The 56,751-nt window shown below is 71.6% G+C and carries 53 protein-coding genes and 1 riboswitch (1 of these 54 only partly in view); of the genes, 19 read left to right on the top strand and 34 right to left on the bottom strand.

Features of this window, described 5'->3' with window-relative positions; all coding sequences use genetic code 11:
* The 3 genes in view from AB0E91_RS25600 to AB0E91_RS25590 are tightly spaced (at most 37 nt apart) and all read right to left on the bottom strand, a layout consistent with a single transcriptional unit that may run on beyond the window.
* Positions 1-486, bottom strand: partial view of a methionine synthase gene (locus AB0E91_RS25600; protein WP_361786362.1) — the start only. 522 nt of this gene lie to the left of the window's left edge; 486 of the gene's 1,008 nt are visible here — the first part of the coding sequence; its start codon is at positions 484-486; its stop codon lies beyond the left edge, outside the window.
* A gap of 37 nt (positions 487-523) precedes the next feature.
* On the bottom strand, positions 524-1,222 hold the full coding sequence (locus AB0E91_RS25595) for an SDR family oxidoreductase (protein WP_361786359.1): 699 nt from the start codon (positions 1,220-1,222) through the stop codon (positions 524-526).
* Positions 1,223-1,229: 7 nt separating this feature from the next.
* Positions 1,230-1,769 carry a TIGR00730 family Rossman fold protein gene (locus AB0E91_RS25590; protein ID WP_361786896.1) on the bottom strand — a complete coding sequence of 180 codons (540 nt, stop codon included), beginning with the start codon at positions 1,767-1,769 and terminating at the stop codon, positions 1,230-1,232.
* A 51-nt stretch (positions 1,770-1,820) separates the two neighbouring features.
* Between AB0E91_RS25590 and AB0E91_RS25585 the strand changes: the two genes are divergently transcribed.
* Both AB0E91_RS25585 and AB0E91_RS25580 read left to right on the top strand, forming a co-directional pair.
* Positions 1,821-2,144, top strand: coding sequence for a DUF427 domain-containing protein (locus AB0E91_RS25585; protein ID WP_161179149.1), 324 nt, complete (start codon positions 1,821-1,823; stop codon positions 2,142-2,144).
* A gap of 63 nt (positions 2,145-2,207) precedes the next feature.
* Complete coding sequence (locus tag AB0E91_RS25580) at positions 2,208-2,999, top strand: alpha/beta hydrolase (RefSeq protein ID WP_361786355.1); 792 nt, start codon at positions 2,208-2,210, stop codon at positions 2,997-2,999.
* A gap of 51 nt (positions 3,000-3,050) precedes the next feature.
* Here AB0E91_RS25580 and mnmA read toward each other — a convergent pair whose 3' ends face one another.
* The gene (mnmA, locus tag AB0E91_RS25575) at positions 3,051-4,175 is read right to left on the bottom strand and encodes a tRNA 2-thiouridine(34) synthase MnmA (protein ID WP_161179151.1); all 1,125 of its coding nucleotides are present in this window, start codon (positions 4,173-4,175) and stop codon (positions 3,051-3,053) included.
* A gap of 93 nt (positions 4,176-4,268) precedes the next feature.
* Here mnmA and AB0E91_RS25570 point away from each other — a divergent pair, with 93 nt between their 5' ends.
* Positions 4,269-4,907 (top strand): peptidoglycan recognition family protein, encoded by a 639-nt coding sequence (locus AB0E91_RS25570; protein WP_361786351.1) that lies wholly within the window; start codon positions 4,269-4,271, stop codon positions 4,905-4,907.
* 18 nt (positions 4,908-4,925) lie between these two features.
* On the opposite strand, the gene AB0E91_RS25565 is transcribed toward AB0E91_RS25570, so the two are convergent.
* The 3 genes from AB0E91_RS25565 to AB0E91_RS25555 all read right to left on the bottom strand — a co-directional run bounded on the left by AB0E91_RS25565 (position 4,926) and on the right by AB0E91_RS25555 (position 6,900).
* Positions 4,926-6,095, bottom strand: a complete 1,170-nt coding sequence (locus AB0E91_RS25565; protein ID WP_361786348.1) for a cysteine desulfurase family protein — start codon at positions 6,093-6,095, stop codon at positions 4,926-4,928.
* Positions 6,096-6,407: 312 nt separating this feature from the next.
* On the bottom strand, positions 6,408-6,620 hold the full coding sequence (locus AB0E91_RS25560) for a DUF4190 domain-containing protein (protein WP_361786893.1): 213 nt from the start codon (positions 6,618-6,620) through the stop codon (positions 6,408-6,410).
* Between the two features lie 112 nt (positions 6,621-6,732).
* Positions 6,733-6,900: a hypothetical protein gene (locus tag AB0E91_RS25555; protein WP_202485476.1), complete on the bottom strand. Its 168-nt coding sequence runs from the start codon at positions 6,898-6,900 to the stop codon at positions 6,733-6,735.
* A 119-nt stretch (positions 6,901-7,019) separates the two neighbouring features.
* Here AB0E91_RS25555 and AB0E91_RS25550 point away from each other — a divergent pair, with 119 nt between their 5' ends.
* Entirely contained in the window at positions 7,020-7,646 is a 627-nt protein-coding gene (locus AB0E91_RS25550; RefSeq protein WP_361786345.1) for a TetR family transcriptional regulator, read from the top strand.
* 16 nt (positions 7,647-7,662) lie between these two features.
* Here the strand turns inward: AB0E91_RS25550 and AB0E91_RS25545 are convergent, their stop codons facing one another.
* Positions 7,663-8,637: a WYL domain-containing protein gene (locus AB0E91_RS25545; RefSeq protein ID WP_361786342.1), complete on the bottom strand. Its 975-nt coding sequence runs from the start codon at positions 8,635-8,637 to the stop codon at positions 7,663-7,665.
* Between the two features lie 118 nt (positions 8,638-8,755).
* Here AB0E91_RS25545 and AB0E91_RS25540 point away from each other — a divergent pair, with 118 nt between their 5' ends.
* Entirely contained in the window at positions 8,756-9,352 is a 597-nt protein-coding gene (locus tag AB0E91_RS25540) for a TIGR03086 family metal-binding protein (protein WP_361786339.1), read from the top strand.
* On the opposite strand, the gene AB0E91_RS25535 is transcribed toward AB0E91_RS25540, so the two are convergent.
* From AB0E91_RS25535 to AB0E91_RS25490, 10 genes are all read right to left on the bottom strand, one after another.
* Positions 9,339-10,199, bottom strand: a complete 861-nt coding sequence (locus tag AB0E91_RS25535; protein WP_361105746.1) for a thioesterase family protein — start codon at positions 10,197-10,199, stop codon at positions 9,339-9,341. The genes AB0E91_RS25540 and AB0E91_RS25535 overlap by 14 nt on opposite strands.
* A gap of 105 nt (positions 10,200-10,304) precedes the next feature.
* Positions 10,305-10,964 (bottom strand): trimeric intracellular cation channel family protein, encoded by a 660-nt coding sequence (locus AB0E91_RS25530; RefSeq protein WP_361786336.1) that lies wholly within the window; start codon positions 10,962-10,964, stop codon positions 10,305-10,307.
* A 130-nt stretch (positions 10,965-11,094) separates the two neighbouring features.
* The gene (locus AB0E91_RS25525; protein ID WP_361786890.1) at positions 11,095-12,339 is read right to left on the bottom strand and encodes a dipeptide ABC transporter ATP-binding protein; all 1,245 of its coding nucleotides are present in this window, start codon (positions 12,337-12,339) and stop codon (positions 11,095-11,097) included.
* 29 nt (positions 12,340-12,368) lie between these two features.
* Positions 12,369-13,469 carry an ABC transporter ATP-binding protein gene (locus tag AB0E91_RS25520; RefSeq protein WP_361786333.1) on the bottom strand — a complete coding sequence of 367 codons (1,101 nt, stop codon included), beginning with the start codon at positions 13,467-13,469 and terminating at the stop codon, positions 12,369-12,371.
* A complete protein-coding gene (locus AB0E91_RS25515; protein ID WP_361786330.1) occupies positions 13,466-14,473 on the bottom strand; it encodes an ABC transporter permease in 1,008 nt (335 codons plus the stop codon). The genes AB0E91_RS25520 and AB0E91_RS25515 overlap by 4 nt, the downstream gene beginning before the upstream one ends.
* A gap of 71 nt (positions 14,474-14,544) precedes the next feature.
* A complete protein-coding gene (locus tag AB0E91_RS25510) occupies positions 14,545-16,290 on the bottom strand; it encodes an ABC transporter substrate-binding protein (protein ID WP_361786327.1) in 1,746 nt (581 codons plus the stop codon).
* A gap of 56 nt (positions 16,291-16,346) precedes the next feature.
* The gene (locus AB0E91_RS25505; protein ID WP_361786324.1) at positions 16,347-17,345 is read right to left on the bottom strand and encodes an ABC transporter permease; all 999 of its coding nucleotides are present in this window, start codon (positions 17,343-17,345) and stop codon (positions 16,347-16,349) included.
* Positions 17,346-17,699: 354 nt separating this feature from the next.
* The gene (locus AB0E91_RS25500) at positions 17,700-18,518 is read right to left on the bottom strand and encodes an enhanced serine sensitivity protein SseB C-terminal domain-containing protein (RefSeq protein WP_361786322.1); all 819 of its coding nucleotides are present in this window, start codon (positions 18,516-18,518) and stop codon (positions 17,700-17,702) included.
* Positions 18,519-18,621: 103 nt separating this feature from the next.
* Complete coding sequence (locus AB0E91_RS25495; RefSeq protein WP_361786319.1) at positions 18,622-19,413, bottom strand: enhanced serine sensitivity protein SseB; 792 nt, start codon at positions 19,411-19,413, stop codon at positions 18,622-18,624.
* A 66-nt stretch (positions 19,414-19,479) separates the two neighbouring features.
* Positions 19,480-20,145, bottom strand: coding sequence for an AAA family ATPase (locus AB0E91_RS25490; RefSeq protein WP_361786316.1), 666 nt, complete (start codon positions 20,143-20,145; stop codon positions 19,480-19,482).
* Positions 20,146-20,322: 177 nt separating this feature from the next.
* A riboswitch (glycine riboswitch) is annotated at positions 20,323-20,422 on the top strand.
* Between the two features lie 153 nt (positions 20,423-20,575).
* Here AB0E91_RS25490 and gcvT point away from each other — a divergent pair.
* From gcvT to AB0E91_RS25465, 5 genes are all read left to right on the top strand, one after another.
* The gene (gcvT, locus tag AB0E91_RS25485; RefSeq protein ID WP_361786313.1) at positions 20,576-21,694 is read left to right on the top strand and encodes a glycine cleavage system aminomethyltransferase GcvT; all 1,119 of its coding nucleotides are present in this window, start codon (positions 20,576-20,578) and stop codon (positions 21,692-21,694) included.
* Between the two features lie 152 nt (positions 21,695-21,846).
* Positions 21,847-22,224, top strand: a complete 378-nt coding sequence (gene gcvH, locus AB0E91_RS25480; RefSeq protein ID WP_018544635.1) for a glycine cleavage system protein GcvH — start codon at positions 21,847-21,849, stop codon at positions 22,222-22,224.
* Positions 22,225-22,238: 14 nt separating this feature from the next.
* Complete coding sequence (gene glyA / locus AB0E91_RS25475) at positions 22,239-23,507, top strand: serine hydroxymethyltransferase (protein ID WP_361786309.1); 1,269 nt, start codon at positions 22,239-22,241, stop codon at positions 23,505-23,507.
* A 102-nt stretch (positions 23,508-23,609) separates the two neighbouring features.
* The gene (locus tag AB0E91_RS25470) at positions 23,610-24,977 is read left to right on the top strand and encodes an L-serine ammonia-lyase (protein ID WP_361786306.1); all 1,368 of its coding nucleotides are present in this window, start codon (positions 23,610-23,612) and stop codon (positions 24,975-24,977) included.
* A 243-nt stretch (positions 24,978-25,220) separates the two neighbouring features.
* Positions 25,221-25,643, top strand: a complete 423-nt coding sequence (locus AB0E91_RS25465; RefSeq protein WP_361786303.1) for a hypothetical protein — start codon at positions 25,221-25,223, stop codon at positions 25,641-25,643.
* A gap of 144 nt (positions 25,644-25,787) precedes the next feature.
* Here the strand turns inward: AB0E91_RS25465 and AB0E91_RS25460 are convergent, their stop codons facing one another.
* From AB0E91_RS25460 to AB0E91_RS25450, 3 genes are all read right to left on the bottom strand, one after another.
* The gene (locus AB0E91_RS25460) at positions 25,788-26,711 is read right to left on the bottom strand and encodes a zinc-binding dehydrogenase (protein WP_361786300.1); all 924 of its coding nucleotides are present in this window, start codon (positions 26,709-26,711) and stop codon (positions 25,788-25,790) included.
* A 164-nt stretch (positions 26,712-26,875) separates the two neighbouring features.
* The gene (locus tag AB0E91_RS25455; RefSeq protein ID WP_361786297.1) at positions 26,876-27,763 is read right to left on the bottom strand and encodes a squalene/phytoene synthase family protein; all 888 of its coding nucleotides are present in this window, start codon (positions 27,761-27,763) and stop codon (positions 26,876-26,878) included.
* The gene (locus tag AB0E91_RS25450; protein ID WP_361786294.1) at positions 27,760-28,698 is read right to left on the bottom strand and encodes an alpha/beta fold hydrolase; all 939 of its coding nucleotides are present in this window, start codon (positions 28,696-28,698) and stop codon (positions 27,760-27,762) included. Before AB0E91_RS25450 ends, AB0E91_RS25455 begins: the two co-directional genes overlap by 4 nt.
* Before the next feature lie 110 nt (positions 28,699-28,808).
* Between AB0E91_RS25450 and AB0E91_RS25445 the strand changes: the two genes are divergently transcribed.
* The gene (locus AB0E91_RS25445) at positions 28,809-29,477 is read left to right on the top strand and encodes a TetR/AcrR family transcriptional regulator (RefSeq protein ID WP_361786291.1); all 669 of its coding nucleotides are present in this window, start codon (positions 28,809-28,811) and stop codon (positions 29,475-29,477) included.
* Positions 29,478-29,542: 65 nt separating this feature from the next.
* Entirely contained in the window at positions 29,543-30,103 is a 561-nt protein-coding gene (locus AB0E91_RS25440) for a glycoside hydrolase family 25 protein (protein WP_361786288.1), read from the top strand.
* A gap of 50 nt (positions 30,104-30,153) precedes the next feature.
* Here the strand turns inward: AB0E91_RS25440 and AB0E91_RS25435 are convergent, their stop codons facing one another.
* The 7 genes from AB0E91_RS25435 to AB0E91_RS25405 form a co-directional block, all read right to left on the bottom strand.
* On the bottom strand, positions 30,154-30,816 hold the full coding sequence (locus AB0E91_RS25435) for an NAD(P)-binding domain-containing protein (RefSeq protein ID WP_361786285.1): 663 nt from the start codon (positions 30,814-30,816) through the stop codon (positions 30,154-30,156).
* A gap of 153 nt (positions 30,817-30,969) precedes the next feature.
* Entirely contained in the window at positions 30,970-31,182 is a 213-nt protein-coding gene (locus AB0E91_RS25430) for an EF-hand domain-containing protein (RefSeq protein WP_361786282.1), read from the bottom strand.
* Positions 31,183-31,242: 60 nt separating this feature from the next.
* Positions 31,243-32,154, bottom strand: a complete 912-nt coding sequence (locus AB0E91_RS25425) for a MerR family transcriptional regulator (RefSeq protein WP_361786887.1) — start codon at positions 32,152-32,154, stop codon at positions 31,243-31,245.
* Positions 32,155-32,243: 89 nt separating this feature from the next.
* Entirely contained in the window at positions 32,244-32,747 is a 504-nt protein-coding gene (locus AB0E91_RS25420) for an ATP-binding protein (protein WP_361786274.1), read from the bottom strand.
* Positions 32,748-33,074: 327 nt separating this feature from the next.
* Positions 33,075-33,842 carry an enoyl-CoA hydratase-related protein gene (locus AB0E91_RS25415; protein WP_361786271.1) on the bottom strand — a complete coding sequence of 256 codons (768 nt, stop codon included), beginning with the start codon at positions 33,840-33,842 and terminating at the stop codon, positions 33,075-33,077.
* A 77-nt stretch (positions 33,843-33,919) separates the two neighbouring features.
* Entirely contained in the window at positions 33,920-35,152 is a 1,233-nt protein-coding gene (locus tag AB0E91_RS25410) for an Ig-like domain-containing protein (RefSeq protein ID WP_361786268.1), read from the bottom strand.
* A gap of 168 nt (positions 35,153-35,320) precedes the next feature.
* Positions 35,321-36,553 (bottom strand): Ig-like domain-containing protein, encoded by a 1,233-nt coding sequence (locus AB0E91_RS25405; protein ID WP_361786884.1) that lies wholly within the window; start codon positions 36,551-36,553, stop codon positions 35,321-35,323.
* A gap of 306 nt (positions 36,554-36,859) precedes the next feature.
* Between AB0E91_RS25405 and glgX the strand changes: the two genes are divergently transcribed.
* Positions 36,860-39,046, top strand: a complete 2,187-nt coding sequence (gene glgX, locus AB0E91_RS25400; protein WP_361786881.1) for a glycogen debranching protein GlgX — start codon at positions 36,860-36,862, stop codon at positions 39,044-39,046.
* Positions 39,047-39,076: 30 nt separating this feature from the next.
* Here the strand turns inward: glgX and AB0E91_RS25395 are convergent, their stop codons facing one another.
* The 4 genes from AB0E91_RS25395 to AB0E91_RS25380 are packed head-to-tail and all read right to left on the bottom strand — an operon-like array spanning position 39,077 to position 42,719.
* The gene (locus AB0E91_RS25395; protein ID WP_361786265.1) at positions 39,077-39,721 is read right to left on the bottom strand and encodes a response regulator transcription factor; all 645 of its coding nucleotides are present in this window, start codon (positions 39,719-39,721) and stop codon (positions 39,077-39,079) included.
* The gene (locus AB0E91_RS25390; protein WP_361786878.1) at positions 39,711-40,961 is read right to left on the bottom strand and encodes a sensor histidine kinase; all 1,251 of its coding nucleotides are present in this window, start codon (positions 40,959-40,961) and stop codon (positions 39,711-39,713) included. The genes AB0E91_RS25395 and AB0E91_RS25390 overlap by 11 nt, the downstream gene beginning before the upstream one ends.
* Before the next feature lie 43 nt (positions 40,962-41,004).
* Positions 41,005-41,754: an ABC transporter permease gene (locus AB0E91_RS25385; protein ID WP_361786875.1), complete on the bottom strand. Its 750-nt coding sequence runs from the start codon at positions 41,752-41,754 to the stop codon at positions 41,005-41,007.
* A 56-nt stretch (positions 41,755-41,810) separates the two neighbouring features.
* Entirely contained in the window at positions 41,811-42,719 is a 909-nt protein-coding gene (locus tag AB0E91_RS25380) for an ABC transporter ATP-binding protein (RefSeq protein ID WP_361786262.1), read from the bottom strand.
* Positions 42,720-42,937: 218 nt separating this feature from the next.
* Here AB0E91_RS25380 and AB0E91_RS25375 point away from each other — a divergent pair, with 218 nt between their 5' ends.
* The 5 genes from AB0E91_RS25375 (at position 42,938) to AB0E91_RS25355 (ending at position 51,579) form a co-directional block, all read left to right on the top strand.
* Positions 42,938-44,788 (top strand): ABC transporter ATP-binding protein, encoded by a 1,851-nt coding sequence (locus AB0E91_RS25375; protein ID WP_361786259.1) that lies wholly within the window; start codon positions 42,938-42,940, stop codon positions 44,786-44,788.
* Positions 44,785-46,713 carry an ABC transporter ATP-binding protein gene (locus AB0E91_RS25370; RefSeq protein WP_361786256.1) on the top strand — a complete coding sequence of 643 codons (1,929 nt, stop codon included), beginning with the start codon at positions 44,785-44,787 and terminating at the stop codon, positions 46,711-46,713. Before AB0E91_RS25375 ends, AB0E91_RS25370 begins: the two co-directional genes overlap by 4 nt.
* A 321-nt stretch (positions 46,714-47,034) precedes the next feature.
* Complete coding sequence (locus tag AB0E91_RS25365; RefSeq protein WP_361786253.1) at positions 47,035-49,065, top strand: M4 family metallopeptidase; 2,031 nt, start codon at positions 47,035-47,037, stop codon at positions 49,063-49,065.
* Positions 49,066-49,328: 263 nt separating this feature from the next.
* Positions 49,329-50,987, top strand: coding sequence for a M4 family metallopeptidase (locus AB0E91_RS25360; RefSeq protein WP_361786250.1), 1,659 nt, complete (start codon positions 49,329-49,331; stop codon positions 50,985-50,987).
* Between the two features lie 70 nt (positions 50,988-51,057).
* On the top strand, positions 51,058-51,579 hold the full coding sequence (locus AB0E91_RS25355) for a DUF1990 domain-containing protein (protein ID WP_361786247.1): 522 nt from the start codon (positions 51,058-51,060) through the stop codon (positions 51,577-51,579).
* A 4-nt stretch (positions 51,580-51,583) separates the two neighbouring features.
* Here AB0E91_RS25355 and AB0E91_RS25350 read toward each other — a convergent pair whose 3' ends face one another.
* Complete coding sequence (locus AB0E91_RS25350; protein WP_361786244.1) at positions 51,584-51,778, bottom strand: hypothetical protein; 195 nt, start codon at positions 51,776-51,778, stop codon at positions 51,584-51,586.
* A 212-nt stretch (positions 51,779-51,990) separates the two neighbouring features.
* Positions 51,991-54,609, bottom strand: a complete 2,619-nt coding sequence (locus tag AB0E91_RS25345) for a glycosyltransferase family 1 protein (protein WP_361786241.1) — start codon at positions 54,607-54,609, stop codon at positions 51,991-51,993.
* A 1,087-nt stretch (positions 54,610-55,696) separates the two neighbouring features.
* Between AB0E91_RS25345 and AB0E91_RS25340 the strand changes: the two genes are divergently transcribed.
* On the top strand, positions 55,697-56,751 hold a 1,055-nt coding region (locus tag AB0E91_RS25340), incomplete at its 3' end, for a maltotransferase domain-containing protein (protein WP_361786872.1).

The raw sequence follows: 56,751 nt of genomic DNA, 5'->3' as shown, positions 1-56,751 counted from the left end.
GCGGGCGCCGGGGATGCGGCGGCGCACGTCGGCGAGGTGGAGGCGCAGCCCCTCGGCGAGCGAGGCGGTGAGGTCGCGGCAGGCGCCGGGGTCGGAGAGCACGGCCTCGCCGTTGCGCAGCTCCAGGGCGGCGGCCAGCGTCCAGGGGCCGACGACCTGCACCTTGACGTCGCCCTCGTAGCCCTGGGTGAACTCCTCCAGGGCGTCGAGGTCCTGGCGCAGCCACGCGTGCGCGCGCCGGGTGTCGCGGCCGGGGTGGTCGGACAGGCGCCAGCCGCTGGGCTCCACGCGCGCGTACAGCTCGACGAGCATCCCGGCGGTGCGGCCGATCATGTCGGCGCCGGGGCCGCGCGCGGGCAGCTCGGCGAGGTACGGGAAGTCCTCCAGGCTGCCGGTGACCGTCCTGGCGGCCTCGCGCGCGTCCTCGCCGGGCATCGAACCGACGCCGGTGGCGGCCGGGAAGGTGAACTCGCTCTTCTCACTCACCCCGGCAGGGTATGCCGTACGGCACCGGCGTCGCAGGTCAGCGGCCGGGACGGACCGTCAGGTCGTTGATCTCGGCGTCCCTCGGCAGATCGAGGGCGAGCAGGATGGTGTCGGCCACCGACTCGGGGTCGATGAACCTGCCGGGGTCGTACTCCTTGCCCTCCTGCTGGTGCACCTTGGCCTGCATGGGGCTGGCGGTGCGCCCGGGGTAGACGGAGCTGACCCGCACGCCGTTGCCGTGCTCCTCCTGGCGCAGGGAGTCCGCGAGCGCCTTGAGGCCGTGCTTGGAGGCGGCGTACGCCGACCAGTTCGCGTGCGCGTTCAGGCCCGCGCCGGAGTTGACGAAGACGACCTGGCCGCGGGCGGCGCGGAGCTGGGGCAGGAAGTGCCGGGTCAGCTCGGCCGGGGCGATCAGGTTGACGTTGAGCTGGTGGCGCCAGGACTTGGGGGTGAGGTCCCCGACCTCACCGAGGTCGACGACACCGGCGATGTGCAGCAGCGAGTCGACGCGCTCCGGCAGGCTCTGGTGGGAGAACGCCCAGGACAGCTTGTCGGGGTCGGAGAGGTCGCCGACCAGGGTGCGGGCGCCGGGGAACTCGGCGGCGAGCTCCTTGGCGCGGCCCGCGTCGCGCGCGTGCAGGACGAGTTCGTCCCCGCGCGCGTGCAGACGGCGGGCGACGGCGGCGCCGATGCCGGAACCGGCGCCGGTGATCACATGAGTAGCCATGTGCGCCATGCTCGCATCAGCGGGCGGGCAGGGAGTTCTCCAGGTGGGCCAGGACGGCCGCGGGCTCCTCCGCGAAGTGGACCAGCTCGGCGAGCGGGCGGGGCAGGAAGCCCTCCTCGTCCATGCGCCGGAACTGCTGCTGAAGACCGTCGTAGAAGCCCGCCGTGTTGAGCAGGACCACCGGCTTGTCGGTGTGGCCGTGCTTCTTCAGCTCCAGGATCTCGGTGGCCTCGTCCAGGGTGCCGGTGCCGCCGACCATGATGACGACGGCGTCGGCCTTGTCCAGGAGCAGCTTCTTGCGCTCGGCGAGGGTGCTCGCGACCACCATCTCGTCGGCGCCGGGCCGCGCCACCGCCGAGAGGAACTCCACGGAGACGCCCACGAGCCTGCCTCCGGCCTCCTGTACACCGTCCGCGACGACCTTCATCAGGCCGGAGTCGGAGCCGCCCCAGACGAGCGTGTGGCCGCCCTTGCCGATCAGTTTCCCGAACTCGCGCGCGGGGCGCGTGTAGCGGTCGTCGAGGTCGGCGGCGGAGAGGAAGACGCAGATGTTCATGGCGCCCACGGTACGCGGGAACATCGGCGGCTCCGCCGGTGCTTTCCCGGTATGGCCGATGGACACACGATCACGATCGACAAGGGCGAGCAGCATGTGCGCGTCGTACACGACGGCCGGGTGCTCGCGGAGACCGACCGACCGCTGGTGTTGCGCGAGACGGGCTGTCCGCCGCGCTACTACCTCCCCGCCGAGGACGTCCGCCTCGACCTGCTGACGCCCTCGGAGACACACACCGTCTGCCCGTTCAAGGGCACCGCGTCCTACTGGTCGCTGCCGGACGCACCCGACCTGGTGTGGGCGTATCCCGACCCGAAGCCGGAGGTGGCCGAGATCCGGGACCACTACTGCTTCTACACGCCCGAAGTGTCGTGACCTCGGGTGTCGCCGCCGTGTCGTGACGGATGAGTACGGCGCGGTACGGCAGTCTCCACGGGCATGGACAAGAAGACGACTTCCGCCGACGGCACCCCGCTCGCCTACCAGGTGACCGGCGAGGGGCCCACGGTGATCCTGGTGAGCGGCGCGATGTCCACCGGGGGCACGCTCGCGCCCTTGGCGCTGTCCCTCTCCGACCGGTGCAGGACGGTCGTCTACGACCGCCGGGGACGCGGCGCCAGCGGTGACACCCCGCCGTACACGGTGCGGCGCGAGGTGGAGGACCTGGCGGCGCTGCTCGCGGCGGTGGGCGGCGAGGCGGCGCTGTTCGGGGTGTCCTCGGGCGGCGCGCTGGTCCTGGAGGCGGCGGCGAGCGGGCTGCCGGTGGGCCGGACGGCGGTGTACGAGGTGCCGTACGCGGACTTCCTCGCGGGCGGCGCCGAGCAACAGGCGGTCTACGCGGCCAACCTGTCGCGCCTGCTGGAGGCGGGGCGCCTGGGCGACGCGGTGGAGCTGTTCCTGCGGCTGACCGGGCTCGCGGAGGAGATGATCCAGCGCGCCCGGCAGTCCCCGATGTGGCCCGGCATGGAGGCGGTCGCGCCGAGCCTCGCCCATGACGCCGCCGTCCTGGGCGACGGGCTGCTGCCCCTCGCGCGGCTGGCGGAGATCCCGGTGCCGGTCCTGTCGGTGGCGGGCGGGGTGAGCCCGGCCTGGATGCGGGAGGCGGCCCTGGCGGTCGCGGAGGCGGTGCCGGACGGCACGTATCTGGAGCTGGCGGGCCAGACCCACATGATCGAACCGGCCGCCCTGGCACCGGTGCTGGCGTCCTTCTTCACGGACTTCGCGGAGTGACGCGGCACGGAACGGCGCGGTACGGAACGGCGCGGCCCGCTCCGTGCGTGGTCAGACCGTCGCCGCCGTCGCCCGTGTCGTGGCGGCGATGGTCGCCGAGCCCACCACGCGCGTGCCGTCGTACAGCACGATCGCCTGGCCGGGGGCGACGCCCCGCACCGGCTCGGTGAAGGTGACGCGCAGTTCGCCGTCCACCAGCTCGGCGTCGACCTCGGTCTCGCCGCCGTGGGCGCGCAGCTGGGCGGTGTAGGTGCCGGGGCCCTCGGGGGCGGCGCCGCACCAGCGGGGCTTGATCGCGGTGAGCGCGGTGACGTCCAGGGCGGCGGCCGGGCCGACCGTGACGGTGTTGGTCACCGGGGAGATGTCGAGGACGTAGCGCGGCTTGCCGTCGGCGGCCGGGGTGCCCAGGCGCAGGCCCTTGCGCTGGCCGATGGTGTAGCCGTAGGCGCCCTCGTGGGTGCCGAGGCGGTTGCCGTCCTCGTCCACGATGTCGCCCTCGGCCTTGCCGAGCCGCTGGGCGAGGAAGCCCTGGGTGTCGCCGTCGGCGATGAAACAGATGTCGTGCGAGTCGGGCTTCTTGGCGACGGCCAGGCCCCGGCGCTCGGCCTCGGCGCGGATCTCGTCCTTGGTGGTGACGGTGTCGCCGAGCGGGAACAGCGCGTGCGCGAGCTGGCGGTCGTCCAGGACGCCGAGCACGTACGACTGGTCCTTGGCCATGTCCGAGGCGCGGTGCAGCTCGCGGGTGCCGTCCTCGCGCACGATCACCTGGGCGTAGTGGCCGGTGCAGACCGCGTCGAAGCCGAGCGCGAGCGCCTTGTCGAGCAGCGCGGCGAACTTGATCTTCTCGTTGCAGCGCAGGCAGGGGTTGGGGGTGCGCCCGGCCTCGTACTCCGCGATGAAGTCCTCGACCACGTCCTCGCGGAAGCGGTCGGCGAGGTCCCAGACGTAGAAGGGGATGCCGATGACGTCGGCGGCGCGGCGGGCGTCGCGGGAGTCCTCGATGGTGCAGCAGCCCCGCGCTCCGGTGCGGAAGGATTGCGGGTTCGCGGAGAGCGCGAGGTGGACGCCGGTCACGTCGTGCCCGGCTTCCGCGGCGCGCGCGGCGGCGACGGCGGAGTCGACACCGCCGGACATGGCGGCGAGGACGCGGAGGGGGCGCTGCGGGGTCTCAGTCATAACCCTTCCAGGGTACGGGGCGCGGGAACCGCGGACGCCGGGAGGCCGTTGAAGATCACAGGGGTACCGGGACGGCGGGGAGACGGGGACGGCATGGGTGACGGGGACCGGCGGCTGGGTCGGCGGGCACTGCTGATCGGCGGCGCGGCGGCGGCCGTGGGCACGGCGGCGCTGGCGCGCGAGGAGCTGGCGCATCTGTGGTGGCGGCTGCCGGGGGTGGAGCGGCCCCGGGTGGCCGGTGCGGTGGACTTCAGGGGTGCCCGCTGGGTGGCGGCCTCGCCGGGGAACTACCGCCGCGCGGACCGCCCCGACGACTACACGGTGGACCGGGTCGTCATCCATGTCACCCAGGGCGGCTACGCGTCGGCGGTGAAGGTCTTCCAGGACCCGGCACACGGCGCGGCGGCGCACTACATCGTGCGCGGGGACGGCGGGATCACCCAGCTGATCCGCGAGCTGGACGTGGCCTTCCACGCGGGCAACCGGTCCTACAACGAGCGCAGTGTGGGCATCGAGCACGTCGGCTTCGTGGACGATCCCTCGTCCTTCACGGACGCGATGTACGCGGCCTCGGCCCGGCTGACGGCCCGGATATGCGCGCGGTACGGCATGAAGCCCGACCGGGAGCACGTCATCGGGCACGTCGAGGTCCCGGGGACGGACCACACGGACCCGGGCCCGCACTGGGACTGGGACCGGTACATGAAGCTGGTGCGGCAGGCGAGCGCCTAGGCCACGCCTGCCCGGCCGCTAGGTCAGTCCGGCCGCACGGGCCCGCTCCACCGCGGGCCCGATGGCCTTGGCGACGGCCTCCACGTCCTCGTCGGTGGAGGTGTGGCCCAGCGAGAAGCGCAGGGTGCCGCGCGCCAGGTCGGGGTCGGTGCCGGTGGCGAGCAGGACGTGGCTGGGCTGGGCGACGCCCGCCGTGCAGGCAGAGCCGGTGGAGCACTCGATGCCCTGCGCGTCGAGCAGGAGGAGCAGGGAGTCGCCCTCGCAGCCGGGGAAGGTGAAGTGGGCGTTGGCGGGCAGCCGGCCGCCGGGTGCCGGGTCGCCGCCGAGGATCGCGTCGGGGACGGCCGTGCGCACGGCGTCCACCAGCCGGTCGCGCAGGGCGCCGATCTCGCGGGCGAACCGCTCCTGCTGCTCGGCGGCGATGCGTCCGGCCACCGCGAAGGAGGCGACGGCGGGCACGTCGAGCGTGCCGGAGCGGACATGGCGCTCCTGCCCGCCGCCGTGCAGCACGGGTACGGGGCTGTGCTCGCGGCCGAGGACGAGGGCGCCGATGCCGTACGGGCCGCCGATCTTGTGCCCGGAGACGGTCATCGCGGCGAGCCCGGACGCGGCGAAGTCGACCGGCACCTGCCCGAACGCCTGGACCGCGTCGGCGTGCAGCGGGACGCCGAACTCAGCTGCCACGTCCGCCAGTTCGCGGACCGGCATGATCGTGCCGATCTCGTTGTTGGCCCACATCACCGTGGCCAGAGCCACGTCGCCGGGGTTGCGCGCGATGGCCTCGCGCAGCACCTCGGGGCTCACCCGGCCGTGACGGTCCACGGGCAGGTACTCCACGACGGCGCCCTCGTGCTCGCCCAGCCAGTGCACGGCGTCGAGGACGGCGTGGTGCTCGACGGGACTGGACAGGACGCGGACGCGGGCCGGGTCGGCGGCGCGGCGGGACCAGTACAGGCCCTTGACCGCGAGGTTGTCGGCCTCGGTGCCGCCGGAGGTGAAGACGATCTCGCTGGGGCGCGCGCCCAGCGCCTCGGCGAGGGTTTCGCGGGACTCCTCGACCGTGCGGCGGGCCCGGCGGCCGGAGGCGTGCAGCGAGGACGCGTTGCCGGTGACGCTCAGCCGGGCGGTCAGCGCCGCCGCGGCCTCGGGGAGCATCGGGGTCGTGGCGGCGTGGTCGAGGTAAGCCATGGTGACGCCGATTCTACGGCGGCCGGAGGCCCGCCCTCCGAGCGGCGGGCGCACGGCACCCGCGCAGGTGATCCCGGGCCGGTCGCACCGGGCTCCGGGGCGCCGGAACTCACCGGGCTCCATGGCGCCGGGACACCGGGCCCGACCGGGCTCGGAGACACCGGGACTTATCGGCCCCGGGACGCCAGGACTCACCGGACCCCAAGGCGCCGGGACACCGCGACACCGGGTTCGACCGGACTCGGAGACACCAGGGCGCCGGGTCCGACCGGGCCCAGAAACAGGGGCCTCACCGGCCCCGAAACGCCGGTGTCACAGGCTCCAGGACACCGTGTGGGACAGCTGCATGGCGACGGCCAGGACCACCAGGTCGGCCACGCCGAGGGCCATGCCGAGCCAGGCCCGGCCGGGGCGCGAGGTGCCGCGCCACAGGGCCACGGCGGCCAGGACGACCGAGACCGGGCCGAGGACGACGTTGAGGACGAGCAGGCCGAGGAGGCCGAGGACGAAGGAGGCCACCGCCATGCCGTCGGCGTCCCGGGTGTGCGGGGCGGCCTCGGTGGGCCGGACGGCCGGTGCGGTGAGTCGCGGTGCGGTGAGTCGCATGGTGCTCAGCTCCTGAGGTCGTGACGGACGGTCAGTCGGCGGAGTGGCGGCGCCTGCGGCCATGGTGCTCGCGGAGCGCGAAGACGCCGAGCCAGACGGCGATGAGGACGGCGAGGGCGGCGGTGACCGGCAGTGGCGCGTGAGCCACGGTGCCGAGGACGACACCGAGCAGCATCAGTGCGGCGACGAGGAACAGCATGGGATCGGATCCCCCCTCCAACTCTGGGTGAACAGTTGTAGTAACAGTTGTTCACTGACGCCGAGTCTAGCGCGCGGCACGACTTTTCAATTCCGGAGAACAGTTGTTAACTGGATGACATGAGTCACACCCTCGGCGCCCGGCAGGCCCAGAAACAGAGGACCCGTCAGGCGTTCCTGGACGCGGCGCTCACCCTGCTCGAGGAGCAGAGCCTGAGCAGTCTGGGGCTGCGCGAGGTGACCCGGGCCGTCGGCGTGGCCCCCACCGCCTTCTACCGGCACTTCCGCTCGACTGCCGACCTAGGCGTCGCGCTGGTCGGCGAGGCGCTGGGCAGCCTGCACCCGATGGTCCGCCCGACGGTCGCCGCCGGGGACGACAGCGAGGAACGCATCCGCCGCGCCGTCGAGTTGATCGCCCACCACGTGGACAGCCATCCCGCGCACGTCCGCTTCATCGCGCGCGAGCGGCACGGCGGGGTGAGGGCGGTGCGCGAGGCGATCCAGGCCGAACTGGCCCGGTTCGCCGAGGAGGTGCGCTCCGAACTGGCCGCCGACCCGCAGACCGAGGGCTGGGCGGATGCCGACGTGCTGATGCTCGCCCACCTCTACGTGGACCAGATGCTCATCACCGCCTCCCTGTTCCTGGAGTCCCAGGACGGGCCGCCGGGCGAGCGGGAGCGCGTGACACGGCTCGCCGCCCAGCAGTTGCGGCTCATCTCACGGGGCAGCAGGCACTGGCTGGACTGAGCGGGAGCAACTCCCGTCACGACGGCGCCTGTTCGCCGTACAACTCCAGCGCCGAGCGCGCCCCCCGCAGGAGTTCGGCACGTGCCTCGGGCGGGTCCAGGATCTCCACCTGGTCGGAGAAGCCCAGGAGTTGGCGCACCGCGCGCAGCACCGGGAAGGTCATCCGGGCGACGACCCACTCCTCCTCCCCCGCGCCCGGCGGGAGTTCGGCCAGATGGGGGCCCGCGACGCGCAGGAAGAAGTCCAGGCGTTCGCGGCGCACCCGCACGGTGACGTCGATCGCGCCGTCCGGCCAGTCCTCCACCTGGCGGAGCAACACCTCCCACACGTCGGCCAGTTCGGTGCCGGGGCGGCGGCGCACGGGGTCGTCGAGGAGGCGGGCCGCGCTTACCCGGTCGGCCCGGAAGAGCTGCGGCCGGGCCCGCCGGTCCGCGACCAGATACCAGACCCCGGCCTTGGCGACCAGGCCGTACGGGTCCACGGTGTAGGTGCGCGGCTCCCGCTGTCCGCTGTGCCGGTAGCGCAACCGCAGCCGCCGGTCGCGGAACACCGCCTCCCGCAGCACCTCCAGATCGACGGCCGCCTGCGGTCCGCCGCGCCAGCGCGTGGCGTCGACCAGCACGCGCCGGCTGGCGAGTTCGGCGGCGGGCCGGTGCGGTTCGGGCAGCGCGGCCATCACCTTGCGCAGGGCCGAGCCGAGGGCGGCGTCGAGGCCGAGCGCCGCGTGCGTGCCCTCGGCGGCCAGGATGAACAGCGCGCGGGACTCGTCGGCGGTCAGCCCCGTGACATCCGTACGGAAGCCCGCGAGCAGGGCGATGCCGCCGTGCCGCCCGCGCTCGGCGTACACCGGGACCCCGGCGGCGGACAGCGCCTCCACGTCCCGGTAGACCGTGCGCACCGACACCTCCAGGCGAGCGGCGAGTTCACGCGCGGGCACCCGGCCCCGGGTCTGGAGGAGCAGCAGGATCGACAGCAGCCGGTCGGACTTCACGCACCCAGAATCGCGCCATCCGGAGGACGCGCACAAATGTTGACGGAATCTGTCAGGTTTTCCGCCGATGCTCGCTCCACCGGCTCAAGAGCTCCACCGATGCAGCGAGAGGCACACCATGACCACCACCGCGTTCACCGACCCGCGTCCCGTCTACCACCGCGCGAGCGAGCAGGCGGCCCGCCTGATCGCGGCGGTACGGCCCGATCAGCTCGGACTCCCCACCGCGTGTACCGAGTTCGACGTGCGCGGACTGCTGGAGCACGTCGTCAACGGCACCCGGGGCATCGCCGCGATCCCGGGCGGCGCGGCACCCGCACCGGGCGGCCGCTCCGCCGGGGAGGTCGCCGACGACGGCTGGGGCGCGGCCTACGACGAGGTCCGCACCCTCATGCTGAAGGCGTGGGACGACGACGACCTCATGACGCGGGCGGTCCAGGTGCCGTGGGGCGAGGTCCCCGGCCACGCGGCCCTCTCGGGCTATGTGATGGAGATCGTGGCCCACACCTGGGACCTCTCCGACGCGCTCGGCCACCCCTTCCCGCTCGACCCGGAGGTGGGCGGGTTCGCGCTCAAGGTGGCCGAACGGCAGCTCCCGGACTCGCGTCCGCGCGAGGTGCTGCCGTTCGGGGAGCGCCACCCGGCCCCCGAGGGCGCCGACGCCTACGGGCGCCTCGCGGCCTGGCTGGGCCGTACGCCGGTCAGCCGAGCCTGACGCGGGCGAGCTGACGGGACTGGGCGACGAGCCGGTCCTCGCTGTCCCAGACCTCGGCGTCCTCCTCCAGGAAGCCTCCGGCCAGGTTGCGGGTGGTGATCGACACCCGCAGCGGGCCGGGGGCCGGGCGCCTGCGGACGTGGACGGTCAGTTCGACGGTCGGCACCCAGCCGGTCAGCCCGATCTCGAACGCGGTCGGCGGCAGCGCGTCCACCGTGAGCAGCAGCGAGAGCGGGTCGGCGTCGCGGCCGTCGGCGAGCCCGAACCAGGCCCGCATCTCGCCCTTGCCGGAGGGCGCGCCGAGCGCCCAGCCGAGGGTCGCGGGGTCCAGCTTGAGCATGAGCCGGTCGGTGATGGCCGAGCTGCCCTCGACCGGCGCCGGACCGTCCTCGGGACCGAAGCACCGCTCCAGCGGCGGGATCACGGGCGGGACGGCGGTGGTGCGCACGTCGTCGGGGAGGGCGCCGAGGTCGCCGTAGGAGGCGAGGACGCGGATGCGCTCCACCTCGTTGCCGTCGGCGTCGTACTGGAACAGCGACGCCTGGCCGGTGGAGAGGGTGCGGCCGGTGCGCACGGTCTCGGTGCGCACCACGGCGGGCCCCGGCTGGGAGGCCGTCAGATAGTGCGCGGAGACCGAGAACGGGTCGGGGTGCGGGAGGGTGTCCGCGAGGGCCCGGCCGAGGACGGCCAGCAGATAGCCGCCGTTGACGGCACTGATGATGGTCCAGCCGGCCGAGAGGTCGATGTCGTAGACGCCGGGCTCGCGGCGGACGACCGCGGTGTCGCGGTCGAACTCGCTGTCGCCGATCAGGGCCGCTGCGGCGGGTACGGAAGCTGCTTCTGGCATGGGTGAACCGTACAACAACAAATTACTAAGCAGTAGCTTTGGATGTTGCGGGCGGATGACAAGATCCCCCGGCCTCCGTCCGGCCGGCTCCCCGCACGGGCCCGCCTACTCCTCCGTGACCGTCGAGCGCCGGTTCCAGGCGCGCGGCGCCCGCCAGTGGTACTTCATCGCAAGCAGCCGCAGCACGAAGGCGGTGACGGCGGCGACGCCGCTGGTGAGCGGGGTGAGGGCGTCGTAGCGGATGCAGAGCACCACCATGGCCGAGCCGACGATCGCCGGAACCGCGTACAGGTCGCGGTCCCAGCGCAGCAGCGAGGGCACCTCGTTGGCGAGCACGTCACGCAGCACACCGCCGCCGACGGCGGTGGCGAGGCCGAGCGTCGCGGAGGCGGTGAGGCCGAGGCCGTAGCTGTACGCCTTGGTCGTGCCGGTGACGCAGAAGAGGCCGAGTCCGGCCGCGTCGAAGACGAGCACCGCCGACTGGATGCGCTCGACGTGCGGATGCAGGAAGAAGACCACCACGGCGGTGAGCAGCGGGGTCACGAAGTAGCCGAGGTCCGTGAAGGCCGCCGGCGGCACCGCCCCGATGATCAGATCGCGGATCAGCCCCCCGCCCAGCGCGGTCACCTCGGCGAGGACGGCGATGCCGAAGACGTCGAAGTTCTTCCGGACGGCCAGCAGGGCGCCGGAGATCGCGAACACGAAGATGCCGATGACATCCAGCGTGTGCTGAACGGAGGGACTGAAGAGTTGCTGGATCTGCACCCTGACATTCTCACCTGAAGGCGGTTGCGCGCCTTGCAAAGCCAGGCCGGGTCCGGGGCCGGTCCGGGAACGCGAACGGCCGCCGCGAGTGCGGCGGCCGTTCGGTGTCACCTGCCGGTGCGGTCCGGGCCTACTTCCCGGTCTGCTCGGGGCTCTCGGGCTCGGCCTCGGGCTCCGGCTTAGCCTCGGACCCCTCGGCGTCCGTGGCCGTCTCGGCCGCGACCTCCGCAGCCTCCGCGACCTCCGCCGCCACCGCGGCCGACGTCTCCGCCGACTCCTCCAGGACCGTCTCCGGCACCAGCTCGGAGGCCGCCTTCGCCGCGGTCAGCAGGACCACGTCCTGCGGCGCCTGGTCGGCGAAGTTCTCCGGGTGGTGGCAGGCGACCCGCTGGCCGGGACGCAGCTCCTTGAGCAGCGGCTCGGTCGTCTTGCAGATCTGCGTGGCCTTCCAGCACCGGGTGTGGAAGCGGCAGCCCGACGGCGGCGCGATGGGCGAGGGCACGTCGCCGCGGAGCAGGATGCGCTCGCTCTTGGCGCCCTGGCGCTTCGGGTCCGGGACCGGCACCGCCGACATCAGCGCCTTGGTGTACGGGTGCATCGGCGACTCGTACAGCGAGTTGCGGTCCGCCAGCTCGACCATCTTGCCGAGGTACATCACCGCGATCCGGTCCGAGACGTGCCGGACGACCGAGAGGTCGTGCGCGATGATCACGTACGTCAGGCCCAGTTCCTCCTGGAGGTCGTCCATGAGGTTGACGACCTGGGCCTGGATCGACACGTCCAGCGCGGAGACCGGCTCGTCGGCGACGACCAGCTTCGGCTTGAGCGCGAGCGCGCGGGCGATGCCGATGCGCTGGCGCTGGCCGCCGGAGAACTCGTGCGGGTAGCGGTTGTAGTGCTCGGGGCTCAGACCGACGAGCTCCAGGAGGCGCTGGACCTCCTTCTTCACCCCGCCCTCGGGCGTGACGTTCTGCAGCCGGAAGGGCGCCGAGACGATCGAGCCGATGGTGTGACGGGGGTTCAGGGAGCCGTACGGGTCCTGGAAGATCATCTGGATGTCGCGCCGCAGCGGCCGCATCCGTCCCGTGCTGAGCCGGGTGATGTCCTGGCCCTCGAAGGTGATCTTTCCGCCGGTCGGGTCCTGGAGCCGGGTGATGACCCGGCCCATGGTCGACTTGCCGCAGCCCGACTCGCCGACCACGCCCAGGGTCTCGCCCTTGCGCACCTCGAAGTCGATCCCGTCGACGGCCTTCACCGCGCCGACCTGGCGCTGGAGAATGCCCTTCTTGATCGGGAAGTGCTTCGTCAGGCCCTCGACCCGGAGCAGCACGTCGCTGTCCGCCGCCCCGCCCTCGGAGCCCGCCGGACGCGGGATCGCGGCCCCGCCGATTTTCTTGGTCTCAGTCACAGCTTCGGCGCAATCTCTTCGGTCCAGATCCGCTCACGGTCCTCGGCCGAGAGGTGGCAGGCGGTCCAGTGCCGCCCGGAGTCCACCAGCTCCAGCTCGGGGCGCACGGTGCGGGTGACGTTCCCCTTGGGGATGTCCGCGTACGGGCAGCGCGGGTTGAAGGCGCAGCCCGAGGGGATGTTGATGAGGCTCGGCGGCTGGCCCTTGACGGGGATGAGCCGGTCCTCGGTCACCCGGTCGATGCGCGGCATCGAGCCGAGCAGGCCCCAGGTGTAGGGGTGCTGCGGCTTCTCGAAGATCTCGTCGACCGGGCCGCGCTCCACGCACCGGCCGCCGTACATCACCAGCACGTCGTCCGCGATCTCGGCGACCACACCGAGGTCGTGGGTGATCATCATGACCGCGGAGCCGAACTCCTTCTGCAGGTCCCGGATCAGGTCCAGGATCTGCGCCTGCACGGTCACGTCGAGCGCGGTGGTCGGCTCGTCCGCGATGAGCAGCTCGGGGTTGTTGACCAGGGCCATGGCGATCATGGCGCGCTGGCGCATACCGCCGGAGAACTCGTGCGGGTAGCTGTCGACGCGCTTGCCCGGCTCGGGGATGCCCACGCGGTCCAGCATCTCGATGGCGCGCGTGCGGGCCACCTTCTTGCTGACCTTGTGGTGGACCCGGTACGCCTCCACGATCTGGTTGCCGATCGTGTAGTACGGGTGCATCGCGGACAGCGGGTCCTGGAAGATCATCGCCATCTCGCGGCCGCGGAGCTTGCGCACCTCGTCCGGGGAGGCGGAGACCAGTTCCTTGCCGGCGAGACGGATCTCGCCGGACATCTGGACGTTCTTGCCGCGCGCGCCGAGCCGGTGCAGGCCCATGATCGCCAGCGAGGTCACCGACTTGCCGGAGCCGGACTCACCCACGACGGCGAGGGTCTTGCCCTTCTCCAGCGAGAAGGTGAGCCCGTCGACGGACTTGACGAGGCCGTCGTCGGTCGGGAAGTGCACCTTGAGGTCGCGGACCTCCAGGAACGCCTCGGAGGCCTTGCCCGAGGAGCCGGAGGGCTCCTCCACGGCGGCGCCGGTCTTGGAAAGTTCGGTCACGAGAGCCTCACGCGCGGGTCGGCGGCCGCGTACACCACGTCCACCAGGAGATTTGCGATCACGACGAAGAAGGCGGCGAGCATGGTGACGCCGAGGATCTTGGGCAGGTCGTTGTCGGTGATGCCCTGCACCGCGTACTCGCCGATGCCGTGCAGCGAGAACACGTACTCCGTGATCACCGCACCGCCCAGGAGCAGGCCGATGTCCATGCCGAAGACGGTGATGATCGGCGTGAGGGCGGCGCGCAGACCGTGCCGGAAGACGACCCGCTGCTCGCGCAGGCCCTTGGCGCGGGCCGTGCGGATGAAGTCCTCGTTCATCGTCTCCAGCATGCCCGAACGGGTCAGGCGCGCATAGATGGCCGAGTACAGCAGGGCCAGCGAACACCACGCCGGGAAGAGGGTGTTGGCCCACTGGCTGGGGTTCTCGGTGAACGGCACATAGGTGTCACCGAAGATCGGCCAGGTGTCGACGAAGAGCAGGATCGCCAGGTTGCCCGTGAAGAACATGGGCAGGGAGACGCCGGCGAGGGCGACGCCCATGAAGGTGCGGTCGAGGACCGAGCGCGGCTTCAGGGCGGAGATGACACCGGCGATCACGCCGGAGACCAGCCACAGCACGGCCGCGCCGACGGCCAGCGAGAACGTGACCGGAAGGCGGTCGACCAGCTCCGGCCAGACCGCCTGGTGGGTCTTGAAGGAGTAGCCGAAGCACGGTGCCGCACAGAGCACCGTGGTGGGACCGAGGTCGTAGGTCGCGCCGGACACGATCCCCTTGATGAAGTGCCAGTACTGGATATAGACAGGCTGATCCAGACCGAGGTTGTGCTTGACCGCGGCGATGTCCGCCTTCGACGGGCTCTTGCCGATGTACTGCTGCGCCAGCTGATCCGCTGTCTGGCCGGCGAGCCGTGGCAGCAAGAAGAAGATGGCGAAGGTGACCGCGGAGACGACCAGCAGCAGGATCACTGCCGCGAACGTCCGGCGGAGGATGTACGAGATCACGGGGACCGGCGCTGGTGCCCGCGGGCTGTAGACCCGCGGGCACCAATGCCTTCACCTGCCTTCCGGGGCTGCTACTTCTGGTTGGAGCCGATGTTGAGGTAGTCGTACTGACCGCTGAAGGCAGCAGTGGAGACCAGGTTGGTGTTGTTGTACGGGCGGGCCAGCAGGACCTTGAAGTACGTCAGCGGAACGAGGGCCGCGTCGTCCATGGTCTTCTTGTCGATCTGCGCGTAGAGGGCGTTGCGCTCGGAGTCGGCCTGCGTCGCGATCGACTGACCGAGGAGCTTGTTGACGTCCTTGTTGTCGTACTGCGACAGGTTGGTGTTACCCGACTGGCTGATCGCCTTGCCGTTCAGGATCTGCTGCAGGAAGCCGTAGCCGGAAGGCCAGTCGGCACCCCACTGCATCATCATCAGGCCGATGTTCTGCTTCTTGGTGAAGTCCGGCACGCCCGCGTAGTCGGTGAAGTACTTGCCCGACGGGTACTGCTTGAGGGTGGCGTTGATGCCGACCTTCTTCAGCGAGTTGATGATCGCGGTGGCCGCGTCCACCTCCTGCTGGCGGTCGGAGCGCGCGGAGATGTTGGTGCTGATCTTCGTCTTGCCGCAGGCCTTCAGCTGCTCCTTGGCCTTGGCGACGTCACCCTTGTTGCCGGCCGTCGCGTAGACGTCGGCCTTCTGGTAGCCGGTGATGTCCGGGGGCAGGACCGTGGTGGCGATGTCGCCGCGGATCGGGCCGCCCTCGGCGGTCTGCACCGAGAACTTGTCGACGGCGTACTCGACGGCCTTGCGGCACTCGAGCTTGTCGAACGGCGCGACCTTGGTGTTGATCGCCATGTAGACGAGACGGCCACCGAAGGTGTTGTCGGTGTTGGCCTTCTTGTCCGGGTCGGAGAGGACCTGGGCCTGGGTGGCGGCCTGGACGCCGGTGCCGGCGAGCTCGATGGCCTTGCCCGCCTGGACGTCCTTGTCGATCGTCTCGGGGTTGACCTTCAGCTTGACGACGATCTGGTCCGGCAGCTGCTTGCGCAGCGGGTCGGTCTTGGCGTCCCAGTTCTTGTTGCGGACGAGGACGGCCTGCTTGCCCTCGTCGTAGCTCTGGAACTGGTAGGAGCCGGAGGAGACGACGTTCTTGACGTAGTCGACGCCGTTGTCCTTGGCCTTCGGCACCGGCGCGGTCTGCGGCGCGGCGACCAGGTAGTCGAACTCCTGGAAGGCCTGCTTCAGGTGGAAGACGATCGTGGTGTCGTCCGGCGTCGCGATGGAGGACAGGCCCTTGTCGCTCTTGTCCTTGTAGGGGCCCTTGTACTTGTCCCCGCCGGCCAGCAGCTGCTGGAAGTAGTTCGGGCCGAGGGAGAGCACGTCACGCGCGAAGTTGGAGCGCTCGACGGCGTACTTGACGTCCTTCGACGTGATCGCCGAGCCGTCCTGGTACTTCAGGCCCGCACGCAGCTTGTACGTCCAGGTCTTGCCGCCGTCGCTCGGGACACCCTTGCCCGCCGCGAGGTCGGGAACCAGGGTGTTGCCCTTCTCGCCCGGGGCGGGCTGGAAGGTCATCAGCGGGCGGGCCCACAGACGGCTGAGGTTGTACATGTACGCGTAGTACGTGTTGCCGGGGTCGAACGAGTCCGGGACGTCGGACAGTTCGTAGGTGACCGTCCCGCCCTTCTTGTCCGAGGCGTTGACGACACCGGTGGTCGCGGCGTTGGCCGGGGCCGACTTGGCGTCGCTCTTCTTGGAATCGGCCTTGCTGCAGCCTGTGACGAGCAGGCTCGCGGACCCGAGGACCGCGATAGCGGCCAGCGCTGACCTTCGCATGATGGGCGCATTCCCCTTCAGAATCGGAAACTTGGTTGGGCTCTCCGCGGCAGACGTCAGCGGCTGCGCGGGTCGAGAGCGTCGCGGAGACCGTCACCGAGCAGGTTGAACGCCAGGACAGTCACGAAGATGGCGAGACCGGGGACGATCATGTACTGCGGATCGACCTCGTAGAAGTTGACCGCGTCGCGGAGCATGCCGCCCCAGGACGCCTGCGGGGGCTGGATACCGACACCGAGGAAGCTCAGGGAAGCCTCGAACAGGATGTTGGTCGGGATCAGCAGCGTCGAGTAGACGATGATCGGGCCGACCAGGTTCGGCATCAGCTCGCGGAAGAGAATGTACGGGCCCTTGGCGCCCATGCCGCGCGAGGCGTCGACGAACTCGCGCTCGCGCAGGGCGAGGGTCTGGCCGCGCACGATCCGGCCCAGGTAGGGCCAGTTGAAGAAGCCGATGACGAAGATCAGCACGCTCAGGTGCAGCGGCAGGCCGGTGAGGCCGAAGGCGCCGCCCTGGAGGGTGGCCGAGATCGCGATGGCGAAGAGCAGCAGCGGGAAGGCGAGGAAGGTGTCCATCAGGCGGCTGATGATCGAGTCCACGCGGCCGCCGTAGAAACCGGCGACGACACCGAGGATGGCGCCGATCACGTTGGAGAGGATCGTCGCGCCGAAGGCGACCACCAGCGAGACCCAGGAACCCTCGAGGATGCGGGTCGCGATGTCACGGCCGAACTTGGGGTCCACGCCCAGCGGGTGGTCCGCGCTCATACCGCCCCAGCTCCCCTTGGGGAGCGAGGTGTTGGCGTCGATCAGGTCCTGGTGGAAGGCGTTGGGATCGAGGCCGAGAGCGGCCTGGATCGGACGCGCGAGCACCGCCAGCAGCACGAGCAGGACGACGATGACGCCGCCGGCCACGGCGGCCTTGTCCTTCTTGAACCGCGTCCAGGCGATCTGCCCTAGAGAACGACCCTCGATCTTCCCCTTGCCGGCGCCGTCGAGCACAGCTTCCGGCTGTGCTTCGGCTGCCGCCCCGGTGGTCTCGATCGGTGCGGTCACAGTGACCCGACCCCTCTCGCCGGTGGTGACCGGCCTGTGCCTGCCGCGGATTGCGGCTATGTCGACTTGCACTCGAACACAAGATCTCCACCTCGTGTTCTGTTCGGGAGTCTTCAGTGCGTTCACGATCGCCCGCCAGTCCTGGCGGGGAATGGATGCGCAACCGTGATCCACTGAAGGGGGTTTCTGTTACCGGATCCGTGGGTAACCATCTTCGAATGGTGGCCAGTTGGGACAGACTGGCAATTCCACGCGGTTGGGGTGGAACGGTGCACGCACGGGTGCGCCCTTGTGTTTCCGGTACGTAAATTTTGCTCGCGGAAAACCAAAGGCCCTCCGTGGAGGGCCTGTTGCTCAGTAACTGCCGCGCACCGGTGGGTAGCCGTACCCGGGGGCGGGTGCCTGAGGCCGTGCGGACGGCGGGAGTTGGGGCGGGGCGCCGACCGCGTGGGCCTCGCGGTCGTAGAACGGGCGCGCGTTGGCCCGCATCCACATCACGACCGGGTCGTAGTCGTCGGTCATCGCGACCGTCGAGACGGGCAGCCCGTCGGGCACCGCGCCGATGGACTGCTGCATCATCGCCCGCACCGAGTCGACCGCCGCCGGGGTCGTCTCGTACACGTCCAGGCCGATGGCGAGGTACGGCGCGCCGAGCGCGGGCTGCACCCAGGCGCGGCGCAGCGAGCGCAGGGCGGGGGTGCGGTGGGCGTTCTGCCCGAGCAGGGCGTAGAACGCCGGTACCCCGATGGCCGGTTCGGACATGCTGAGCGGTCCGGCGGGCTGGCGGTCCAGGCCCGTGGCGATGCGGCGCAGGTCCAGCCAGGGGATGCCCACGCCGCCGCCGGGGGCGTGCGGGTTGAGCCAGAGGCCGTAGTGGTCGGGGTAGAGGGTGCGGGCCACGTCGAGGCCGTCGACCACCTCGTACGACCGGCTCCAGCCGCTGGCCGACAGCTCCTGCGCGGAGGTCACACAGGGGGCGTAGCCGAAGCCGTCGACCTCCATGTTTCCGTACTGCGCGTCCGGTGAGCCGGCCTGGCCGTGCCAGAGCAGCATCCAGATCTGCCCGGTCGAGGGGGTGGCGAGGGCGCGCAGCAGTGCCTCGTAGGCGTCGTAGCGGCCGGGGGTGACCTGGCGGAGTGTGTGTTCGACGCCGGCGCTCGGGCTCGCGCTCACCAGTCTTACCGCCCCTTCGATTCTTGCCCCAGTGTGGAGGACAGCTTAAGCGGCGATCGCCGTGATCCCCATGGAGGACCGGTTGCCGAATTGGTGGAGAGGACTAGTTGCCGAACTGGTAGAAGGGCCGCACGTTCGTCTTCAGCCAGTCGCCCACCGGGTCCTGGGCCACGTCGAGGAGGACGAGGTTGACCGGCCACGGGGGCGGGGACTGGGTGAGGGCGCGCTCCAGGGCCTCCAGCGGGCGGGCACGCAAGTCGCCCTCCCACTGGGAGAGTTCGACGCCGACGAAGAGGACCGGATCGGCCGTCTCGATGGCGGCGAGGCAGCGGCGGGCCGTGACGACGACGCCCGTGCCCGCGAACTCGGCCGAGGCGGCGGCGAGGAAGTCCACCGGGTCCTCCTGCCAGTCGGGCTCGAAGAGCCGGACGCGGGCGCCGCCCGCGGGGCCGTCCAGGGCCGTGCGGTCGGCGCGGCACAGCTCGGCCACCGCCTGGGGCGGCAGCGGCAGGCCCACCACGCCACCGGGGTTGAGCACCAGGCCCACCTGCGGCGGCAGACCGCGCGCGAATTCCACAGCCGGGGCGACGGTGAAGGAGAGGTGCGCGCCCGCCGACTGGCGGAACTGCTCCTCGGAGCTGAACACCGGGACGTACCCCTGGCCGTCGATCTCCACGGTGGGCAGGTCGAGCGAACCGCTCTGCGGGCCGCCGCCGTTGGGCAGCGGGATCCACAGGAAGCCGCGGGAGAGCACCTCGACGATCCGGGCGCCCGCCGAGGGCACGCCGAGGGAGGCCGAGAGCACCTCCTCCAGCTCGTTGCCGGGCCAGCCGCCGTGCGAATGGGGGTGTGCCTGTGCCGGGAAGTCCGCGGGAAAGTCCGCCGGGAAGTCCATGTTCCTACCGCCTGCCGGGAAAACCATGCTGTGGTGCAGAAGGCTATCCGGTGCGGGCGGCGGACCTCACGCCGCGAAGTGGATCCGGCGCAGCCCGTCCGCCGAGGCGCGGTCCAGGAGCACCGCCGAGGCGCAGCCCGGGGGCAGTTCGCCGCGCTCCACGGCGCGCAGCAGCCGCCCCGTGGCGTGCCGGTGCCGTCCGAAGGCGTACCGGGAGACGCCCCGGCCGCGCTCGCGCTGGCCCTGCCGGGCGGCCTCGGCGTCGACGTCGAGCAGGATCAGATGGAGGGCGGCGCCCCTGCGCCGGGCCTCGTGGGCGAGCCAGGCGCGCACCCAGGGCTGGGCGCCGCAGTCGTGCACGACGACGCCCTCGCCGGTGGCCAGGGCGCGGCGCAGTCCGGCGTAGTGGGCGAGACGGACCAGGGGGCGGTACAGCGCGTACGGCAGCCCGGTCAGGCGGGTCTGCCAGCGGTCGCGGGTGTCCTGGGAGTCGATCCGGCGGCCGGGGACGGCACGGTGCATGAGGGTGGACTTGCCGCTGCCGGGCAGCCCCGTGACGACCACCAGGTCCCGGGGGCCGAAGCGGAGTTCGCGGGGAGTGCGGCCGGGACGCTCGCGCAGGTCGCGCACGAGCGGAGCGGGGCGGGCGGCGGCCCGGCGCTCCCGCGTCGGGGCGGAGGGCTGGCGCGGCACCGCCAGGCCGGTGGTGGCGTACGCCGGAGTCCTGTTCACCGTGATCGTCCTCCCCTTGGGTTCGGTAATCCCTTGCCCATCGAATGTAAAGAGAAGGTAATGCGGGAAGTCGGTGGTTCGGTGTCCGTACTGCCACGGTCCGGTCACAGGCGGCCGCCCCTTCAGCGGCGGCGATCGCCGTGCGATGATGTGGCCGCCAACTGCATACCGGCCGCTTGAATCCGCGCGGGAGAGTCCCCGGCAGTACGTCTGCCTGGGCGCCGAAGGAGCAAGTCCCTCCCTTGAATCTCTCAGGCCCCGTTACCGCGCGGGCGAGGCACATCTGAAAAGCGGGCCGCTGCCGTCAGTGGCTCCACCCAAGGTGCAAACCGTGACCGTGCGGGTCATGGCGAACCTCTCAGGTTCCGATGACAGATGGGGAGGAACGTTCCTCGCCCCATCCCCCGTTGCCCTGGGAGACGACCGACCGATGAGCAGCACCGAACTCCGTCACACCGCGCTCGACGCCGTGCACCGCGCCCTCGGCGCGACCATGACCGACTTCGCCGGCTGGGACATGCCCCTGCGCTACGGCTCCGAGCGCGACGAGCACGTGGCGGTGCGCACCCGCGCGGGTCTCTTCGACCTCTCGCACATGGGTGAGATCACCGTGACCGGCCCCGACGCGGCCGCGCTCCTCAATTACGCCCTCGTCGGCGACATCGCCTCGGTCGGCCTCGGCCGCGCCCGCTACACCATGATCTGCCAGGCCGACGGCGGCATCCTGGACGACCTGATCGTCTACCGCCTCGGCGAGACCGACTACATGGTCGTGGCCAACGCCTCCAACGCCCAGGTCGTCCTCGACGCGCTGACCGAGCGCGCGGCGGGCTTCGACGCCGAGGTCCGCGACGACCGCGACGCCTACGCGCTGCTCGCCGTCCAGGGCCCCGAGTCCCCGGCCATCCTCAAGTCGCTCACCGACGCCGACCTGGACGGCCTCAAGTACTACGCCGGGCTCCCCGGCACCGTCGCGGGCGTCCCCGCGCTGATCGCCCGCACCGGCTACACCGGCGAGGACGGCTTCGAACTGTTCGTGAAGCCGGAGCACGCGGTGGAGCTGTGGCAGGCGCTCACCAAGGCGGGCGAGGCGTCCGGCCTGGTCCCCTGCGGTCTGTCCTGCCGCGACACCCTGCGCCTGGAGGCGGGCATGCCGCTGTACGGGCACGAGCTGACCCGCGAGCTGACCCCGTTCGACGCCGGTCTCGGCCGGGTCGTGAAGTTCACCAAGGACGGCGACTTCGTGGGCCGCGCCGCGCTGACGGAGGCCGCCGAGCGCGTCGAGCAGAACCCGCCGCGCGTCCTGGTCGGCCTGGTCGCCGAGGGCCGCCGCGTGCCGCGCGCCGGGTACGCCGTCGTCGCGGGCGGCGAGGTGATCGGCGAGGTCACCTCCGGCGCCCCCTCCCCCACCCTGGGCAGCCCGATCGCCATCGCCTACGTGGACGCGGCGCACGCGGCGCCGGGCACCGAGGGTGTCGGCGTCGACATCCGGGGCAGCCACGAGCCGTACCGGGTCGTGGCGCTGCCGTTCTACAAGCGCCAGAAGTAGCCGGCCGCCGCGCGGGCTCGGGAAGCGGCCACCGGCCGGGACCGCCGTCGGTACCACGCCGGCGTGAGCCTGCGCACATTTTCCCCGCTCACCAGCGGTTTACGTCCCCTTCGTCCGTCCAGCACGCCCTCGCGTACAGGAGAATTCAGGTCATGAGCAACCCGCAGCAGCTGAGCTACACCAAGGAGCACGAGTGGCTGTCGGACGCCGAGGACGGCGTCTCGACGGTCGGCATCACCGAGCACGCGGCCAACGCGCTCGGCGACGTGGTCTTCGTCCAGCTCCCCGAGGTCGGCGACACGGTGACCGCGGGCGAGTCCTGTGGCGAGCTGGAGTCCACCAAGTCGGTCTCGGAGCTGTACTCGCCGGTCACCGGTGAGATCACGGAGATCAACCAGGACGTCGTCGACGACCCGGCCCTGGTGAACTCCGCGCCCTTCGAGGGCGGCTGGCTGTTCAAGGTGCGCGCCGCGGAGAAGCCCGAGGAGCTGCTCTCCGCCGACGAGTACACCGCCTACACCGCAGGCTGAGGAGCCGGACCCGTATGACTGACGTCCTGAACACGCCCCTGCACGAGCTGGACCCCGAGGTCGCGGCCGCGGTCGACGCCGAGCTGCGCCGTCAGCAGTCCACCCTCGAGATGATCGCCTCCGAGAACTTCGCGCCGCTCGCGGTGATGGAGGCGCAGGGCTCCGTCCTGACCAACAAGTACGCCGAGGGCTACCCGGGCCGCCGCTACTACGGCGGCTGCGAGCACGTCGACGTGGCCGAGCAGATCGCCATCGACCGGGTGAAGGAGCTGTTCGGCGCCGAGTACGCCAACGTCCAGCCGCACTCGGGCGCCTCCGCGAACCAGGCGGCGCTGTTCGCGCTGGCCCAGCCCGGGGACACCATCCTGGGCCTGGACCTCGCGCACGGCGGCCACCTCACCCACGGGATGCGGCTGAACTTCTCCGGCAAGCAGTTCGACGTGGTCGCGTACCACGTGGACGAGGAGACCGGCCTGGTCGACATGGCCGAGGTCGAGCGCCTCGCCAAGGAGCACCGCCCCAAGGTGATCATCGCGGGCTGGTCGGCGTACCCGCGTCAGCTGGACTTCGCGGAGTTCCGCCGGATCGCGGACGAGACCGGGGCCCACCTGTGGGTCGACATGGCGCACTTCGCCGGTCTGGTCGCGGCGGGGCTGCACCCGAACCCGGTCGAGTACGCGGACGTGGTGACCTCCACCACGCACAAGACGCTCGGCGGCCCGCGCGGCGGCATCATCCTGGCCAAGAAGGACTTCGCCAAGAAGCTGAACTCCTCGGTCTTCCCCGGTTTCCAGGGCGGCCCGCTGGAGCACGTGATCGCCGCCAAGGCGGTCTCCTTCAAGGTCGCGGCCTCGGAGGACTTCCGTGAGCGCCAGCGGCGTACGGTGGAGGGTGCCCGCATCCTCGCCGAGCGGCTGACCGCGCCGGACGCCCGCGCGGCCGGGGTGAACGTGCTGTCCGGCGGTACGGACGTGCACCTGATCCTGGTCGACCTGCGCGAGTCGGAGCTCGACGGGCAGCAGGCCGAGGACCGTCTCCACGAGGTCGGCATCACGGTCAACCGCAACGCGGTCCCGAACGACCCGCGTCCGCCGATGGTGACCTCCGGTCTCCGGATCGGCACGCCCGCGCTGGCGACCCGCGGCTTCACGGCCGAGGACTTCGCCGAGGTCGCGGACGTGATCGCGGAGGCGCTGAAGCCGTCGTACGACGCGGAGGCGCTGGCCGCCCGCGTGCGGGCGCTGGCGGACAAGCACCCGCTGTACCCCACGCTGGGCAAGTAGTACCCCGAAGTTCACCTGGGTGCCCCGCCCACCGTCCCGTGGGCGGGGCACCCGTGGTCTGTCAGCATCACTTTTGTACGTGTTCGTATTTGAGGAGTCACCGTGGCCGTCTCGGTCTTCGACCTGTTCTCGATCGGCATCGGCCCGTCCAGCTCCCACACGGTCGGCCCGATGCGCGCGGCGCGCATGTTCGCCCGCCGCCTGCGCAACGAGGGTCTGCTGGACTCCGTCGCCTCCGTGCGCTGCGAGCTGTACGGCTCGCTCGGCGCGACCGGCCACGGCCACGGCACCCCGAAGGCGGTCCTGCTCGGCCTGGAGGGCGCCTCCCCGCGCACGGTGGACGTGGAGGGCGCGGACGAGCGGGTGGAACAGATCAAGGCGGCAGGCCGTCTGCTCCTCCTCGGCGAGCACGAGATCCCGTTCTCCTTCGACGACGACCTGGTCCTGCACCGCCGCAAGGCCCTGCCGTACCACGCCAACGGCATGACCCTGTGGGCGTACGACGCCTCGGGCGCCGAGCTGCTCACCAAGACGTACTACTCGGTCGGCGGCGGCTTCGTCGTGGACGAGGAGGCGGTGGGCGCGGACCGGATCGTGCTGGACGACACGGTCCTGAAGTACCCCTTCCGCACGGGCGACGAGCTGCTGCGCCTGACGAAGGAGACGGGCCTGTCGATCTCCTCCCTGATGCTGGAGAACGAGCGGGCCTGGCGCTCGGAGGAGGAGATCCACGACGGCCTGCTGGAGATCTGGCAGGTGATGCGCGAGTGCGTGCGCCGGGGCCTGTCCCGCGAGGGCATCCTCCCCGGCGGCCTGCGCGTCCGTCGCCGCGCCGCCGTCTCCGCCCGCCAGCTGCGCGCCGAGGGCAACCCGCTCGCGCACGCCATGGAGTGGATCACCCTCTACGCGATGGCGGTCAACGAGGAGAACGCGGCGGGCGGCCGCGTGGTCACCGCCCCCACCAACGGCGCGGCCGGCATCATCCCGGCGGTCCTGCACTACTACATCAACTTCGTCCCCGGTGCCGACGAGGAGGGCGTGGTGCGCTTCCTGCTGGCAGCGGGCGCCATCGGCATGCTCTTCAAGGAGAACGCCTCCATCTCCGGCGCCGAGGTCGGCTGCCAGGGCGAGGTCGGCTCCGCCTGCTCCATGGCGGCGGGCGCCCTCGCCGAGGTCCTCGGCGGCTCCCCCGAACAGGTCGAGAACGCCGCCGAGATCGGCATGGAACACAACCTCGGCCTCACCTGCGACCCCGTCGGCGGCCTCGTCCAGATCCCCTGCATCGAACGCAACGGCATGGCCGCGGTGAAGGCCGTCACCGCCGCCAAGATGGCCATGCGCGGCGACGGCGCCCACATGGTCTCCCTCGACAAGGTCATCAAGACGATGAAGGAGACGGGGGCGGACATGAGCGTGAAGTACAAGGAGACGGCGCGGGGCGGGCTCGCGGTGAACATCATCGAGTGCTAGGGGAACAGGCTCCGACCAGCGCGTTCGCGCCTTCCGGCGCTGTCAGGGCCTTTCCTGGTTACGCGGCGGGCCAGGTCGTGAAGAGTGGCCGTCGGCGACTGCGACTGTGACTTGAACGCGTTCAAATTCCGTGCCAGGGTACAGCCCGGGTTCTTGAGTCCACCGGTCGCGCACGCGGCCCGCGGAACCCGTTGGGGGTGGAGTGTGTTGTGTCGCTGTCGTCCTGCGCTGATCCTGCTCGCCATGGCCTTCGCTCTCACGGCCTGCGGCAGGTTGACGGTCATGCCGCCGCCCGAGGGCGAACCGGTCGTGCTGAAGCCGGCCGAACTCGCGACCACGTGGACCGATGCCGACGGCGGCACCCTCAGACTGAAGCAGGACGGGACGTTCGTCGCCGACAAGATCTGCGTCGCCGTCCGCTGGTACGACAGCCTGGCCTGGTCCGGGACGGGCACCTGGGAGCAGGGCTCCAACAAGAAGGAAAGCTTCGTCGACGTGACCTTCGACGAAGCTCACTCCGTCAACGACGGTCACCCCGAAGAGAGTGAGCGGCAGCCCGCTACCTACTCCGCCTTGCGCCAGGGCAAGGTCCTGAAGCTCTGGGTGCCCGTCGGCGATCCGGACAACGATTATCCGCACTGCATCCTGACCAGCCGGGCGAGCTGACCCGGCCGCCGCGTCACACGTCGAGCTGCTCGAAGATGTGCGGGGTGGCATACCTCGGGATGACACCGAACCCTGAGGGGGCAAGGCTCCGCGGAGGTGAAACTCCGGCCGGGGAAGAGGCACTGTCGTTCGACGCGGACGAAGTCATTCACCGCGGGTCAGACGCAGAACCGCCTTACCGGGGACCCGGCGCCCGCGGAGGGCATCGGCGGCTTCGGCGAATCGGTCCCAGGACCCCTGCCAGCCGATCTCGACAGCGAGAGATCCCTCGGCGGCCAGCTCGGCGAGAACGGCCAGGTCCGGTCCGGCGTCACCCTCGATGACGAAGGACGTCAGCGACTTGGACGGGCCTACGGTCGCATACGGGGGAAGGACGGCCGACTCGCCGGAAGTCCAGCCGACGCTCTGCAAGCTGCCTCCAGGAGCGAGCAGGTTCCACGCCGCGACCAGTTGAGGGCCGCCGACACTGTCGATGACCACGTCGACCGGTCGTTGGAGCCCCTCCAAACCGATCAGCACCTCGTCGGCGCCGGACCTCGCCGGTCCCTCCCCGCGGGCCGTCGACCCCACGGACGCGATCACATGGGCGCCCGCCCGCGCGGCCAACTGCACGGCGAACCGGCCGACCCCGCCGGAGGCCCCGGTGATCAGCACCCTCTTGCCCGGCCCGAGCCCGGCCGCCCGCAGCGAGCGCAGTGCCGCCACTCCGGCGACCGGCAGAGCCACCGCTTGTGCCAGGTCCAGGCCCTTCGGCACCTCGGCGAGCGCGCCCACGTCGATCGCGACGCGCTCGGCGAACGCCCCCGAGGTCAGAGCCACCACCCGGGTGCCCACCGCCGGGCCGGTCCCGTCGGCGGCGGCCTGGACGACCACCCCGGCCGCGTCCGAACCGAGCACCGCACCCACAGGTACTCGACCGGAGCGGGCGTCGTTGAGGTCGCCGTGGTTCAGGGAAGCGTGGGAGACGTCCACCAGGACCTGGCCCGGCCCCGGCACGGGGTCGGGAACCTCGGCGCGGCGGACGGCGGCGGGCGCGGACGGATCGACGACGAGAGCACGGACAGGCATGTCTTCCCCCTTGGCGCATGACTTGTAACAGCAGTCATCATCGGTAACCTCGCCGCCAGGCGGAAGAAGGCACATTTATGTCACGCAGTCACATCCGTGTTCCGGAAGCGGTGTGGGGCGAAGGCCGCTCTCGACCACGGCGAGAGGTCCCCCGCGACCGGACGTCAGTCTCTCCGCAGCAACAGCCGCAACATCCCCAGGCGTGACGGGGACGCCGAGCCGTTCAGCAGCCCGGCGCCTCGCGCCGACACCGCGTCCGCGGTGAGGAGTTCGACCTCGACCAGGGTGCGCAGCAGGCGGCGGTGGGGGGACGGAGCCAGTTCCGGCAGCTCTCTTGCTTTCTCCAACGACGTGCGGGCGAGGGCCACTTCGTGGTCGACCAGGGCGCGCAGGGCCGAGGGGTCGGGGTCCTTCGTGAGGTCGGCCGCCGTGAGGGAGAAGCGGGTCAGGGTGTCCGTCGGGATGCCGGGGCGGCCCTCGTGGAGGTCCTCGGCCAAGTCGTTGATGAAGTCCAGGCGTTGGGCGCCCTCGATGAAAACGCGGCAGGCTGCTCGGAAGGAGCCGTCGTCGTCCTGGGGGCCGAGGAGGGTGCCGATGAGGAGGAAGGCGGGGAGGGAGTAGGCGTCGATGTAGGACTGGTAGTCGGACTCCGCCACGAAGCCGGTGAAGGTCAACTCGGCGGGGGCCGAGGCCAGATAGGTCTCCGTCGTCTCCCGCATGCGGGGGTACGCGGTGATGGTGTGCACCAGGGTCCGGATCAGGGCGTCGTCGCTCTCCCCGGTGTCCAGCGCCTTGCGCACCCATTCCTCCCAGGAGGCCCAGGCACGCTGACGGTCGGGCAGGGGGCCGGTGTCCAGGAGGTTGTCGCCGTGTTCCATCACGGCCGTCGCCGCCAGGACATGGGGCAGGACCGGCCGTGGCAGGAGCCAGCGGGCGGCCAGATAGGCGGTGGAGCGGGAGCGCTTCACCAACTCCCGCTGTGCGCCGTAGTCCTCACGTAGTCCCGCGTCCCTGATACCCGCCGCGTCCAGGCTTCTCGTCCACGTGCTCATTGGCCCGATCGTAGAGCGGTGGCGGAGTCGGTGTCGTCCATGAAGCTCAACATCCGGGCGTTGAGCAGGTCGGGGTGGTCCATCTGCGGCACATGGCCGGTGGCGGCGACGATCTCGGCGCGGGCGCCGGGGATCAGGCGTGGCACCCGCTCCAGCTGCCGCTGCGGGTGCACGAGCAGGCTGCGCTTGCCCATGACCAGGTAGAACGGCGTGCGGATCGAGGCCAGTTCCTCGTCCGACAGCGGCAGCGGGGCGGGGCGGCGCATCCGGAAGGCACGCGCGCGCAGTTGGGCCATCGCGCGCAGTTCGGGGACGACGAGCACCGGCTGGTCCAGCCAGGCGGCGAGCCGGGGGCGCAGCGCCTTCGGGGCGAAGGTCGCGAAGAGGCTGGCGAAGATCCACACGAAGAAGCGCAGGCCCACCTTCTCCAGGCCGCCCGGGTCGAGCGCGACGACGGAGGCGAGCCGGCCGGGGCGGAGATGTGCCTGGTTGATGACCAGCCAGCCGCCGTAGGAGGAGCCCACCAGGTGGACCCGGTCCAGCCCGAGCGCGTCCAGCGCCTCGTCGAGCCACTGGGCGGCCCGCTCGGGCTGCCACATGTGCTCGCGCTGGACGCTGAGCCCCGCGTCGCCGGGGGTGTCGAGCGCGTACACCGGCCGCTCGGCGCTGAGCGCCCGGGTGTTGGGGTACCACTGCGCGGAGCAGCCACCGGCCCCGTGGATCAGCACGACCGGCGTACGGGACTCGGCGGCGGGGTCCGCGGGGCCGTACCGGTAGACGTGTGTGGTGCCGAAGCTCGTCTCGACGTCCGTCTCGGAGCGCGCGGGCGCGCCCAGGGCGTAGAGCGCGTCGCAGGCGGCGAGGTACCGGTCCCGCAGGGTGTCGTTCACGTAGTGGCCCATGTCGCGGCGGGCACGGGTCGTGTTCTCGGGCACGGGGGCACCTCCGGGGAGATCCGGTTTTCGTAATACGACCGTACCACGATGGTGGTACGGCGGTACCATGAAAAAATCCGGACCGACCCCTCACCGACGGAGACGCGACCATGCCGAAGCGGGTAGACCACGAGGAGCGGCGGACCCAGATCGCCGAGGCGCTCGTCCGGGTGGCCGGGCGACGCGGGCTGCACGCGGTCGGGATGCGGGACGTCGCGGCCGAGGCGGGCGTCTCGCTCCGGCTGGTGCAGTACTACTTCCAGACCAAGGAGAAGCTGCTCCTCTACGGGCTCCAGCACCTCACCGACCGCTTCACCGCGCGCGTGGGGGCGCGTCTCGCCGCCGTCGGCGAGCGGCCGGGCCCGCGCGCGACCGTGGAGGCCATCCTCCTGTCGTCCCTGCCGGCCGACGAGGAGAGCCGCGTCTTCCACCTGCTCTACACCTCGTACGCGATCCTGTCGGTGACCGACGAGGCGCTGGCCGCGCAGCCGTTCATCGACAACCCGGACACCGCCGAGGACGCCCTGACCGGACTGCTCCGCCAGGCGCAGGAGGACGGTCTGGCCGACCCCGGGGCGGACGCGCGTACGGAGGCGATCGGGCTGCTCGCCATGGCGGCGGGCCTGGGCACCAGCGTCCTCGTCGGCCAGCGGGACGTCGCATCGGCGGCCGAGGTACTGCGCCACCACCTGGACCGGATCTTCACACCCCCGGCGAAGTCCGGGGCCAGGGGCGGGAAGCGGCGGGCGGAACACGGGGCCGCCGCACCCGCGCGCTGACAACCGCCGCCGCCACAAAGGGAGTCCCATGTTCCGAGTGCCCCTCCCGGGGGCACAACCAAGGCATGCTCCATGGGATCGACGTCAGCGCCTACCAGTCCTCGTCGTACGACACCGACGGGCTCTCCTTCGTCTTCGTCAAGGCGACGGAAGGCCGGTCGTACGTCAACTCCAGACTCGCGGCCCAGACGAAGACCGCGCGGGACGCCGGTCTGGTCGTGGGCTTCTATCACTTCCTGTGGCCCGGCAATCTCACCGAGCAGGCCGAGTACTTCCTGGCGAAGGCGCCGGACAAGGCCGGGGACATCCTGGCCGTCGACTGGGAGACCACCGGCGACGGCACCCACGCCAGTAACGCGGAGAAGGACGCGTTCATCCGCAAGGTGAAGCAACTGCGCCCGAAGAACCGGGTCGTGCTGTACACGAACCGCAACTACTGGCTGAACGTGGACACGACCTCGTACGCCGGTGACGGGCTGTGGATCGCCGACTATGTGAGCGCGGGCAAGCCGCGCATCCAGGCCGACTGGCGCTTCCACCAGTACACCAGCGAGCCGCTCGACAAGGACGTGGCCGACTTCCCCAGCAAGGCCGCCCTGGTGGCCTGGGCCCATCTGAGCAGCTGAGGGCCCCGCGCAACGGCACCGGGCGGCCCTGCCGGGTTCCGGCGGCGGGGTCAGCCCCTGAACTCCGCCGGGCGGTCCGGAGACGCCTGCGCGAGGGCCTCGCGGACAGCGGCCACGCCCTCGCGCAGGCCGTAGACCGGAGTCGCGGGCTGCTGGCGCCAGGAGTCGTCGATGCCGCCCGCGTCGACCGTGTCGAAGCCGAGTTCGTCGATGAGCGCGCGCACCTTCGCCTTGGCGGCCTCGTCGTCGCCCGCGACCGGGAGGGCCAGGCGGTCCGGGGCGCCGACGGGGCGGGGCCGGTCCAGGATGTCCTGGGCGTAGGTGCCGTTGAACGCCTTGACGACCGGCCGCCCGAGATGGCGCTCGGTCCAGCGGCTCTCGGTGATGCCCTCGTCCTCGATGCCCGCGATACGGCCGTCGCGCTCACGCGGGTAGTAGTTGTTGGTGTCGATCACTGCGGCCCCCTCGGCGGCGCCGTCGAGCAGCCCCGCGGGCAGGTCCGGAACCGCCTTCAGCGGGACGGTGACCACGACGACCTCCGCGCCCTTCGCCGCCTCCTCGGCCCGTACGGGCGTCGCGCCGGTCTCCTCGGCCAGCGCCTTGAGCGTCTCGGGGCCGCGCGAGTTGGCCACGGACACGTCGTGGCCGAGGGAGGTGAGCCGCCGGGTGAGATTGCCGCCGATGTTGCCCGCGCCGATGATGCCGATCTTCATGAAAACCTCTCAGGGTTCATGCATGTGCATTCTTCTGTCGTGGGCGACAACCGTGGCACGGGGCGGGCTATTCCGGCCCGTAGGGCGAACAGGTGACGGGCGTCGGGCGCGAAAAAGGGGCACCCCTTCAGGGCGCCCCTTCCCGCACACGCGTCACCTGGCCAGGTAGGCCCAGAACTCGTCGAACGACAGGACCTTGTCGCCGTTGAGGTCGCGGGTCTTGATGATGGCCGCCGCCACCGTCTCGGTCACGTTCCAGTCGCCCTCCTGGGCGAGAGCGCTCTTGAACTCCGACGCGGTGATGAACCCGTCACCGTCCGCGTCGATCCGCTGGAACTGCTTGCGTGCTTCCTCGATGTCGGCCACCGATCCGCCCCTTTTTCCTCGTGTGTGCGTTGCCGTACCGGCACACTGACGCTGGTCAGATTAACCGTCCGTGCGCGCCCGCAGTGCGGCGACCACCCACCCGAAGTCCTCTTCGTGGCCGAAGACGGGTGTTCCCTTGAGGACGCCGAGGAGCCTGCGGTACCGCGCGAGCCGGGGATTGTGCGAGGCGAGCATCCGCTCCAGCACCTTGTCCCGGTCGGTGTCGCCGAGCAGCTCGCGCAGCACGGACTCCGCCTCGGGGGACGCCGGGTCGATGCCCTTCTCCCTTGCCCCGCCCGCGAGTTGGACCAGCCGTCGGGCGAACCACATGGACGCGCCGGGCGGCGCCCCCTGCCCCCGGTCGGCCGCGTTGAACTCCGCCGCCCGCCGCATCTGCGCCCGGAACTCCGGGTCCTGCACCAGCTCCGCCAACTCCACCCACGCGTCCACCTGTTCCGGCGTGGGATCGTCCGGCAGATTCATCGCGCTGTCCCGCATCCGGGTACGGATCTCCGGGTCCGCCGTGTCGAGCCCGTGGAACATCTCCTCCACGAACTCCTCCATGATCCGGCGCCGTTCGGCCGCCGACAGCCGGGCCAGTCTGTTCATCAGGGTCATCTCCTCCGCGCTGGAACCACGTCTCGCCACGGACGACAGCACCGCGCGGGTCACCTTCAGCGAGCTGATCTGGGCGTCCAGCGCCACCACATGGGCGGCGGCGACCTCGGCCACCGTCCGCTCCCCGGCCAGCACCTGACGTACGTCCGCGAGGCCGAGGCCCAGTTCGCGCAGGGTGCGGATCAGTTCGAGCCGGGCCACCGAGGCTGCGTCGTAGAGCCGGTAGCCGCCGGTGGAGCGGGTCACCGGAGGGAGAGCGCCCTCGTCGGACCAGTAGCGGATGGTGCGGACCGTCAGACCGGTGGCCCGGGCCAGATCGCCGATGGTGAGAAGGACTGTGCCTTCGTCGTTCACGGAGCCGTCGTCGTTCACAGCGCCGAGTCTGATCCCTCCACCCGCTGGAGACTCAAGCGAGCGGTCGCACGGAGAGTCCGCGCGCGACCTCAGCGGTCCGCCAGCCGCATTTCGAACCAGGTCGTCTTGCCGCGCGGGAGCAGGTCCACGCCCCAGCGGTCGGAGAGCTTGTCGACCAGGAACAGCCCCCGGCCGCTGACGTCCATCTCGCGGACCGGCAGCAGACAGGGCAGCCCGCGCGAGGGGTCGCGCACCTCGACGCGGATCGAGCCCCGCCGACGGCGCATCCGGAGTCCGAAGACGCGGGCGCCGGTGTGCCGTACCGCGTTGCCCACGAGTTCGGAGACGAGTAAGACCGTGTCCTCGGTCATCTTGGGGCTCAGCCCCCACTGCCGCAGCACGACGACCTGGACGAGCCGGCGCGCGGTGGCGGCGGACTCGGGGCGGGACGGAAGTCTGACCTCCGCCTCGACCGGATTGCCGAACAACTCCAGCGCCTTGAGCGCCCGTTCGTCCTCGACCGCGGGCGACCAGCGCGCCGCGGCCGCACGGCTGTGTCCCCGTGGCTGTTCGATGCCCTCCAGCCCCGCCATGCCCCCATGATGGCCGTCATCGAGCGTCTCCGGGGGCGTTCCGGGGGAATACGCCCCCTGTACGCCCCTGCCGCGCTCCATGCGCTCGGCATATGCCATTGGCACGACAGGCTGCGCGGAGACCTCTCCGACCTGCGGAGAAGACTCGGTTCCTGGCAAGCGAAGGGCTCCCCTCGACGAGGCAGGCTTAAGGTGGGGTTAAGGCTCCCATAAACCGGTCCGCCGAGGGGGCCGAATCAGACGACGCGTCAATTGCAAGGGCCTACCGGGCACTTGACCCGGAAATTCGGCCCTGCCGGAGTCGCCGCCGAACGGTTCACCGCAGGATCAGAGGAACTTGGCCTTGCCCGGCCCCTCCTCCACAAAGCTGCGCATCCCCCGCTCGCGGTCCTCGGTGGCGAACAGCCCGGCGAACCAGTTCCGTTCCATCGCGAGCCCGCTGTCGAGGTCGGTCTCCAGGCCGGTGTCGATCGACTCCTTGGCGGCGCGCAGCGCGACGGCCGGGCCCTGGGCGAGCCGGGCGGCCCAGGCGTGGGCCTGCTCGTACACCTCGGCGGCCGGGACGACCCGGTCCACCAGGCCGAGGGTGAGCGCCTCGTCGGCCTTCACCATGCGGCCGGTGAAGATGAGGTCCTTCGCCTTGGACGGCCCGATCAGCCGGGGCAGCCGCTGGGTGCCGCCCGCGCCCGGGATGAGGCCGAGCAGGATCTCGGGCTGGCCGAGCTTGGCGTCGTCGGCGGCGATGCGGTAGTCGGCGCACAGGGCCAACTCGCAGCCGCCGCCGAGCGCGTACCCGGTGACGGCGGCGACGACGGGCTTGGGGATGCGGGCGACGGCGGTGAAGGCGTCCTGGAGGGCGCGGGCCCGCCGGACCATGCCCAGATGGTCCATGGCCTGCATCTCCTTGATGTCCGCACCGGCGGCGAACACCCGCTCCCCGCCGTAGATGACCACGGCGCGCACGTCGTCGCGGCGCGTGGCCTCCTCGGCGAGTTCCTTCAGCCGGTCCTGGGTGGCGATGTCCAGCGCGTTCATCGGCGGCCGGTCCAGACGCAGGGTGCCGACGCCCTCGGAGACTTCGAGATTCACGGTCATGCGCAGCAGGTTAACGCTCGCTAACGACAGTGGGCCCCATGCCGTGTGTCACAGCAGGGGGCCCACCTCGTGCGGTCCTACTTCTTCCAGTCGGCCCAGCTCATGTTCCAGCCGTTGAGGCCGTTGTCCGGGGCGACCGTGCGGTCGTGGGAGTTCTTGACGACGACCACGTCACCGACCATGGAGTGGTTGAAGAACCAGGCCGCCGGGACGGACTTGTCGTAGCCGCCCTTGACGTCGCGCAGGCCGACGCAGCCGTGGCTGGCGTTGTAGTTGCCGAACGCGCCGCCGCCCCAGTAGTTGCCGTGGATGAAGGTGCCGGAGTCGGTGAGGCGGATGGCGTGCGGCACGTCCTTGATGTCGTACTCGCCGCCGTAGCCCACGGTCTCGCCGTTCATCCGGGTCACGGTGAGCTTCTCGGTCATGACCATCTGGCCGTTCCAGGTGTCGTACCCGGGCTTGCCGGTGGTGACCGGGAGGGTCCGAACGGTCTTGCCGTCCTGGGTGACCTTCATGGTGTGCTTGCTCGCGTCCACGTACGAGACCTGGCTGCGGCCTATCGTGAACGTCACCGTCTTGTGCTGCTTGCCGTAGACCCCGTCGCGGCCCTCGACGCCGTTCAGGTCGAGGTCGACGGTGACCTTGGTGCCGGCCTTCCAGTACTTCTCGGGGCGGAAGTCCAGGCGGTCGTTGCCGAACCAGTGGCCCTCGACGTCGACGGCGGGCTCGGTCTTGATCCGTATGGCCTTCTCCACCGCCGCCGGGTCGGTGATCCCCCGGGTGAAGCGGACGGAGAACGGCATTCCGACGCCGACCGTGGAGCCGTCCTCGGGCGTGAAGTGGCCGGTGAAGGTGTTCTTCGGCGTGAGCGTGGTGAAGGAGGAGTCCTCGGCGGCCTCGCGGCCCCGGGAGTCCTCGGCGACCGCGTGCACCGTGTACTTGGTGCTGGCGGCCAGATGGGTCGACGGGGTCCAGGTGGCTCCCCCGTCGGTGAGCCTGCCCTCGATCTCGGCGCCCTTGGTGTCCTTGACGACGACCTTGGTCAGCCGCCCCTTGGCGACCGTGACCTTCAGGGCACCGTTGGTGTTCACGCTCTTCGCCCCGGACTTGGGCGAGATGCTGACGGCCGCGGCCGACTGCTTGTCCTGCTGGGCGGTGCCGGCGCCCTTGGCGTCCTTGGACCCGCTCTCGGTGTCGCCGCCACCGCACGCGGCGAGCGACAGCACCAGCGCGCCCGTCACGAGCACGAGTCCTCTACGACCTTTGCGCCGGCTCCCCGCCGACGCCCCCGATATCGGCCGCACGTTCAAGTCGGTCTCCCCTCCGTGGCCTGGCTCGACAGGCCCGCACACCCCGGCGCGTCCCGCGCACACCAGGGATGTTAGCCGCCGGGTTCCGGCCTGAACGCCCGCCCCATGTCACCGTTCCGTCGCAACTTGAACCAGTACCCGCTCACCGGAACCCCGCAGCTCACACGGTCACTTGAGCACGCTGCCCGCCTTCCACTGGTTCCATGCCATGTTCCACCCTCCGAGCCCGTTGTCCGGTGCGACGGCTTTGTCCTCGCTGTGGACGATCTCGATCACGTCGCCGACAAGGCTGCGGTCGAAGAACCAGCCCGCCGGGGTGTCCGCGCCGCCGCCCTTGACGTCCCTGAGGCCCACGCAGCCGTGGCTGACGTTGGTCTCGCCGGGGGCGTCGGGCGACCAGTAGTTGCCGTGCAGGAAGGTGCCGGAGTCGGTGAGCTTCATGGCGTGGGGCACGTCGGGGATGTCGTACTCGCCGCCGAAGCCGACGGTGCCGCCGTTCATGCGGGTCACCTCCAGCATGTCCATCACGACCATCTTGCCGTTGTAGGTGGGCGTCTTCGGGGCGCCCGCGGTGATCGGCACGGTGGCGAGCAGGGCGCCGTCGCGGCGGACCTGCATGGTGTGCTTGCGCGCGTCCACCTTGGAGACCTGGCTGCGGCCGACGGTGAAGGTGACGGTCTTGTGCTGGAGGCCGTAGACACCGGGGGCACCCTGGACGTCGCGCAGGTCGATGGCGACGGTGACCTCGGTGCCGGGCTTCCAGTACTTCTCGGGACGGAAGTCCAGGCGGTTCTTGCCGAACCAGTGCGGGCGGATCTCAACGGCGGGCTTCGCGGTGACGCGCACCGCGCGCTCGACGGCGGCGCGGTCGGCGATCTCCCGGCTGAAGGCGAGGGAGACGATCATGCCGGTGCCGACGGTGGAGCGGTTCTCGGGGGTGACGTACGCGATGAACCGCTCGTCGGGGACGTAGGTGCTGAAGGTGGTGTGCCGGGCCGAGCGGCGGCCCTCGCCGTCAACCGCCACCACGTCCAGGGTGTAGCGGGCGGCGAGCGCGAGCTGCTTGTCGTCGGGCTCCCAGGTGCGGCCGTCCGCGCTGATCCGGCCGGTGACCGGGGTGTCCCGGGCGTCCTGCGAACGGGTGGCGGTGACCTTCTCCAGCCGCCCGTCGGGCACCCGCACCCGCAGCCGCCCGTCCGGGCGCACGCCCGTGCCGCCGTCGCGCGGGGTGACGCGGATGACGTCCTCGGGGGCCGGGGACCGGCCCGGCGGTCCGCCGATGCCCAGCGGGCCGGAGCCGTCGGCGGTGCAGCCGGCGGCCCCGGCCACCAGTCCCGCCCAGGTCAGTGCAGTGGCCAGTGCGCCCAGCGCGCGCCGCGCGCGTCCTTGTAGATGCCTCACACCGGACATAACGACCAAGCCCGTCCCTGGGGCACGTGAGTGCGACGCCAGGGCTGGGCAGAACAGTGGGGAGGACGACATGGAGGGCATCCCGCGAGGGGTGCCCGCAGCCCGCTGTGGAGCCGTCGGGCGCAGTCGCACCGGGCGGCCCTGCCGCGTCCTGGGGTCGGGCGCCCCGGGACGCGGCAGGCCGCCCGGCTCGGCCGTGCGCGCCCCGGGACCGAGCCGTGAAAGAGGGGCCGACTGGTGACGAGCGCAGCCGAGCGGCGGGCGCGGGCGGGACAGCCGCCCGCACAGGGCGGCCCGGTGACCGCCGTGGTGCGCGAGGGCCACCGCGCGGTGCCACCGGGCCCGCCCGTGTGGCCGGGGTCGTCGACCCCGCTGGGGGCCCGGTTCCGCACCGGCCCGGACGGGGTGGCGGGCACCAACTTCGCGCTGTGGGCGGGCGGGGCCGAGGCGGTCCGGCTGTGCCTGTTCGACGAGCGGGGCCGCGAGACACAGGTGCGGCTGACCGAGCTGACGCACGAGATCTGGCACGGTTTCGTGCCGGGCGTGCTGCCGGGCACCCGCTACGGCTACCGGGTGGAGGGCCGCTGGGACGCGTGGACGGGCGCCCGCTGGAACCCGGCGAAGCTGCTGCTCGACCCGTACGCGCGCGCCGTGGACGGAGAGTTCACGCTGCCACCGGAGGTGTACGGGCACGTCCGGGACTGGCCGGACCAGCGGGTCGCGGACACCGTGCGCGACGAGCGGGACTCGGCGCCCTTCGTGCCCAAGGGCGTGGTGGTCCATGACGACGACGACTGGTCCGACGACCGCCGCCCGAAGACACCGTGGGCGGACTCGGTCATCTACGAGCTGCACGTCAAGGGCTTCACCAAACGGCACCCGGGCGTCCCCGAGGAGCTGCGCGGCACCTACGCCGGGCTCGCCCACCCCGCCGCGATCGAGCACCTCACGCAACTGGGCGTCACGGCAGTCGAGTTGCTGCCCGTCCACCAGTTCGCGCACGAGGACCATCTGCTGCGCCGGGGCCTGACCAACTACTGGGGCTACAACTCGATCGGCTACTTCGCCCCGCACGCCTCCTACTCCGCCTCCGGTACGGCCGGACAACAGGTCGGCGAGTTCAAGCGGATGGTGCGCGCGCTGCACGCGGCCGGGATCGAGGTGATCCTCGACGTGGTCTACAACCACACGGCGGAGGCGGGTGAGCTGGGCCCCACGCTGTCCCTGAAGGGCATCGACAACCGGGGCTACTACCGCCTCCAGCAGGACGCGCGCCGCTACGCGGACTACACCGGCTGCGGCAACACCCTGCACGTGGTCCGGCCCCAGGTGCTGCGGCTGATCACCGACTCGCTGCGCTACTGGGTCACCGAGATGGGCGTGGACGGCTTCCGCTTCGACCTCGCGGCCGCGCTGGCCCGCTCCATGCACGACGTGGACATGCTCTCGCCGTTCCTCGCCGTCATCGCGCAGGACCCGGTGCTGCGCCGGGTGAAGCTGATCGCGGAGCCGTGGGACATCGGCTCGGGCGGCTACCAGGTCGGCGCCTTCCCGCCGCTGTGGACCGAGTGGAACGACCGCTACCGCGACACCGTGCGCGACTTCTGGCGCCACGCGCTGCCGGACGTACGGGAGATGGGCTACCGGCTCTCCGGCTCCAGCGACCTGTACGCCTGGGGCGGACGCCGCCCGTACGCCTCAGTCGACTTCATCACCGCGCACGACGGCTTCACCCTGCGCGACCTGGTGTCGTACGAGCACAAGCACAACGAGGCCAACGGCGAGGACAACCGCGACGGCACCCACGACAACCGCTCCTGGAACTGCGGGGCGGAGGGCGAGACGGACGACGAGGGCGTACGGGCCCTGCGCAGGCGGCAGTTGCGGAACCTGCTGACCACGCTGCTGCTGTCCACGGGGGTGCCGATGCTGGTCGCCGGGGACGAGTTCGGGCGCACGCAGGGCGGCAACAACAACGCCTACTGCCAGGACAACGCGACCAGTTGGGTGGACTGGTCGCTGCTCGACGACCCGGAGTGGCGGCCGCTGTTCGACCTGACCGCGCGGCTGATCGCCCTGCGCCACCGGCACCCGGTGCTGCGCCGCAGCGCCTTCTTCTCCGGCCGCGCGCACTCGGCGGACGGGCTGCGGGACCTGGCCTGGTTCACCGCGCACGGCAGGGAGATGACGGAGGGCGACTGGTACGCCCCGGCCGCCACGCTTGGCATGTATCTGTCCGGCCGGGACATCCCGGGGCGCGACGAGCGGGGCGCGCCGGTCCTCGACGACAGTTTCCTCGCCGTGCTGCACGCGGGCGGGGAGCCGGTGGGCTTCACGCTGCCGGGGGCGCCGTGGGCGGAGTCGTACGAGGTGGTGGTCGACACCTCCCTGGAGGAGCAGACCGGTGCGCCGGGGACGGTCCACCCGGCGGGGACGGAGATCCCGCTTCCGGCGCGGTCGGTGCTGTTGCTGCGGGTGCGCTGAACTCGGCTGTGTACGGGGCCTGTTCGGGGGCTAACCGAGGATGCCCCGCTCGTACGCCGCCGCCACCGCCGCCGCGCGGTCCTTGGCGCCGAGCTTGGTGTAGAGGTGGGTGAGGTGGGTCTTCACGGTCGCCTCGCTGATGAACAGCTCGCGGGCGATCTCCCGGTTGGAGGTGCCCCGGGCGACCAGGGCGAGGACCTCGCGCTCGCGCGCGGACAGCGGCTCCTTGCCGGGGGTCGCGGGTGCGCGGACCGCCGAAACGAGGCGGGAGGCGACGGCCGGGGAGAGCACGGTGCGGCCCTCGGCGGCGGCGCGGACGCCGGTGAACAGCTCGTCGCGCGGGGCGTCCTTGAGGAGGTAGCCGGTGGCGCCCGCCTCGATGGCCGGAAGGGTGTCGGAGTCGGTGTCGTAGGTGGTGAGGACGAGCACCTTGGCGCGGGCGCCGCGCCGGGTCAGCTCGCGGATGGCGTCGACACCGGAGCCGCCGGGCATCCGCAGGTCCATCAGCACCACGTCCGGGTCCAGGGCGGCGACCCGCTCGACGGCCTCGACGCCGTTCGCCGCCTCGCCGAGCACGGTGAAGCCGGGCGCGGAGGCGAACATGGCGCTCAGACCGTCCCGTACGACGGGGTGGTCATCCACGACGAGCAGGGTGATCGGGGTGTCAGCGGTCATCGCGCACCAACGGTACGCGAGCCGAGACGGCCGTGCCGTGGCCCGGTTCGGACTCGACCGTGAGGGTGCCCGCGATGCGCTCGGCGCGGGCCCGCATGCCGTCGAGACCGAAGCCTCCGGCGCGGGTGCGGGGCGGCAGCGCGGCCGGGTCGAAGCCGGTGCCGTCGTCGCGGATGTCGAGGACGACCTCGTCGCCCATGAAGGAGAGGGTGACGCCGAGGCGGTGGGCGCGGGCGTGCCGGGCCGCGTTGGACAGGGCCTCTTGGGCGATGCGCAACAGGGTCGCCGCGACCTCCTCGTGGAGCTGCTCGGCGGTGCCGGTGACAGTGAACTCGGCGCGGATTCCGGTCCGTTCGCCCCACTCGGTGACCGTCTTCTTCAGCGCCTCGGGCAGTCCGTCGGCGGCGAGGGCGACGGGTGCGAGGTTGTGCACCGAGCGGCGGGCCTCGCCGAGGCTGTGCCGGGCGAGTGCGGAGGCTCGCTCCAGGTGGGTGCGGGCGGTCGCCAAGTCCTGTGCGCCCGACACGACTTGGAGCTGGGCGATGATGCCGGTCAGCCCCTGGGCGATGGTGTCGTGGATCTCCGCGGCGAGCCTGCGGCGTTCGTCGGCCACGCCCGCTTCCCGCGCCTGCACGAGGAGTTGGGCGTGAAGAGCGGCGTTCTCGTCCAGCGCCTGCTGCAACGCCGTGTTGGTGCGCTCCAGTTCCGCGATGGTCCCGGCCTGTTCGCGGGCGCGGGCCTGCTCCTGTTCGTTGAAGCGGGTGAAGAGGGCGACCATGCCGATGTTGACCCCGAACACCACCACGAAGCCCAGCCAGAGCACGGGCCCGCGCGGGGGCATCCCACCGATCTCGCTGCCCGCCATGGTGGCGGCGGTCAGGCACAGGCCGGGCATCATCAGCCGGCGCGGCAGCTGCCGGGCGCCGTTGTAGTACCCGGTGACGGCGTAGAAGGCGAAGAACGGGTTGAGCCAGGTCAGGACGAACCCGTTGGCCCACCGCACGAAGTAGAAGGCCGCCCCGGTACGGCTCGCCCCCGGCCGGCCGCGGTTGACGCGTCCCCAGGCCAGTTGCAGGGCGACGGCGAACACCACCAGCACGCCGGAGACGTACAGTTCGGCCCGGCTCATGCCGACGAGCCGGGCCGATCCGGCCGCCGTCAGCGCACCGGCGGCGAGCAGCGCGTAGGGCCCCCAGCTGTCGAAGAAGGCATGCCGTTCGCGCTCCGCCGTCCGCGTCATCCCCTCAGTGTCGGGCACGGCGGTGTCGGTGTGGGGCATGCGCTCACTCCCAGCGGAACCAGCGGGCCGCCGCCGCGGTGAGCAGGACGGTCCAGGTCGCGAGCACGCCGAGGTGCTCCCAGCCCGGCCAGTGGCCGGTGGCGGCCTCGCCGAGCGCGCGGGCGGCGGCGCCGAAGGGGGTGAGGCCGACGATCCGTCCGAGAGTGTGCGGCATGGACTGCACGGGCACCCAGAGCCCGGCGCAGAACATCATCGGGAAGAACACCATCGTGCCGACCGCCCCGGCGATCTTCGTGGTGCCGGACACCGCGGCCACGACCGAGCCGAGGGCGAGGGCGGCCAGGGCCGCGAGCGCGAGGGCGACCAGATAGCCGAGGGACTGCTCGGGGAGCCGTACACCGAAGGCGATCCGGCCGACGGCGAGCGCGAGCAGCGCCGAGACCAGGGCGGCCGCGCCCTGCACGGTCATCTGGGCGGTCAGCAGCGCGGCGGGGCGTACGGGGGTGGCGGACATGCGGCGCAGGATGCCACGCTCGCGGTAGCCGGTGAGGGTCTGCGGCATCGACTGGACCCCCGCCATGATCAGGGAGATGAGGACGGCGACGGGGACGTAGACGTCGATCAGCCGCTGCCCGCCGAGCGCGTCGTCGCTCTCACGGAAGGTGGGGATCGAGCCGAGGATCACCAGCAGCAGGGTCGGGAACAGCAGGATCCAGAAGACGGCGCCGGGTTCGCGGCGGAAGAGGCGGAACTCGGTGCGCAGGACTGCGGTGTTGAGGAGAGTGGTGTTCAGGGACCGGGTGCGCGGGGCCGGGGTGTTCGCGGCTGCGCTGTCCGGGGCTGTGGTGTTCATGCGGCGGCCTCCTTGGTGAGGTCCAGGAACGCGTCGTCGAGGGTGGCGTCGGACACGCGCAACTGGTGGGCGGTGACGCGGTGCCGGGCGAGCAGGGTGAGGACGGCGTCGACGGTCGCGTCGGTGCCGGAGAGCGTGATCCGGCCGTCCTTGTGCGCGACGGAGGCGAGGCCGGGGAGGGCGGAGAGGTCGGCGTCGTCCAGCGGGGCGGACGGGGTGAAGCTGATGACGGTCGCGCCCGCCGAGCGGCGGATGAGCCCGGCCGGGGTGTCGAGGGCGGCCACCCGGCCCTTGTCGATCACCGCGATCCGGTCGCAGAGACGCTGGGCCTCCTCCATGAAGTGGGTGACGAGCAGGACGGTGACCCCGCTCGCGCGGACCTCCTCGATGAGCTGCCAGGTGTCCCGGCGGGCGCGCGGGTCGAGCCCCGTGGTCAGCTCGTCCAGAACGACGACGCGCGGGCGGCCGATCAGTGCGAGCGCGATGAACAGCCGCTGCTGCTGCCCGCCGGAGAGCCTGGCGAAGCGGGTGTCCAACCGGTCGGTCAGGTCCAGGCGTTCGGCCAGGGTCCGCCAGTCGGCCGGTGCCGGGTAGAAGGAGGCGTACAGCTCCAGTGCCTCGCGCACGGTGAGCTTGGGCTGGAGTTCGCTCTGCTGGAGCTGGGCGCCGAGGACCCGGGCGACCTCGGCGTGGTCGGCGACGGGGTCGAGGCCGGTGACGCGGACGCGGCCCGCGTCGGGGACGCGCAGCCCCTCCACGCACTCCACGGTGGTGGTCTTGCCGGCGCCGTTGGGGCCGAGGACGCCGAAGATCTCGCCCTCCTCGACCGCGAAGGAGACGCCGTCCACGACGGTGCGGCCGCCGTAGGACTTGCGCAGGTCGGTGACTTCGATGACGGATGCCATGGTCCGAGGTTCGCGGGCGGAGGGCACCGGCCACATCGGCCGTCGCGCTCGAAGCGGCATCATCCGATCGGTTGATCCTGGGCTACGACCTCCCCGGCCCCCGGGCCACGACCTCCGTGCGCGGCCCCGCGAACCCGCTGGTCGTAGGTCTGCGGGCGGATACGGGTCCGGCCAAAACTCGGTGGGCGGCGGCGGTGCGCGTCCGTACGCTCGCGATGATGGCCACTACACACACGAACCCCGAGGTCCGGCGCTCCACGGTGCGCACCCTGCTACGGCTGTGGCCCTTCGTCCGGCCCGTACGGGTCCGGCTGGGCGCCGCCGTCGCCGTGGCGGTCGTCGCCTCGTGCACCGGCCTGGTGATCCCGCTCGTGCTGAAGTGGATGGTGGACGGTCCGGTCGCCCGTCGCGACCCGTCGGGGGTGTGGCTCGGCGCGCTGTGGCTGCTGCTGCTCGGGGTCGCCGAGGCGCTGCTGTTCGGGCTGCGGAGGTGGCTGGTGGCGCGGCCGCTGTCGCGGGTGGAGGCCGACCTGCGGGCCGCGCTCTACCGGCGCCTCCAGCGGCTGCCGGTGTCGTTCCACGACCGCTGGCCCTCGGGCCAGTTGCTCTCCCGGGGCACCGCCGACCTGATGCTGCTGCGGATGTTCCTCGCCTTCCCGCTGACGTTCCTGATCGTCAACTCGGTGACGATCGTCGCCGGTGTGGTGATCATGCTGGTGCAGGACTGGGCGCTGGGCCTCGTCGTCCTCGGGCCCGCCGTGCCGGTGGTCGTCGCCTGCGCGGTCGTGGAGCGGCGGTACGCGCTGGCGTCGCGGCGTGCCCAGGACCAGGTGGGCGATCTGACGACGCTGGTCGAGGAGAGCGTGCTCGGCATCCGGGTGGTCAAAGGCTTCGGGCGCCATCGCAGCCAGGCCCGTGCCTTCCGGGAGGTGGCGGCCGGGCTGCGCGGCACGGAGCTGCACAAGGCGCGGCTGCTGGCCGCGATCTGGGCGGTCATCATGACGCTGCCCGAGCTGGCGATCGGCGCGGCGCTGGTCCTGGGCGTGCTGCGGGTGGCGGACGGCGGCCTGTCGGCGGGCACGCTGGTCGCGTTCCTCAGTACGGCGCTCGCGCTGCGCTGGCCTGTGGAGTCCATCGGCTTCCTGCTGGCGATGACCCAGGAGGCGGCGACCGCGACGGAACGGTACTTCGAGGTGATGGACGAGGCGCCCGAGGACGCCGGGGACGCGCCCGTACCGCCCGCCGCGCGCGAGGACGAGGAGGCGGGCGGGCTCCGGTTCGAGGGGGTCGGCTTCCGCCACCCCGATGTGCCGCCCGGCACCGCTCCGCTGCTGGAGGGGGTCGACCTGCATGTCCGGCGGGGTGAGTCGATGGCGCTGGTCGGGGCCACCGGCAGCGGCAAGACGACGCTCACGGCGCTCGTCCCGAGGCTGTACGAGGTGACGCGGGGCCGGATCACCCTGGACGGGGTCGACATCACCGCCATGTCCCGCGCGGAGCTGCGCGCCCGGGTCGCCGTCGCCTTCGAGGAGCCGACGCTGTTCTCCGCGAGCGTCGCCGAGAACGTGCTGATGGGCGCCGGGAAGGACGCGGAGCGCACCGACCTGGACCGGGCGCTCGCGGTGGCCCGCGCCGACTTCGCGCACGAGCTGCCCGAGGGCCCGGACACCCGGGTCGGGGAGCAGGGACTCAGCCTCTCCGGCGGGCAGCGGCAGCGGCTGGCGCTGGCCCGCGCGGTCGTCGGGCGCCCGGAGTTCCTGGTGCTGGACGACCCGCTGTCGGCGCTGGACGTGCACACGGAGGCGGCGGTCGAGGCGGCGCTGCGGGAGGTCCTCGCGGACACCACGGCGCTGATCGTGGCCCACCGCCCCTCCACGGTGCTGCTCGCCGACCGGGTCGCCCTGCTCTCCGGCGGCCGGATCACCGCCGTCGGCACGCACCGCGAACTGCTGCGCACGAACGCCGAGTACGCCCGTCTGATGTCGGGCGGGCCGACCCCCGACGAGACCGGCCCCCACGAGACCTCCCACCACGAGACCACCCCCCACGCCCCGGAGGACCGCCGATGACGACGACCGCGTCCGCCGCCCCCGGCACGGGCGACGACCTGCCGAAGCCCGAGTCCGCCCCGCACCGGCACGGCACGGGCGACGGCCTGCCGGAACCCGAATCCGCCCCACCCGGGCACACTTCGGGCGGCGACCCCTTCGACCGCGACGTGCTGCCCGCCCCGGACGGCGCCACCGGCGCCCTGCTGCGCTCGCTCCTCGCGCCCATGAAGGGCAGGGTCGCCCTCACCGTGCTCCTGCTGCTGCTCCAGCAGGCGGCCGCGCAGTCCGGCCCGCTGCTGGTGGCGTACGCCATCGACACCGCCGTGCCCGCGCTCGGGCGGCACGACCACGGGCCGCTGCTCGCCGTCGCGGTGGGGTACGCGCTGTGCGCGCTGGGCTCCGGCGGTTTCCAGTTCGCGTTCATCGAGACGTCCGCGCGGGTCAACCAGGACGGGCTGCTGGATCTGCGCGGCCGTATCTTCCGGCACGCGCAGGCGCTGAGCGTCGACTTCCACGAGCGGTACACCTCGGGGCGGCTGATCTCCCGCGCCACGGCGGACGTGGAGGCGCTGCGCGAACTCCTCGGCGAGGGGCTGCAAGAACTCGTGGGCGTGGTCCTGTCGTTCGTCTACATCGCGGCCCTGCTGCTGTGGCTGGACGTCGGCCTCGGCGCGGTCGCGGTGGCCTCGTTCGTTCCGCTGTACATGCTGGTGCGGATCTACCAGCGGCGCGCGGGGCGGGCGTACCGGGCGCGCTCGACGGCGATGGCCTCGGTGATCGTCAAGTTCGTGGAGACGATGAACGGCATCCGTCCGGTGCGCGCCTTCCGCCGGGAGGCCGTGAACGACGCCGGTTTCGGTGTGCTGAACCGGAGTTACGAGCTGCGCAACGGCGACACCCTCCTGGAGATGGCCCGTTACGTGACCGGCTCCCGACTGGTCGCCAACACCACGGTCGCGGCGATCGTGCTGTGGGGCGCCTACCGGGTGGCGACCGGCTCGCTCGCGCTCGGTGTGCTCGCGGCGGCGGTGCTGTATCTGCGGCGGCTGTACGACCCGATCGACCGGCTCGGCATGTTCCTCAACTCCTATCAGGCGGCCGCCGCCTCGCTGGAGAAGATCGCCGGTCTGCTGGCCCAGACGCCCTCGGTGCCGGAGCCGGTCTCACCACGTGAACTCCCGCCGGTGCGGGCCGGGTTCACCGGTCGCGAGGTCGTCTTCGAGGGGGTCGGCTTCGCCTACCGCACCGGTGGCGAGGTGCTGCCCCGCTTCGACCTGACGATCCCGGCCGGGCAGACGGTGGCCGTGGTGGGCTCGACGGGCGCGGGCAAGTCCACGCTGGCCAAGCTGGTCGCCCGCTTCTACGACCCCTCCGACGGGCGGGTGCTGCTCGACGGGGTGGACCTGCGCGAGCTGCCGGCCGCGGAGCTGCGCGGCGCGGTCGTGATGGTGACCCAGGAGTCCTTCCTGTTCTCCGGCACGGTCGCGGACAACATCGCCATCGGCCGCCCCGACGCCGACCGCGCCGACGTCGAGCGCGCGGCGAAGGCCATCGGCGCCCACGAGTTCATCAGCCGCCTCCCCGACGGCTACGACACCGACGTGCGCAAGCGCGGGGGGCGCATTTCGGCCGGGCAGCGCCAACTGGTGTCCTTCGCACGGGCGTTGCTGGCGGACCCGGCGGTCCTGATCCTGGACGAGGCGACCAGCTCGCTGGACATCCCGGGCGAGCGCGCGGTGCAGCGGGCGATGGCGACCGTCCTCCGGGGCCGCACCGCCGTGGTCATCGCCCACCGGCTCTCCACGGTCGAGATCGCGGACCGGGTGCTGGTGATGGAGGGCGGGCGGATCGTCGAGGACGGCGAGCCGAAGACCCTGATCGACGGCACCGGCAGGTTCGCGGACCTGCACCGGGCCTGGCGGGAGAGCCTGGCGCGGCGCTGACCGGCGGACGGGCGCGGCGGGCGCGGCGGGCGCGGCGGGCGCGGCGGGCGCGGCGGGCGCGGCGGGCGGGCCACGTCCCGCCCGCCCCTGCCGCGAAGTCCATTCCGGCCAACTTGCCTTTGCGGTCATGACAGTTGTCCCGCTCGCCTGACAACCTTGTCGTACCGGCTCACAGCAGCCCCACAGCTCTCACGGCGCACCGTGTGGGCCGGTTCCCGCACGCGTACAGGTTCCGCGCACAGCCCTGTTCTGCCCGGGCGCTCGACCAACGTCCGGTCTCCCCTGGCCGCACGACCGGCGGCCATGCAGAAGGAGTCAGTGTTGAGCAGCAGTTCCTCCCGCAGACGTATCGCCCCCTCCCCCCGTCGCACCGCCGTCGTCGCCCTGGCCGGTGTCGCCGCCCTGCTGGCCGCCGCCGTCCAGTCGGGTGTCGCGAGCGCCGCCCCGGCCGCTCCGCATCCCCGCAAGGCCGATCCCGCGCACACGGCGGTACGGCTCTCCCCCGCCCAGCGCACGGAGCTGATCCGGCACGCCGACACCGGCACGGCCGCCACGGCCCGCTCCATCGGGCTCGGCGCCGAGGAGAAGCTGGTCGTCCGCGATGTCGTCAAGGACGGCGACGGCACCGTGCACACCCGCTACGAGCGCACCTACGCCGGACTGCCGGTGCTCGGCGGCGACTTGATCGTGGACACCGCGAAGTCCGGCGCGACGCAGCGCGTCATCCGCGCCACCGGCGCCACGCTGAAGGTCGCCGGTCTCACCCCGGCCGTCACGAAGGGCGCCGCCGAGCAGCAGGCCGTGAGCCGTGCGAAGACCCTCGGTGGCACCAAGTCCGCCGCGGACAGCGTGCGCAAGGTGATCTGGGCCGCCTCCGGCACACCCGTACTCGCGTACGAGACGGTCGTCGGCGGCCTCCAGGACGACGGCACGCCCAACGAGCTGCACGTGATCACCGACGCCACGACCGGCGCGAAGCTCTACGAGTACCAGGGCATCGAGACCGGCGTCGGCAACACCCAGTACAGCGGCCAGGTCCCGCTGACCACCACCCAGTCGGGGTCGGCGTACACGCTCACCGACGGGGCGCGCGGCGGCCACAAGACGTACAACCTCAACCGGGGCTCCTCCGGCACCGGCACCCTGTTCTCCCAGTCCTCCGACACCTGGGGCAACGGCACCACGTCGGACGCGGCGACGGCAGGCGCGGACGCGCACTTCGGGGCCGCGACCACCTGGGACTTCTACAAGGACACGTTCGGCCGCACCGGCATCAGGAACGACGGCGTGGGCGCCTACTCCCGTGTGCACTACGGGAATGCGTACATCAACGCCTTCTGGAGCGACTCCTGCTTCTGCATGACCTACGGCGACGGCGCGAACAACGCCGACCCGCTGACGGCGCTGGACGTGGCCGGTCACGAGATGAGCCACGGCGTCACGTCGAACACCGCCGGGCTCAACTACAGCGGTGAATCGGGCGGGTTGAACGAGGCGACCTCCGACATCTTCGGCACCGGTGTGGAGTTCTACGCGAACAACAGCTCCGACCCCGGTGACTACCTCATCGGCGAGAAGATCGACATCAACGGCGACGGCACACCGCTGCGTTACATGGACAAGCCGAGCAAGGACGGTGCGTCGAAGGACAGTTGGTACTCCGGCCTCGGCGGGATCGACGTGCACTACTCGTCGGGCCCGGCGAACCACTTCTTCTATCTGCTGAGCGAGGGCAGCGGCGCCAAGGTCATCGACGGCGTGAGCTACGACTCGCCCACCGCCGACGGCGTTCCGGTCACCGGCATCGGCCGGGACAAGGCGCTGCAGATCTGGTATCGGGCGCTGACCACCAAGTGGACCTCCACCACCAACTACAAGGCCGCCCGCACCGGCACCCTGGCGGCCGCCGGGGAGCTGTACGGCACGGACAGCCCGGAGTACCTGGCGGTGCAGGACGCGTGGGCGGGCGTCGGGGTCGGCACCCGGCCCGGCGGTGAGACCGGCACCTCGTACGAGAGCACCACGCAGGTGGCGATCCCGGACAACGGGCCCGCGGTCACCTCGGCCATCACGGTCGCGGGGCGGGGCGGGAACGCGCCGAGCAACCTGCGGGTCACGGTGGACATCACCCACACCTGGCGCGGTGACCTGGTGATCGACCTGGTCGGCCCCTCGGGCGCCTCGTACCGCCTGAAGGACTTCAGCTCCTCCGACTCGGGCGACGACGTCGACGACACCTATGTGGTGGACGCCTCGGCCGAACCGGCCGACGGGACCTGGACGTTGAAGGTCCAGGACAAGGCGGCCCAGGACACCGGCCGGATCAACGGCTGGAAGGTGACCTTCCCGTAAACGGCCGCCGGGCCGTGGCCGACGGCCCGGTGAACCCTGTGAACCCGGTGCCGTCCGGGGTTTCCACGCCCCGGACGGCACCTGTTCACACGGCCGCAACAACTATCGGACGCCTCTTTTCAGCCAACATCACCTCGGGGTCATGACATGTACGCGTCCGTGATGCCACGCTTCCCCCACCCGCCGCAGCAGCACAGCAACTTCAGCCCCACCCCGGACGGTGACCCCACGCCGCCCGGACTCCCCCACGCGAAGGAGCTACTGTGAGCCCCCTCTACGCGCGTCACAAGCGCACCACCCTCGCCATCGCCACGGCCGTCGCCGCCGGTGCCCTCATCTCCACCGGACTGGCCACCAACGCCAGCGCCCAGCCCACCTCGGCCGCCGCCAAGCCCCTGGCCGGCGCCCCCACCCTCCTGTCGGCCGCCGCCCGCACCGGCCTCATCCAACAGGCGCAGACCGACGCCACCGAGACCGCGCAGCACATAGGTCTCGGCGCCCAGGAGAAGCTGGTCGTCAGAGACGTCGTGAAGGACGTGGACGGCACCGTCCACACCCGCTACGAGCGCACCTACGCGGGCCTGCCCGTGCTCGGCGGCGACCTCGTCGTCCACACCTCCGAGTCCGGCAAGGCCGAGGGCGTCACCCGCGCCACCAACTCGACGATCGCGGTGGCCTCGCTCACGCCGAAGATCACCGCCGCCACGGCGGAGAAGCAGGCCGTCGGCGCCGCCAGGACCCTCGGCTCCGCCGAGTCCGCCCCCGACGGCGCCCGCAAGGTGATCTGGGCGGGCTCCGGCAAGCCCGTGCTCGCCTACGAGACCGTCGTCGGCGGCCTCCAGGACGACGGCACCCCCAACCAGCTCCACGTCATCACCGACGCGGCCACCGGCAAGAAGCTCTTCGAGTACCAGGGCATCGAGAACGCGACCGGCACCGGCAAGACGCTCTACTCCGGCACCGTCAGCCTCACCACCACCCTGTCGGGCTCGACGTACTCGCTGACCGACGCCTCACGCGGCAGCCACAAGACGTACAACCTGAAGCACACCACCAGCTCCGGCACCGGCACCCTGTTCTCCAACACCACCAACACGTGGGGAACCGGCACGGCCTCCAGCTCCACCACCGACGAGACCGCCGCCGCCGACGCGGCCTACGGCGCGCAGGAGACCTGGGACTTCTACAAGAACACGTTCGGCCGCACCGGCATCAAGAACAACGGCGTCGGCGCCTACTCCCGCGTCCACTACGGCAGCTCGTACGTCAACGCCTTCTGGGACGACAGCTGCTTCTGCATGACCTACGGCGACGGGTCCTCCAACACCCACCCGCTGACCTCGCTCGACGTCGCGGGCCACGAGATGAGCCACGGCGTCACCTCGAACACCGCGGGCCTCAACTACAGCGGCGAGTCCGGCGGTCTGAACGAGGCCACCTCCGACATCTTCGGCACCGGCGTGGAGTTCTACGCCGCCAACGCCTCGGACCCCGGTGACTACCTCATCGGCGAGAAGATCAACATCAACGGCGACGGCACCCCGCTGCGCTACATGGACAAGCCCAGCAAGGACGGCGGCTCCGCCGACTACTGGTCCTCCTCCGTCGGCAGCAAGGACGTGCACTACTCCTCCGGCGTCGCCAACCACTTCTTCTACCTGCTCTCCGAGGGCAGCGGGGCGAAGACGATCAACGGGGTGTCCTACAACTCCCCGACCTCCAACGGCTCCACGGTCACCGGCATCGGCCGCGCCAAGGCGCTCCAGATCTGGTACAAGGCCCTCACGACGTACTTCACGTCGACGACCAACTACAAGGCCGCCCGCACCGGCACACTGAACGCGGCGACGGCCCTCTACGGCTCCGGCAGCGCCGAGTACAGCGCGGTGGCGGCGGCCTGGTCGGCGGTCAACGTCAGCTAGCGCAAGGCCACTTGAGCCAGGGCGCCCCCGGGAAGGAGCTCTTCCGGTGGGCGCCCTACTCTTGTGACCCATGTCCTCGGCGCCCTACACGTACGAGCCGGTCGGCGCGACGCGCGACGACCTCGCCGTCTGCCCGCCCGGCTTCCACCACCTCTACGTCCGCACCCGCATCGGCGAGGGCACGGGCCTCTTCCACCGGGCCGCACAGGCGCTGCTCACCTGGGAGATGCACCGCGAGATGGGCGTCGCCATGGACACCACCGCCGACCGCGCGGCCCCCGGCGTGGACGTCACCGTCGGTCTCGCGGGCCTGATCAAGGCCCCCTGCCGGGTCGTCTGGACGGCCGACGAACCCCGCCGCGCGGGCTGGGCCTACGGCACCCTCCCCGGCCACCCCGAATGCGGCGAGGAGGCCTTCGTCGTCTCCCGCACCGGCGACGGCACGGTCTGGCTCACCGTCGCCGCCTACAGCCGCCCCGCCAAGTGGTACGCCCACGCGGCGGGCCCCGCCGCCCGGGCCTTCCAGCACGCGTACGCCCGCCGCTGCGGCAAGGTCCTCAAGCGGCTGTGCGCCGACGAGGACGAGTCGTAGACCCTCACGCGCGGCTCCTCCTCACCCGGCGCCGCATCCAGTCGCCGAACTCCCCGACCGCCCCGAGGAACAGCCCGGAGAGCGCACAGCCGAGGAAGGACGCGGGCCGACCGAACGCCAGCCCCAGCAGCCACAACGCCAGCCCGGCCGCCAGCCACCAGAGGAGCAGGGACAGCACGAGACGCGCGGCCCGGTTCACGCGGCCACCGCTCGGGCGTACGCGGTCGGCGAGCAAGGCGTCGCAAGGAGAATCCACTGCCAGGTCATGGGGTGCGGGGCTCCGGAGTGTCGGGCGGGTCGTCGTCAGGGCCGTCCTCACGAGCGGCGTGCCGCGGAGACAGCGCGCCGCTCCCACCCGTTCTTGACGTGTTCTTTACACTCTAGCGACGACCGCACCCCCTGCCCACCCCGTTACCTCAGCAGCACCCCCGCCACCTCCACCGCGTCCTCCGGAGGAACCGTCACCAGACCCGTCTCCGCCGGGGAGGCCAGCAGGCGGTGGGCCGGGAGGATGCGGACCGTGTAGCCGAAGGGGCCGGTGCGGTCGAGGAAGAGCGGGCCCTCGTACAGCCAGCGGCCCTCCAGGTCGGGGTTGCCCACCGGCTTCAGCGGGACCGCGCTCGCGTCCGTGATGCGGTCGCCGGAGTCCACCCGCCCCGAGACCACCTGGACCTCCACGTCGTCCGGGGTGAGATCGCCGAGGCCGACCCGGACCCGCAGTCCGACGCTCGTCCCCAGTTCGGCGGTGGCCGCCGGGGCGGTCGTCTCCACATGGTCCACGCTGACCCCGGGCCACGCCGCCCGCACCCGGGCCTTCCAGCCGGCCAGATCCCGCGCGGTGCCGGGGTCCAGGGCCCGGTGGGCCTGGGCGGCGGGAGCGTAGAGCCGCTCGACGTACTCCCGGACCATGCGCCCGGCCAGCACCTTCGGGCCGAGCAGGGTGAGGGTCTGGCGGACCATCTCGATCCAGCGGTCGGGCAGCCCGCCCCGGCCCTGCTCGTAGAAGCGCGGGGTGACCCGCTGTTCGAGCAATTCGTAGAGGGCCGCCGCCTCGATGTCGTCCCGCCGGTCGGGGTCGGTGGCCGCGCCGTCCGCCGTCGGGATGGCCCAGCCGAAGTCCGGCTGGAACCACTCCTCCCACCAGCCGTCCAGCACCGACAGGTTGAGACAGCCGTTGAGCGCGGCCTTCATCCCGGAGGTGCCGCACGCCTCCAGCGGGCGCAGCGGGTTGTTCAGCCAGACGTCACAGCCCGGGTAGAGCTTCTGCGCCATCCCCATGCCGTAGTCCGGCAGGAACACGATCCGGTGCCGCACCCGCGGATCGTCCGCGAACCGCACCAGTTCCTGCACCAGCCGCTTGCCGCCGTCGTCCGCCGGATGCGCCTTGCCCGCGACGACGATCTGCAACGGCCGCTCCGGATGCAGCAGCAGCTCGGTCAGCCGCGCCTTGTCCCGCAGCATCAGCGTGAGCCGTTTGTACGACGGCACACGGCGGGCGAACCCGATGGTGAGCACGTCGGGGTCGAGCACCCCGTCGATCCAGCCCAGCTCCGCCCCGGCCGCCCCGCGCTGCCGCCAGGAGGCCCGCAGCCGGTCCCGCACCTCGAACACGAGCTGCTCGCGCAGGGTGCGGCGCAGGTCCCAGATCTCCTGCGCGGAGATGTCGGCGACCGCGTCCCAGCGCTCGGAGCCGCCGGTGGCCAGCGCGTCCTCGGCCCGCTGCGCGCCGAGCTGCCGTACGCCGAGCCGCAGCACCTCCGGGGCCACCCAGGTCGGCCCGTGCACCCCGTTGGTGACCGAGGTGATCGGCACCTCCTCGGTGTCGAACCCGGGCCACAGCCCGGCGAACATCCCCCGGCTCACCTGCCCGTGCAGCAGCGACACCCCGTTGGCCCGCTGCGCCAGGCGCAGCCCCATCACGGCCATGTTGAACAGGTTCGGCTCGCCGCCCGGATACGTCTCGGTGCCGAGCGCGAGAATCCGCCGTACGTCGAGACCGGGCAGCTCGCCGTCCGGCCCGAAGAACCGGGCGATCAGCTCCTGGGTGAAGCGGTCGATCCCGGCCGGGACGGGGGTGTGCGTGGTGAACACCGTGCCGGAGCGCACGGTCTCCAGCGCCGCGTCGAAGTCGAGCCCGCCCTCGCACAGCTCCGCGATCCGCTCCAGACCGAGGAAACCGGCGTGCCCCTCGTTGGTGTGGAACACCTCGGGCTCGGGGTGGCCGGTGAGACGGCAGTATGTCCGCACCGCCCGCACACCCCCTATGCCGAGCAGCATCTCCTGGAGCAGCCGGTGTTCGCTGCCGCCGCCGTAGAGCCGGTCGGTGACGCCGCGTTCGCCGAGGTCGTTCTCCTCCACGTCGGAGTCGAGCATCAGCAGCGGCACCCTGCCGACCTGCGCCACCCAGATCCGGGCGTGCAGCGCGCGGCCGCCGGGCAGCGCGAGCCGGACCCCCGCGGGGGTGCCGTCGGCCTCCTTCAGCAGGGTCACGGGCAGCTCGTTGGGGTCGAGCACCGGGTAGTGCTCCTGCTGCCAGCCGTCGCGGGAGAGGGTCTGGCGGAAGTAGCCGTGCCGGTAGAGCAGGCCGACCCCGATCAGCGGTACGCCGAGATCGCTGGCCGCCTTGAGGTGGTCGCCGGCGAGGATGCCGAGGCCGCCGGAGTACTGGGGCAGCGCGGCGGTGATGCCGAACTCGGGCGAGAAGTACGCGACGGCGGCGGGCAGCCCGTCGCCCTGGTGCTGATACCAGCGGTCGCCGCTCACATAGTCCCCGAGGTCCCCGGCCACCGCCGCGAGACGGCGCAGGAACCGCCGGTCCTCGGCCAGCTCGGCGAGCCGTACGGGACTCACCCGGCCCAGCAGCCGCACCGGGTCGCCTCCGGCGGCCGCCCAGTGCTCGGGGTCCACCGCCTGGAACAGGTCGCGCGTTTCCACATGCCAGGACCAGCGCAGATTCCTCGCCAGATCACTCAGCGGGCGCAGGGGTTCGGGGAGAACGGGACGGACGGTGAACCGACGGATGGCCTTCAATTTCCACCTCGGACGCGTCGCTAGGAGGGACGCACAGCGCTGTGCGTCCCGTCGTCATTCTCGACGGTAGTGGTTACCGGGGGGTCGGTGGGGACGCATCCGGGTGAAGCGGTCGGAACGTGGCGCAAACGGTGACATGCCTTTACCCGGGGGCACCGGCGTCTTCCGGCCGAATAGGCGGGCCGCACCGTCGCGCGCCCGCGACTCCCGGGGCAGGCTGTGCGGAAGTCAACCCTGTTACGCACAAGGCCAGTTGCTGACCTTCTCTTGGGGAGTCAACGCGGTCCCGGCGGGAATGCGAAAAAGGGGCCGGTCTTGGACGTAGACATACGCGCGAGTAGTTAACAAAGTGCCGGATTGCCCACCCGAACCGAGTGGGAAGGCTCCTCCGGTACGACCCCACAGGCGCACCACAGCACCACCGCAGGACCCACCTCCCCATGTCCATCCGCCCATAGCCACGTTGACGCGGACAGGAGCGGTCATGCCCGCCAAGCACCACACGCCGACGGCCAAGCCTCCGGCCGGAAACCAACCGCGGCCCCCCGACGCCCCCGACCCGGCGGCACCCTCGGAGACCACGCCCCGCCCCGGTCCGGCCGAGCCAGGGCGCCCGAAGCCGAAGCGCGCGGACTCCGGACGACCGGAGTCGGAACGAACCGAGGCCGGACGAACGGGACGGGAGCGAGCCAAGCCCGGACGGCCGGGGCCGAAGCGAGTCGAGGCCAAGGGGCCGGGACCGGAACGGGCCGAAGCCGGAGGGCCGGAGGCGGAGCGGACCCGAACCGGCCGCCCGGGGCCGGAGGCCGCTCATGCTGAGGCCACTCGCGCCCGGCGCGGACCGGCGGGGACAACACGAGCCGACGCCTCCGTGCATGCGCGCCCTTCGTCCCCGCATGCCGAATCCGTCGCCGCGCGGCCGTCGCCCTCGCCCGCCGAAGCCATCGCCGCGCAGCCCTCGCCCTCGCCCGCCGAAGCCATCGCCGCGCAGCCTGCGTCACCGCACCCCGAAGCCCCTTCCGCGCAGCCCCCGGCCCGGCACACACAAATCGCCCCCGTCCAGCCCCCCTCCCCACACGCCCAAGTCATCGCCCCACAGCCCCCCACCGTCGTAGGCCGCATCCCCGTCCTCGACGTACGCCCCGTCGTGCAGCACGGCCGCAGGCCGGCCAAGGCTGTCGTCGGGGAGGTGTTCCAGGTCAGCGCGACCGTGTTCCGGGAGGGGCACGACGCCGTGAACGCCGATGTCGTGCTGCGCGGCCCCGACGGCCGCGCCGGGCCCTGGACGCCGATGCGGGAACTCGCCCCCGGCACGGACCGCTGGGGCGCGGATGTGAGCGCGGACGCGACCGGGCACTGGACCTACACCGTGGAGGCCTGGTCGGACCCGCTCGCCACCTGGCGGCACACGGCCGGGATCAAGATTCCCGCGGGTATCGACACCGGTCTCGTGCTGGACGAGGGCGCGCGGCTGTACGAGCGGGCGGCGGCTGGGGTGCCGGAGGAGCGGCGGAAGACCGTGCTGGAGGCGGCGGCGGCGCTGCGGGCCGAGGACCGTCCGGCGTCCTGGCGCCTGGCGGCGGCTCTGGCGCCCGAGGTCGTGGAGGTCCTGGAGCGTTATCCGCTGCGGGAGTTGGTGACCGCGTCCGATCCGCTGCCCCTGCTGGTCGAGCGCGAGCGTGCGCTGTACGGCTCCTGGTACGAGTTCTTCCCGCGCTCGGAGGGGACGGTCGAGCAGCCGCACGGCACCTTCCGGACCGCCGAGCGCCGCTTGGAGGCCATCGCGGAGATGGGCTTCGACGTCGTCTACCTCCCCCCGATCCACCCCATCGGCACCACGCACCGCAAGGGCCGCAACAACACGCTCACCGCGACACCGGACGACGTGGGCGTGCCGTGGGCGATCGGTTCGCCGGAGGGCGGCCACGACAGCATCCACCCCCAGCTGGGGACGATCGAGGACTTCGACCACTTCGTAAGCCGTGCGCGCGAGTTGGGCCTGGAAATCGCGCTCGACTTCGCCCTCCAGTGCTCCCCCGACCACCCCTGGGTGGAGAAGCACCCCCAGTGGTTCCACCACCGCCCCGACGGCACCATCGCCTACGCCGAGAACCCGCCGAAGAAGTACCAGGACATCTACCC

The organism is Streptomyces sp. NPDC026659, from assembly GCF_040638245.1.
Taxonomy (GTDB): domain Bacteria; phylum Actinomycetota; class Actinomycetes; order Streptomycetales; family Streptomycetaceae; genus Streptomyces.
Note: the sequence above shows the minus strand (reverse complement) of the source record. Positions and strands in the feature narration are given on the sequence as shown.

What these genes read in the sequence shown, in the direction of transcription:
- AB0E91_RS25460 (WP_361786300.1), bottom strand. Translation starts at nt 26,711, where the DNA reads ATGCCTGTCCGTGCTCTCGTCGTCGATCCGTCCGCGCCCGCCGCCGTC.
- AB0E91_RS25420 (WP_361786274.1), bottom strand. Translation starts at nt 32,747, where the DNA reads ATGGCGGGGCTGGAGGGCATCGAACAGCCACGGGGACACAGCCGTGCG.
- AB0E91_RS25595 (WP_361786359.1), bottom strand. Translation starts at nt 1,222, where the DNA reads ATGGCGCACATGGCTACTCATGTGATCACCGGCGCCGGTTCCGGCATC.
- AB0E91_RS25390 (WP_361786878.1), bottom strand. Translation starts at nt 40,961, where the DNA reads ATGACGCGGACGGCGGAGCGCGAACGGCATGCCTTCTTCGACAGCTGG.
- AB0E91_RS25555 (WP_202485476.1), bottom strand. Translation starts at nt 6,900, where the DNA reads ATGCTGTTCCTCGTCGCCGCACTGATGCTGCTCGGTGTCGTCCTCGGC.
- AB0E91_RS25560 (WP_361786893.1), bottom strand. Translation starts at nt 6,620, where the DNA reads ATGGCGGTGGCCTCCTTCGTCCTCGGCCTCCTCGGCCTGCTCGTCCTC.
- AB0E91_RS25465 (WP_361786303.1), top strand. Translation starts at nt 25,221, where the DNA reads ATGGCCTTCGCTCTCACGGCCTGCGGCAGGTTGACGGTCATGCCGCCG.
- AB0E91_RS25585 (WP_161179149.1), top strand. Translation starts at nt 1,821, where the DNA reads ATGGCCGATGGACACACGATCACGATCGACAAGGGCGAGCAGCATGTG.
- AB0E91_RS25510 (WP_361786327.1), bottom strand. Translation starts at nt 16,290, where the DNA reads ATGCGAAGGTCAGCGCTGGCCGCTATCGCGGTCCTCGGGTCCGCGAGC.
- glyA (WP_361786309.1), top strand. Translation starts at nt 22,239, where the DNA reads ATGACTGACGTCCTGAACACGCCCCTGCACGAGCTGGACCCCGAGGTC.
- mnmA (WP_161179151.1), bottom strand. Translation starts at nt 4,175, where the DNA reads ATGACTGAGACCCCGCAGCGCCCCCTCCGCGTCCTCGCCGCCATGTCC.
- AB0E91_RS25580 (WP_361786355.1), top strand. Translation starts at nt 2,208, where the DNA reads ATGGACAAGAAGACGACTTCCGCCGACGGCACCCCGCTCGCCTACCAG.
- AB0E91_RS25570 (WP_361786351.1), top strand. Translation starts at nt 4,269, where the DNA reads ATGGGTGACGGGGACCGGCGGCTGGGTCGGCGGGCACTGCTGATCGGC.
- AB0E91_RS25590 (WP_361786896.1), bottom strand. Translation starts at nt 1,769, where the DNA reads ATGAACATCTGCGTCTTCCTCTCCGCCGCCGACCTCGACGACCGCTAC.
- AB0E91_RS25550 (WP_361786345.1), top strand. Translation starts at nt 7,020, where the DNA reads ATGAGTCACACCCTCGGCGCCCGGCAGGCCCAGAAACAGAGGACCCGT.
- AB0E91_RS25370 (WP_361786256.1), top strand. Translation starts at nt 44,785, where the DNA reads ATGACGACGACCGCGTCCGCCGCCCCCGGCACGGGCGACGACCTGCCG.
- AB0E91_RS25455 (WP_361786297.1), bottom strand. Translation starts at nt 27,763, where the DNA reads ATGAGCACGTGGACGAGAAGCCTGGACGCGGCGGGTATCAGGGACGCG.
- AB0E91_RS25535 (WP_361105746.1), bottom strand. Translation starts at nt 10,199, where the DNA reads ATGCCAGAAGCAGCTTCCGTACCCGCCGCAGCGGCCCTGATCGGCGAC.
- AB0E91_RS25445 (WP_361786291.1), top strand. Translation starts at nt 28,809, where the DNA reads ATGCCGAAGCGGGTAGACCACGAGGAGCGGCGGACCCAGATCGCCGAG.
- AB0E91_RS25375 (WP_361786259.1), top strand. Translation starts at nt 42,938, where the DNA reads ATGGCCACTACACACACGAACCCCGAGGTCCGGCGCTCCACGGTGCGC.
- AB0E91_RS25355 (WP_361786247.1), top strand. Translation starts at nt 51,058, where the DNA reads ATGTCCTCGGCGCCCTACACGTACGAGCCGGTCGGCGCGACGCGCGAC.
- AB0E91_RS25435 (WP_361786285.1), bottom strand. Translation starts at nt 30,816, where the DNA reads ATGAAGATCGGCATCATCGGCGCGGGCAACATCGGCGGCAATCTCACC.
- AB0E91_RS25540 (WP_361786339.1), top strand. Translation starts at nt 8,756, where the DNA reads ATGACCACCACCGCGTTCACCGACCCGCGTCCCGTCTACCACCGCGCG.
- gcvH (WP_018544635.1), top strand. Translation starts at nt 21,847, where the DNA reads ATGAGCAACCCGCAGCAGCTGAGCTACACCAAGGAGCACGAGTGGCTG.
- AB0E91_RS25380 (WP_361786262.1), bottom strand. Translation starts at nt 42,719, where the DNA reads ATGGCATCCGTCATCGAAGTCACCGACCTGCGCAAGTCCTACGGCGGC.
- AB0E91_RS25395 (WP_361786265.1), bottom strand. Translation starts at nt 39,721, where the DNA reads ATGACCGCTGACACCCCGATCACCCTGCTCGTCGTGGATGACCACCCC.
- AB0E91_RS25495 (WP_361786319.1), bottom strand. Translation starts at nt 19,413, where the DNA reads ATGGACTTCCCGGCGGACTTTCCCGCGGACTTCCCGGCACAGGCACAC.
- gcvT (WP_361786313.1), top strand. Translation starts at nt 20,576, where the DNA reads ATGAGCAGCACCGAACTCCGTCACACCGCGCTCGACGCCGTGCACCGC.
- AB0E91_RS25565 (WP_361786348.1), bottom strand. Translation starts at nt 6,095, where the DNA reads ATGGCTTACCTCGACCACGCCGCCACGACCCCGATGCTCCCCGAGGCC.
- AB0E91_RS25440 (WP_361786288.1), top strand. Translation starts at nt 29,543, where the DNA reads ATGCTCCATGGGATCGACGTCAGCGCCTACCAGTCCTCGTCGTACGAC.
- AB0E91_RS25415 (WP_361786271.1), bottom strand. Translation starts at nt 33,842, where the DNA reads ATGACCGTGAATCTCGAAGTCTCCGAGGGCGTCGGCACCCTGCGTCTG.